This window comes from Micromonospora mirobrigensis, from assembly GCF_900091555.1.
Lineage (GTDB): Bacteria > Actinomycetota > Actinomycetes > Mycobacteriales > Micromonosporaceae > Micromonospora > Micromonospora mirobrigensis.
The window spans coordinates 283107-338593 of record NZ_FMCX01000005.1; the positions used below are offsets into that span (position 1 = coordinate 283107).

Consider the following 55487-nt stretch of genomic DNA (forward strand, 5'->3'; position numbering starts at 1 on the left):
TCGCCCAGGTCGGGCCGGTCATGATCGGGCTCGAACGTGGAAACAGTGGCCTCCCGGAGCGCGGGAGGCCACTGTTTCCTGGATCGGGCACGATCACGCGGGGGTCAGGACAGCGTGCACGCCTTCCCGTTGAGGGTGACCAGGCCGGGGTTCGGGTTCGGGCCACCGGCGCTCGCGCCGTTGAGCCCGAAGGTGACCTCGGCGCCGGGGAGGATCTTCGCGTTCCACGACTCGTTGCCGGCGGTCACCGTCGCACCGGACTGGGTGAGCCGGGTCGACCAGGAGTTGGTGACGTGCTGGTCGCCGGTGAACGCCCAGCGCACCGACCAGCCGTCCACCGCCGCCGTGCCGGTGTTGCGGACGGTCACCTGGGTGGTGAAGCCCGCCGGCCAGCTGCCGTGCGTGGTGTAGGTGGCCGCGCAGGTCGGCGCCGGCACCGCCGCCGCGTCGCCCTGGTCGGCCAGGAACGACGCCAGCCAGGCCAGCGCCGAGTTCCAGTTGATGGCGATCTCGTTTGTCGAGTACGAGTTGATGTCGTCGACGTAGCAGAACATCGGCGCGCATCCGGCGAGCAGCTGGGCGGCGTACGGGTCCTGGATGCCGGCGTTCGCGCCGCCGGCCAGCGAGCCGGCGGGCGGGTTCGGCAGGGCCGGGTCGAGCTGGTGGGCGAAGATCCGGCTGTGCTGGTTGTGCGCGTTCTGCTCGCCCCAGCCCGTCACGTACGACATGTTCAGCGCGTTGCGGCCGAGCAGGTAGTCGGCGGCCTGCACCGCGCCGTCCCGGTACCGCGCGTCCCGGGTCAGGTCGAACGCGGTGCCCAGCACGACCGCGTTGTTGACGATGTTGCTGTTGCTGCCCCAGACGTACGCGCCGGCGGTGCCGGGCAGCGGCAGCCCGTACGCCTGCGCCCTGGCGGCGTCCAGGTAGCGGTCGGCGGCGGCGGTCACCGAGGCGCGTACCTTCGCCTTCTCGGTGGCCGGCAGGGTGCTCGGCACGGTGGCCAGGTCGAGGCGGCCCAGCGCGGCCACGCTCTGCCAGCCGAACGCGCCGCCTGCGTCGAAGACGTCGGCGGTGTGCAGCGGCGACGCGGTCAGGTCGGCCAGGTACGCCTTGTCGCCGGTGGTCAGGAAGAGCTCGACGGCCGCCCAGTAGAACTCGTCGGCGACCTTGTCGTCCTCGTACGCGCCGCCGCCGGTGCCGTCGGTGACGCTGGCGTAGATCGCCGGGTGGGCCTTGGCCGCGGCGTACGCCGTCTTCGCGGCGTCCCGGCAGCGCTGGGCGAACGCGGCGTCGTAGCGGGCGTAGAGCCGGGCGCACTGGGCGCCGACCGCGGCCAGGTTGAGGGTGGCCGCGGTGGACGGCGGGTGCAGCTCGCGCGGCTGCGGGTCGTCCTGCGGGGCGAGCGGCAGGCCGGTCCACGCCCTGTCGTGGATCTTGTGGTGGGCCATCCCGGCCAGCGGCTGGCCGGCCGGCACCTGCATGCGCAGCAGGAACTCCAGCTCCCAGCGGGCCTCGTCGAGGATGTCCGGCACCTGGTTGCCCCGCTCGGGCACCCGCAGCGTGGCGTCGCCGAGCGCGGCGCCGCCGTCGGCGGTCTCCGCGGTCTTGGTCCGCTCGAACGCGTTGAGCAACTGGTAGGTGGCGATGCCGCCGTTGACCACGTACTTGCCGTGGTCGCCGGCGTCGTACCAACCGCCGCGCACGTCCAGCCGGTAGTCGCAGACCCCGGGCTGGCACGGCACGTCGGTGTCGCCCTGGTTGGGCGCCACGCCGAGGTGCCCGGCCGGGCGGGCGTACGCCGCGCCGATCAGGTCGCCGTCGATCGGGGTGCCGCTGCGCTGGGCGTAGAAGAACTGCAACGAGTCGGCGCGCAGCCGGTCGTAGACGGCGCCGGAGATGTCGAACGGGTGGCTGGTCTCGCCGTCGACGACCAGGGTGTAGCCGGTGCCGGGGGTCTTCACGGCGGAGAAGTCGACGGTCTGCACGTTCTGTCCGGAGGCGGCGTCGACGCCGCGCGGGGCGCTGGTGCCGCTGGCCACCACCGTCCCGGCCGCCGACCTCAGCTGCCAGGGCAGCGGGTCGGTGGCCTCGGTGACGACGGTGGCGTTCTTCGGCCCGCCGGGCAGGTAGCCGACCTGGTTGACCCGGACCCGCGGCCCGGTGTCCGGCAGGTACGGCGGTGCCGCCTCGCCGCCGCGCAGCGAGACGTTGTCCAGGCAGAAGGTCTGCGTGTCGGGGCTGCCGCCGACCTGGAAGATCAGCTGCGCCGACGGGTTGTCGGTGCCGGCGGTGAAGGTCTGCTCGACGTGCCGGGCGGCGCCGCTCGCGGCCACCTCGGTGGTGAAGTAGCCGGTGTAGGGGGCGCTGCCCTGCTGGAGCACCGCCTTGACGGTCGCCCCCGGGGTGGCCCGGACGTCGAAGGCGAGGGTGTACTCGGCGCCGGCGAGCAGGCGTACCCCCTCCTGGCCGATGCCAGCGTCCCACGGGTTGGCCGTGCCGGCGGCCACGCCGGTGCAGAGCCAGCCGTCGACCACGTCCAGCGGCCCGGTGCCGTACGAGAACCAGGGGTTCACCCCGGCGGCGAAGTCGCCGTTGGTGAGCTGTTCGGGGGCGTCCGGCGGCACCTGGGCGTAGGCCGTGCCGGCGCCCGCGCCGAGGAGGGCCAGGACGGTCGCCGCGGCGAGCGACGCACGGCGGCGTCGACGGCGGTCAGATGGCATCACGGGGGTGTCCTCCGGTGGTGGGGTCTGCTGCGGTGAGCAGGGAAAACGCTCTCCCGTTCTGGGAGCGCTCCCAGTGGTCGATGTTTCCAGTAGGTAACCCGACTGTCAATCGATCCGACCCGATGAGCTGTGAATCGGCCGACCGGAGGAGGACAGTGAGATTCGCCGCGCCACGCCTCATCGTCCTGATCTCCTAGAGACAATTCCGCCCTCCGCCTGGCAGGCTGCCTCCCATGACCCTGAAGCTTCGTTCCGTGGGGGCGAGCGACCGTGGGCTGATCCGCAGCGGGAACCAGGACGCCCTGCACGCCGGCGCCTGGCTCGTCGCCGTAGCCGACGGCATGGGCGGCATGGCCGCCGGTGACCTCGCCAGCCGGATCGCCATCGACGCGGTCGGGCCGCTCGACCTCGAGACCCCCGAGCACGCCCTGGTCGAGGCGCTCCAGAGCGGCATAGAGCTGGCGACCGCCCGGATCCGGCAGGCCGTCACCGAGGACCCGGAACGACAGGGCATGGGCACCACCCTGACCGCGCTGCTGTTCGCCCGTACCGGCAGCTGCCTGGCGCTGGCCCACGTCGGCGACTCCCGGGCCTACCTGTTCCGCGAGGGCGTGCTCAAGCAGGTCACCCGGGACGACACCTTCGTGCAGATGCTGGTCGACCAGGGCGTGATCAGCCCCGAGGAGGCCAGCAGCCACCCCCGCCGGGCCGTGGTCACCCAGGCGTTGCAGGGCGAGGAGGTCTCCCCGGCGTACGCCACGATGGTGCCCCGCGCCGGCGACCGCTGGCTGCTGTGCAGCGACGGGCTCTCCAACGTGGTCCGGCCGGACACCCTCACCGAGGTCCTCGGTGAGCAGGCCGACCGGGGCGAGTGCGCCCGCCGGCTGATCGACCTGGCGCTGCGGGCCGGCGGCCCGGACAACGTCACCGTGGTCATCGCCGACGTCACCGAGGAGGACTGAGCGTTGACCGGGGCCCCCTGCCATACCGGAGGCGTTAGGAAGGGGCCCCTCCTCACCGTCGGCGCGGGGTGGTGTGCCGGGTCGGCGGGGCGGTGGTCGGATCCTCCGGCCACGGGTGCCGCGGGTAGCGTCCGCGCAGCTCCCCGCGGACCTGCGGGTAGCCGGTGCGCCAGAACGACGCCAGGTCCGCGGTGACCGCCACCGGCCGGCCGGCGGGGGAGAGCAGGTGCAGCAGCACCGGCACCCGTCCGTCGGCGATCCGCGGCGCGACCGGCCAGCCGAAGGTCTCCTGGAGCTTCACCGCGAGCACCGGGGCGGCCGGGTCCGAGTAGTCCACCCGTACCCGGGAGCCGCTGGGCACGGTGAGCCGCTCCGGCGCCAGCTCGTCCAGCCGGCCCGCCAACGACCAGGGGACCAGCCGGCGCAGCGCCGAGGTGACGTCCACCCGGCCGAGGTCGGCCCGGCGGCGGGCGGCGGTCAGCTCCGGGCCGAGCCACTGCGGCGCCGCGGCCAGCAGCGCCGCGTCGTCCACCGCCGGCCACTGGCCGCCCAGCGCCTGCCGGCAGAACGCCAGCCGGTCCCGCAGCGCGTGCGCGGCCGGCGTCCAGCCGAGCAGGCCAAGGCCCTCCTGCCGCAGCCCGGTCAGCAACGCCGCGGCCACCCGCTCCGGATCGGGGCGGGCCAGCGGGCGTTCGGTCAGCTCGATCGCACCGAGCCGCACCACCTCCCGGGCCACCACGTCCCCGTTCGACCAGGCGGTCTCCCGCTCCCGGGTCAGCAGCGGCCCGGCCACCTCCCGGGCGGTCGCCTCGTCCACCGGCGCGGCCGAGCGGACCCGGGCGGTGGGCGCGCCGGGCCGGCGGTCCGCGACCGCGACGGCCAGCCAGGCGGAGCCGGCCAGCCCGGACCCGGGCGCCAGCTCCGCGGCGGTCCCGCCGGCCATCAGGTACGACCCGCCACCGGCGCGCCGGACCCGCGCCAGCCGTTCCGGGTACGCCAACCCGACCAGCAGCCCGACGGCCAGATCGTCGGGCAGGTGCCCCCCGGCGGGCGTCGTGCCGGTGGGCAGGGCGGCGCGCAGCCGGCGTACCTCGGCCCGCCAGCGGGCGGTCGCCCCGGCGTCGGCCCCCGTCCGCAGCCGCCGCCAGGCCGCCGGCAGGTCGTCGCCCGGCCCCGCCACGCCCTCCTCCGCCAACAGGGCGACCACCTCGGCGGCCCGGTCCGCGCCGACCCGGGGCGCCCCGTCGAGCAGCGCCCGGGCCAGCCGCGGATGCGCGCCCGCCGCCGCGATGGCCCGGCCCCGGCCGGTGATCCGACCGTCGTCGTCCACCGCGCCGAGCCCGGCCAGGGTGTCCCGGGCGACCGTCATGGCGGCGGTCGGCGGCGGATCGGGCAGCGCCAGCCCCGTGCCGTCGGGCCGACCCCACGCCGCCAGTTGCAGCGCGAAGCCGGTCAGGTCCGCGGTGGCGATCTCCGGCTCCGGTTGGGCGGACAGCCGCTGGTGGGTGGCCTCGGACCAGCAGCGGTAGACGTACCCGGGGGCCTCCCGGCCGGCCCGGCCGGCGCGCTGGGTGGCGGCCGCCCGGGAGACCGGCACGGTGACCAGTGCGCCAAGCCCACGGGACAGGTCCATCCGGGGCACCCGGGCCAGCCCGGCGTCGACCACCACCCGGACCCCGGGCACGGTCAGGCTGCTCTCCGCCACCGCCGTGGCCAGCACCACCCGCCGCCGGTCCACGGCCTCCCTCCCGGGTTCGGACCCGTCGGGCCGGGACGGGCGGCGCAGGGCCGCGTCCTGGTCGGCCCCGCGCATCCGGCCGTGCAGGGGGAGCACCGTCACCCGGTCCCGCAGGTCGGCCAGGCGTCGGGCGGCCCCGGCGATCTCCCCGGCGCCGGGGAGGAAGACGAGCACGTCGCCGTCGCGCTCGGCCAGCGCCCGTCGGACGGTGGCCGCCACGTGGTCGAGCAGGGCCGGGGCGACCCGGGTCGGATCCGGGGTGGCCGCGCGTGGTGGCGGGGCCCAGATCCGCTCGACCGGATGCAGGGCGGCCTGCGCGCTCACCACGGGGGCCGGGGCGCCGTCCCCGCCGAGCAGGGCGGCGAACCGGTCCGTCTCCGGGGTGGCGGACATGGCCAGCAGCCAGAGGTCGGGGCGGAGCGCCGCCCGGGCCTCCACCGTGAAGGCGAGCGCCAGGTCGGCGTCGAGCTGCCGCTCGTGGCACTCGTCGAGCAGCACCGCGCCGACCCCGGACAGCTCCGGATCGTGGTGCAGGCGGCGGACCAGCAGGCCGGTGGTGACCACCTCCACCCGGGTGTCCGGGCCGGCCCGCCGCTCGCCGCGCACCGCGTAACCGATCCGGCCGCCGACCCGCTCGCCGAGCAGGTCGGCCATCCGGTGCGCCGCCGCCCGGGCGGCCACCCGCCGGGGCTGCGCCACCAGCACCCGGCCGTCGACCCGGTCGGCGACGGCCAGCGGCGCGAGGGTGGTCTTGCCCGTCCCCGGCGGCGCCACCAGCACCCCCGCGCCCGCGTCCCCCAGCGCCGCCACCAGTGCCGGCAGAACCCCCCGCACCGGCAGCTCCAGCCCCACCTCGCTCAACACACGCCCACTCTCCCACCCCCGCACCCGGCCCACCCCGAGGGCTCACTCCGTTGATCATGAAGTTGGCGTCGAGATGGATCTCCAATCAGACGCCAACCTCATGATCAACACAGGTGGTGGGGGTGGGGTGGGGTGGGGTTTGTCATATTGAGGGGAATCGAAGGGTGGGGTTGGGTGCAGGGATGGGGCGGATCGCGTACGACGAGGAGCAGGCCGGCGCCTTCGCCGCCGGGCGGGGGCTGGGGCCGGACGGGTCGGGGGCCTGGCGGGCCGCCGTGGCGCGGCACCTGCCGGCCCGGCCGGGAGTGCGGCTGCTGGACCTGGGGGCGGGGACCGGAGTCTGGTCCGTCGCCTTCCGGCAGTGGTACGCCGCGGAGGTGCTGGCCGTCGAGCCGGCCGCGGCGATGCGGGCGCGGTGCGCGTACCCGGTGGTGGTCGGCGGTCGCGCGGAGGCCCTGCCGGTCGCGGCGGCCAGCCTGGACGGCGCGTGGATCTCCACGGTGATCCACCACCTGCCCGACCTGCCCGCGGTGGCCGCCGAGCTGCGTCGGGCGCTCCGGCCGGGCGCGCCCGTGCTGATCCGGTCCGTCTTCGCGGGCCGGGGCGGCGGGGTGAGCCTGTTCCGGTGGTTCCCGGAGGCGTTGCGGGTGGTGGAGACCTATCCGACGGTGGCCGAGGTATGCGCGGCGTTCGGGACGGCGGGGTTCGAGCCGGTCGCCCTCGAGTCGGTGCCGCAGGTCAGCGCGCCGTCGCTGGCGGCGGCCGCGGCGGGCCTGCGCCGGGCGGCGCACACCCCGCTGGTGCTGCTCGACGACGCCGACTACGAGCGCGGCGTGGCACGGCTGCGGGCCGCCGCCGACCGGACGCCGCGGGCGCCGGTGGTGGACTCGCTGGACCTGCTGGTGCTGCGCTGAGCGGAGCCGGACACGACGATGGCCGGGTCCGCCGACCCGGCCATCACCGTGTTACCCCCTGGAAAAGACTCAATACGTGCCGTCCAGCTGCCCCCGCAGCTTGGTCAGCGCCCGGGCCAGCAGCCGGGAGACGTGCATCTGCGAGACGCCGATCTGCTCGGCGATCTGCGACTGGGTCAGGTTGCCGTAGAAGCGCAGCGTGAGGATCTTCTGCTCGCGCTCGTCCAGCGTGGCCAGCGCAGGGCCGAGGGCGACCCGCAGCTCGGCCAGCTCGAACTCGTTGTCCTCGCCGCCGAGCATGTCACCCAGCTCGGTGGCCCGGTCGCCGTCGCCGGTCGGGGTGGACAGCGACACCGCGTTGTAGGCGCGGGCGCCCTCCAGGCCCTCCAGGACCTCTTCCTCGGTGAGCTTGAGGTGGGCGGCGATGTCGGCGACCGTCGGGGACCGGCCGAGGGTCTGCAGCAGCGAGCTGTTGGCGTCGGAGATGGCCAGCCGCAGCTCCTGGAGGCGACGCGGCACCCGGATGTCCCAGGTGCGGTCGCGGAAGTGCCGCTTCAGCTCGCCGATGATGGTCGGGATGGCGTAGCCGGCGAAGTCGACGCCGCGGGTGGGGTCGAACTTGTCGATCGCCTTGATCAGGCCGACGGCGGCGGTCTGCGCCAGGTCGTCGGTCGGCTCGCCCCGGCCGCTGTAGCGGTGCGCCAGGTGGTTGGCGAGCGGCAGCCAGGCCTCGATGGCCTTGTCGCGCATGGCGGCGCGCGAGGGGTGGTTCGCCGGCAGGGCGGCCATCGCGTTCAGCAGGTCGGCGGCGCTGTCGGTCAGCGCCCGCGGGTCCAGCTTCTCGGTGGTCGTCGGCACTACGGTGGCCGCCTGCTCGGTGGTCGTCGGCGCGGTCATGGGTGGTCCTCCCTGCACCTCGTCCGCGGATAAAAGACGTGACGCTTTGGTTTAACTTCAGATGGGCCGTTCGGGAGTCACCTTAGCCTGATCGGCTCGCGGAAATCTAGCCGAAAGTACGATGTACTTAAGTTATTTTCAGGCAGATAAGCCGCTATCCGGACAAAGATCCAGGCTTTGTGATCGCTGTTACCGGTACGGACGGCCCACCGTGACCCGCCGATCACCCGGCGTCGACCCGCCAGCCGTCGCCGCCGCCCGGCCGATCGGCAAGAAGAAACCCGACAACCGGCGTCGAGTGTCGGGTTTCCGTCGTTGTTCCGCCGCTGGGACGCGCCGTAGCGTCGCTGGGACAGTTCCCTGGTTGGAGGCCCCGTGCTCGACCCCACCGCACCTCAGATCGTGGTGCAGTGCCGGACGCTCTCCTTCAGTTGGCTGCCCGCCGACCCGGACGCGGTCGCCGCCCTCGTGCCCGCCGGCCTGCGGCCCCGGCCGGACCGCCAGGTCTTCCTGAGCCAGTACGTGGTGGACGACGAGACCCAGACCTCCGGGTTCGGCGCCTACTCGCTGACCTACCTGGGCGTCACCCTGGTCGGAGCGGACGCGCCCGGTGGCCATCCCGGCGGCTGGTGGACCCACTACCTCGCCTCCAGCCCCCGGGTGCGGCAGTATGCCGTTGCCCGGGGCGCCCCGGCGGCTCCCGGCCGCACCAGCATCGACGTGCGCGGCGACCGGTTGACGGCGGTGACCGAGGCCGACGGGCGACCCCTGATCCGGTCCCGCTGCCAGGTCGGTGACACCGGCACCCGGATCCGCAGCGGCCTCAACCGCATCCTCACCACCCGGGACGGGCGACTGCTCAGCGGGATCTACCCGTTCCTCGCCGAACCGGTGACGCCGTTCGAGGTCGAGTCGGTGGAGTTCCTCGACCCCGGGCACCCGGTGTACGCGCTGCGCCCGGCCAACCCGTTGACCATCGACTGGGGTTTCTACACCCCGCGCGCCTCGTTCGCCTATCCCGGCGGGCTGAGCAGTTGGGAGCCCGACGAGCCAGCCGAGGTGGGCCGCCTGCCCGAGGAGCCCGCGCCGGCGCCCGCCGGCGGTCAGAAGGTGCCGGCCCGCCGGGCCCGCAGCGGCCTGCCGTCCGGGTCGTAGACCAGCCGGTAGGCCGGCAGCGCCCAGACCCGGGTGTACCACGGCAGCCGCTCCGGCTGGTGCGGGCGCAGCCGCCCCGGCGGGCGGGGCCCTACCCGGCCGCCGTCGTGCCAGCGCTGCAACTCCCGGGCCGCCGAGACGATGGCCTCGACCGCGGTCGCCGGGTCCAGCAGGTCGTCGTCCTCGGCCCCGTCGGGGTCCCGGTCCAGGTGCTCCCGCCACAGCCGCAGCCGCAGGTCGCGGGCGAAGACCCGGGCCCCGTCGCCGTGGCCGCCCGGGTCGGTGGGCCGGCGCTCGTCGCGGGTCTCGTCGAGCACCGCGCAGGACAGTTCGCTGTCGTGGGTCCACGACCGCCGGTTGAAGTTGTCGCTGCCGACGCTGGACCAGGTGTCGTCGACCACGCACACCTTGGCGTGCACATAGACCGGCTCGCCGGCGTGGTTCTCCACGTCGAAGACGTGCACCCGGTCCGGGGCGGCCTTCTGGCAGAGCGAGATCGCCTGCTCCCGGCCGACCAGGTTCGGCGGCAGGGCCAGCGCGCCGTCCACGTCCGGGTGCCGGGGGACCACCGCCACCAGGTGCAGCTCCGGGTTGGCGCGCAGCGCCTGGGCGAACAGCTCCGCCACCTCGGTCGACCAGAGGTACTGGTCCTCCAGGTAGACCAGCCGCCGGGCCCGGCGCACCGCCTTGGTGTACCCGCGGGCCACGGTCCGCTCACCGTCCGGGGCGAAGGAGTACCGGGGGCGTACCGCGGGGTAGGTGCGCAGCACCTGGATCTGGTGCGGGCCGCACGGCGGCGGGTCGGCCGGCTGGTCCGGCAGTGGGTCCGGGCGCAGGTCCGAGCCGCGCAGCCGGTCCCGCAGGTAGGCCATCGGGTTCTCCGAGTCCAGCGGCATCGGGTCGGTCCAGCGCTCCCGGAAGGTGGTGTCCAGCGCCCCGACCACCGGCCCGCGCAGCGCCAGCTGCACGTCGTGCCAGGGCGGGTGCGGGCCGTACTTCGGGGACATCACCACGGCCTGCGGGTCGCCGCCGTGGTCGGCGTCGTCGCGGCGGCTGTGGCACAGGTCGATCCCGCCGGCGAAGGCGATGTCCCGTTCCGGGGCGCCGGGGTGGCGCAGCACGACCAGCTTCTGGTGGTGCGAGCCGCCGCGGCGCACCCGCTGGTCGAGCAGCACCTCACCGCCGGCCGCGCAGACCGCCTCGCTCAGGCTGCGGTTCTCCGCCTCGCTGTAGGAGAGCGAGTCGAGGTGGGAGCGCCAGAGCAGCCCCTTGACCACCACCCCGCGTTGGGCCGCCCGGGCGAACAGCTGGACCACCGTCGGGCCGTCCGGGCGCATCCGCTCGTCCGGGTCGCCGCGCCAGTCGGTGAAGAAGAGATGATCCCCACGCTCCAGCGCCTCCACCTCGCTGACCAGGCGATCGAAGTACGCGGCGCCGTGAATTAACGGCTCGGCAAGGTTTCCGGTCGTCCAGACGGGTAACTCCGAGACCGGGTTGGCGCGTTCCTGCTCGGTGAGGAACCAGTCCCGCAGCGTCACGTTCCAGCCCCCCGAGGTCGACGACGTCCTCACGGTATGACCCCCGCGACGGTCGCGCACCTCCGGCCCCCTGGTCGGATCCGGCCGCACGCGGACGGCGTACCGCAAACCGACAACGCCGAGGAGGCCACCCCATGCCCGCCGAGACGACGAACACCGTGACCGAGTACCGCGAGCCGGCGGTCGAGGGGGAGCGGGGTGCGCTGGTGGCGGTGTTGGTGATGGTGCTGCTGGGGGTGGCGGGGATCTTCGCTGTCTCCTGATCCGGGTACGCCGCGGGGCGTCCCGGCCGACGGCCGGGACGCCCCGCGTGGAACGGCTGGGCTCAGGAGTCGGTGTGCGGCATCCGGCCCGCCGGGACGACACCGAGCCGGCCGGCCTGGAAGTCCTCCACGGCCTGCATGAGCTCGGCCCGGGTGTTCATCACGAACGGCCCGTAGTGCGCCACCGGCTCCCGGATGGGCTGTCCGCCCATGATGTAGAGCTCCAGCGCCGGGGTGTTGGCGTCCTGCCGCGCGTCCGCGGTGACCCGCAGCGCGTCGCCCGGGCCGTGCACCGCGAGCTGGCCGGTGTGGATCGGCCGGCGGTCGGTGCCGACCGTGCCGCGCCCGGCCAGCACGTAGACCAGCGCGTTGAAGTCGGCCCGCCAGGGCAGGCTCAGCTCGGCGCCCGGCTGCACCGTCACGTGGGTGATGGTGATCGGGGTGTGGGTCGAGCCGGGCCCCTGGTGGCCGGCGACCTCGCCGGCGATCACCCGGATCAGCGCGCCGCCGTCCGGCGTGGTGAGCAGGGCCGACTCGCGTCCCCGGATGTCCTGGTAGCGGGGCGCGATCATCTTGGCCACCTTGGGCAGGTTCACCCAGAGCTGGAGGCCGTGGAAGAGGCCACCACTGGTCACCAGGTGCTCCGGCGGCGCCTCGATGTGCAGCAGCCCGCTGCCGGCCGTCATCCACTGGGTGTCGCCGTCGGTGATGGTGCCGCCGCCGCCCTGCGAGTCCTGGTGGTCCATGATCCCGTCGATCATGTAGGTCACCGTCTCGAAGCCGCGGTGCGGGTGCCACGGGGTGCCCTTCGGCTCGCCCGGCGCGTAGTCGACCTCACCCATCTGGTCCAGGTGGATGAACGGGTCCAGTTCGCTCATCGGCACGCCGGCGAACGCCCGGCGCACCGGGAAGCCCTCGCCCTCGTAGCCGCTGGGCGCGGTGGTGAGCCGGCGGACCGGCCGGTAGGCGGTCGACTCGTCGAGCCGGGGCAGGCGGGGCAGGACCAGGACGTCGTCCACGGTGATCGCGGGCATTTCGAACTCCTTAGCTGTCGCGGTGGGTGGCCGACGCGTCGCGGTCGGCGCGCAGGCGCCGGCCGAGCCGTTCGAAGACCCGGGTGAGGCAGGCGACCTCGGCGTCGTCGAGGTCGTCCATCAGGTGGGTGCGCACCGAGCGCAGGTGGTGCGGCGCCGCCTCGCGCAGCGCGAGCAGGCCGGCGGCGGTGAGCACGGCCTCGCTGCCCCGGCGGTCGCCCGGGCAGCTCTCCTTGGCCACCAGGCCGCGCTTTTGCATCGAGGTGATCTGGTACGTCAGGCGGCTGGGCGAGAAGACCAGCCGGCCGGCCAGCTCGCCCATCCGCAGCCGCTGGCCGGGAGTCTCGGAGAGCAGCACCAGCACGTGGTAGTCGGCGAAGCTCAGCTCGCTGTCGGCGCGCAGGTCGTCCTCCAGCTGGGTGAACAGCCGTTGGCTCGACTCGATGTACGCCCGCCAGCAGGCCATCCGTTCGGCGTCCAGGCTCTCGTTCACGGCACCACGATAGCACTCCTTGAAATTTGAACAACCTCGGTCTGAGCTGTCGACCGCGGAAACGCCGCCGAGACGTGGCAAAATTCCTCAGAATTTGAAGCACGCGGCCGGGAAATCTGACTGCCGCCGACGCGGGCCCCGTGCCAGACTCCGGCACCGTGGAACCCGTCGACCTCGCCGCCCCCGGCCTGTCCCTGCGCCCCTGGCGGGTGACGGACACCCCGGGCGTGCTCACGGCCCTCACCGACCCGGCGACCGCCCGCTGGAACCCGCAGGCGGTCACCGACGAGGCGGGAGCCGCCGAGTGGCTCCGCCGGCGGATGGACGCCGACGACGGCGCGATCTCCCTCGCCGTGACCGACACCGCCGACGGCGCCCTGCTCGGCGCCGTCTCGCTGCACCACATCCACGGCGAGGACGCGCAGGTCGGCTACTGGACCACCGCAGCGGCCCGCGGCCGGCGAGTCGCCACCCGCGCCGTCACCGTGCTCACCGGCTGGGGTTTCGACCGGCTCGGGCTGCACCGCATCGAGCTGTGCCACGCCGTACCGAACGTCGCCTCCTGCCGGGTCGCCGAGCGGGCCGGGTACGCCGCCGAAGGGGTGCTGCGCCAGTCCCACCGCTACGGCGACGGCCGACGGTACGACGAGCACCTGCACGCCCGGCTCGCCACCGACCCGCCGCCCACGCTCTAGGGTCGGAGGCGTGGACGATCTCGACCTGCTCGACTGGCGCGAACGCGTCGCCCGGCTCTACCTCTCCGACCTCGACCTGGCCGGCTTCCGGGCCGCCCGCGACGAGCTCTTCGCCACCCACCCGAGCAGCCCGCTGCCGCCGCCGGCCCGGGCCGGCTTCACCGGGCTGCCCTGGTTCCCGCCGAACCCGGAGGCCGTGGTCGAGGCGCCGCTGCGCCCGGCCACCGGCGAGTTGGAGATCGACACCGGCGGGCCGGACGGGGTGGTCCGCTACCGCCGGTTCGCCGTCGCCGCCACACCCTGGGGCGAGCTGACCCTCTGGTGGATCGAGGCGTACGGGGGTGGGCTGTTCGTGCCGGTCCGCGACGGCACCAGCGGACTCCAGACGTACGGCGGCGGTCGCTATCTCACCGACACCGTCAAGGGCACCTTCGGCCGGGGGCTGACCGTGCTGCCCGGCGAGCGGGTCCGGCTCGACGCCAACTACCTCTACAACCCGTCCTGCGCCTACGACGACCGGTGGGCCTGCCCTCTCGCGCCACCGGAGAACCGTCTCGACGTGCCGATCCAGGCCGGCGAGCTGGCCTGGCAGGCGTGAACGGCCGACGCTCCCGGCGCGAACCGCACCGGGAGCGTCGAACGGGTGGGCCTCAGCGGGCCGTCGCGCCGGTGGGCGTCAGGTGCATCCGTCCCAGCAGCTGCCGCGCCCGGTCGGCCAGGTCGGTCTCCACGGTCACCGCGTACTGGCCGGCGCGCAGCGAGCTGGCCGAGGTGAAGTCGCGCCGGCCACCCGTCATCGCGTGCGCCACCGCCCCGAACACCGCGCCCCAGATGGCGCCGATCACCAACCCGACCAGGATCACCGCGATCCAGTTGCCGGCGGTGAAGATGCCGAACAGCAGGCCGATGAAGAGGCCGAACCAGGCGCCCGTACCGGCGCCCACGGCCGCCGCCCGGCCCGTGTTCATCCGCCCCAGCACCGTCTCCACCAGCGTCAGGTTCGTGCCGACGATCGAGGTCCGCTCCACCGGGAACCGGTTGTCGGCCAGATAGTCGACCACCCGCTGCGCGGACGGATAGTCCGGGTACGAGCCGATCGTCACGGTCGGCGTTGCGCCCTGCGGACCGTGGCCGTCACCACCGGGCGGTTCCGGCCGGCCGGCCGGACCGGGCGGCATGTTGTCCCCACCGGGCATTCCGGGTTGCCAGGCGGCGGTCGGTGTCGAAGGTCTGGTCATCAGCATCCTCCTTCGTCGACGCCTCGCGTTCCCGGCCCGACGACCGGTAACCCGCCCGGCCCCGGCCGATCCCGCCGGCCCGGGGGAGGAATGCGGCCGACGCGACCGGGGTAACCCGCCCCGTGCAGAGCGGACGGATCAGCGAGCACGGCTTCCTGGCCGACGGCCGCAGCGCGGCCCTGGTCGACCGGGCCGGCGCGGTGAACTGGTGGTGCCCGGCCCGGTTCGACGGGCCGTCGGTCTTCGGCCGGCTGCTCGGCGACGACGGTGGGCACTGGTCGATCCGGCCCGAGGGCGACTTCACCAGCGAACGGTCGTACCTGGACGACACGCTGGTGCTGCGTACGGTGTTCCACACCCCGCATGGATCCGTCGCGGTCACCGACGCGCTCGGGCTTGAGCCCGGTGCCCGGGGTCACGACATCGGGCGGCGCTCACCGGGCGTACTGGCCCGGCTGGTGGAGGGGCTCTCCGGGGAGGTACCGATGCGGCTGGACTATCGGCCGCGCTTCGAGTACGGGCGGGTCACCGCGTACCTCACCGAGAGCGACGGTCTGGTCTGGGCCGTCGCCGGGGCGGACCGGCTCGCCCTGCGCGGCGCCGTGCCGTTGGAATACGGCGTGGGGGAGGCGAGCGCCCGGTTCACCGCGCGGGCCGGGCAGCCGTACGGCTTCACCCTCGGCTACGCGGCCACCTTCGGCGACGCCGAGCCGGTGGCGCCCAACGCCGAGAAGGTGGTCGCCGAGACGGTCGCCGGCTGGCGGTCCTGGGCCGGCCTGCACGACTACCAGGGGCTCTACCGGGACGAGGTGCGGCGCAGCGCCATGGTGGTGCAGGGGATGACCTACGGGCCCAGCGGCGCGATCGTCGCCGCCGCCACCACCTCGCTCCCCGAGGAGATCGGTGGCGACCGCAATTACGACTACCGCTTCGTCTGGGTCCGCGACTTCTGCCTGACCCTCCAGGCGCTCTGGCTGGCGGCCTGCCCCGACGAGGCGAACCGGCAGTTCTCCTGGGTGTCCCGGGCGATGGGCCGGATCGGCGAGGACCCGGTGCCCATCATGTACGGCGTCCAGGGCGAACGGGACCTCACCGAGCACGCCCTCGGTCACCTGCCCGGGTACGACGACAGCCGGCCGGTCCTGGTCGGCAACGACGCGTGGAAGCAGCGGCAGACCGACGTGCTCGGCGAGATCCTCGACGCGGCCTGGCTGATGCGGCACTACCTGGACCCGATGGCCCCGGAGGTCCGCCAGCTGTTGCGTGACCTCGCCGACCAGGCGACCACCGACTGGCGCCGCCCCGACGCCGGCATGTGGGAGGCGCGCGACGCCGAGCGGCACTACGTCTCCTCCAAGGTGCAGTGCTGGACGGCGCTGGACCGGGCGGTGCGGTTCGGTGCGCGGATCGGCGATCCGGCCGACGTCGCCCGCTGGGCCGCGGCCCGGGACGAGCTCCGCGCGGCGGTGCTGACCCGGGGCTGGAACGAGCGGCTCGGGGCGTACACCGGGGCGTTCGACTCCGACGACCTGGACGCCTCGGTGCTGCTGATGCCGCTGGTGGGCTTCCTGCCGGCGACGGACCCGCGGATGCGCGCGACCATGGACCTGATCGAGCAACGGCTCGGCCACGACGGCCTGCTGCGCCGCTGGGACACCGACCCGGCGGGGTTCGTCATCTGCTCGTTCTGGCTGGCCGGCTGCCTCGCCGAGGCCGGCGAGGTGCACCGGGCCGCCGAACTCTTCGAGCAGCTCGCCGCCCGGGTCAACGACCTGGGCCTCTTCGCCGAGCAGATCGACCCGGTCAGCGGGGAACAGCTCGGCAACTTCCCGCAGGCCTTCTCGCACATCGGACTGATCAACACCGCCGGCCGGATCACCGACGCGCTCGCCCGGTCGGCCGCGACGTCCACCGCACCCGCCGTGCCGACCGGCGCGGCGTCGAGGGAGGGAGCACGGCGATGACCGGACGACTGGACGGCAAGAAGGCCCTGATCACCGGATCGGACTCGGGTATCGGGCAGGCCACCGCGATCGAGTTCGGCCGGGAGGGCGCCGACGTCGTGGTGCACTACCTGCACGACCACGCCGGGGCCAACCACACGAAGGCCGAGATCGAACGGGCCGGACGGCGGGCGGTGGTGGTGCAGGGGGACATCAGCGTCGAGCACCAGGTGGACGCGATGTTCGACGAGGCGCTGGCGGAGTTCGGGACGCTGGACATCCTGATGAACGACGCCGGGGTGGACGCGTCCGGCATCCCCGTGGCCGACCTGGACACCGAGACCTGGGACCGGTGCATCCGGACCAACCTCTACGGCATGTTCTTCTGCTCCCGCCGGTTCGTCCGGCACCGCAGGGACGCGGGCGGCGGCGGTCGGATCATCAACATCACCTCCGTCCACCAGGAGGTGGCCCGGGCCGGCGGCGCCGACTACGACGCCAGCAAGGGCGGCATGCTGGAGCTGGCCAAGAGCCTCGCGCTGGAGGTGGCGCCGATGCGGATGAACGTCAACAACATCGGCCCCGGGATGGTGCTCACGCCGTTCAACCAGGAGGCCATCGACAACCCGGACTACCTGCACGAGCAGGTGCAGAGCATCCCGTGGAAGCGGGCCGCCGAGCCGGGGGAGATCGCCAAGCTCGCCGTCTTCCTGGCCAGCGACGACGCCGACTACGTGACCGGCTCGACCTACTTCATGGACGGCGGGCTGATGCAGAACCAGGGCCAGGGGGCCTGAGCGCGCCACGCCGGGCGGCCGAGCGCGCCGCCCGGCACGATGGGGGCATGCGTCTCGTCGTCACCGCCGACACCCACGTCCCGAAGCGGGCCCGGGACCTGCCCGAACCGCTCTGGGCCGCGATCGACGCCGCCGACGTCGTCCTGCACGCCGGGGACTGGGTGGACGAGACGCTGCTGGACGCGGTGCAGGCCCGCGCCCGCCGGCTGGTCGGGGTGTACGGCAACAACGACGGCCCGCCGCTGCGCGCCCGGCTGCCCGAGGTGGCCCGGGTCGAGCTGGCCGGGCTCCGCGTCGCCGTCGTGCACGAGACCGGCCCGAAGCAGCGCCGTGAGGAACGCTGCGCAGCCCGGTTCCCCGACTGCGACCTGCTGGTCTTCGGCCACTCCCACATCCCGTGGGACAGCGTCGCCCCGGACGGCCTGCGGCTGCTCAACCCCGGGTCGCCCACCGACCGGCGAGCTCAGCCGTACGCTACGTACCTGACCGCGCGGGTGGCGGCGGGGCGGCTCGACGAGGTCGAGCTGCACCGCCTGCCCCCGCGTGGCGGTCACTGACCGCGGCCGGTCTCCGCCTGGAGCTCGTCGATCCGCTTCGAGGCCTCGGCCTTGGTCAGGTCGTCCGGCACCTCGGCGCCGGCCTCCTGGGCCAGGGTGTGCAGGTACGACTCCTGGGCGGCGGTCGGCGGCTCCTCACCGGTGACCCACTCGTCGGGGTCCTTGATGGCGCCCTGCGGATTGGCGTTGTTGCGGTTGGCGTCGGTCATCATCAGTCCTCTCCTCGAACACCTGTGCCAGTACCCCGGTGGTGTCGGCTTCATTCCGCCCCGACGCCGCATACGATCACCTGATGGACTCGGGTGTGGTGGTGGTCGGCGCCGGGATCGCCGGGGTGGCGTGCGCGGTGGAGCTGACGCGGGCCGGGGTGCCGGTGGAGATCCGCGAACGCGGACGGGTCGCCGGCGGCCGGATGGCCAGCAAGCGCTTCGACGGGCGCCCCGCCGATCTCGGCGCCGCCTACTTCACCGTCGACGATCCCGACTTCGCCGAGGTCGCAGGGGAGTGGCGGACGGCCGGGCTGGCCCGGGAGTGGACCGACACCTTCGTCGCGTACGACCGTCAGGGCCGGCGGGAACGCCCCGGTCCGATGCGCTGGGCGGCCCCCGGCGGCCTGCGCTCCCTGGTCGAACACCTGGCCCGGGACCTGCCGCTCACCGTGGACCGGCTGGTGCTCGGGGTGGAGCCCGGCCCGGTCGTCGACGGTCGACCGTGCGCCGCGGTGGCGCTGGCGATGCCCGGCCCGCAGGCGGCCCTGTTGCTCGATCCGGCGCTGGCCGAGGCGACCCGGGCGGTGCAGGACCAGCAGTGGACGGCCGCGCTCACCGGGGTGTTGCGCTTCCCCGGGCGACGGTGGGCCGACTTCCGGGGCGCCTTCGTCAACGACCACCCGGTGCTCGCCGTGGTCTGCGACGACGGCGACCGGCGCGGGGACGCCGCCCCGGTGCTGGTCGCGCACACCACCCCGGAGTTCGCCGCCCCGCACCTGGCCCAGCCGAGCGCCGCCGGGCCGGCCATCGAGGAGGCGGTCCGGGACCTGCTCGGGCTCGCCCAGCCGGCCGAGCTGGTGCACGTGCACCGCTGGACGTACGCAAAGCCGGCGTCGACCGCCGAGGGGACTTTTCACCTGGACGCCGACGGCATCGGGTTGGCCGGGGACGCCTTCGGCGGCAAGCCCCGGGTGCAGACCGCCTGGCGCTCCGGCCGGGACCTGGGACGCGCCCTGGCCGCCCGGCTCACCGCCTGACCCGCTCAGCCGTTCGCACCGGCCGGTGCCGGTTCCTTGGCGGAGCCGCGTTCCGACGCGTCCTGGGTGCGCTCGCCCTCCCGGTCGAGCAGCTGCATCACCGGGGTGGCGGCCACCCCGTGCACCACCACCGACACCAGCACCACCAGGCCGGCCATCGCCCAGACGAGCTGCGCCTGCTGGAACTCCGTCTTGGTCGTGGCGTACGCCAGGTAGTAGAACGAGCCGACGCCCCGGATGCCGAACGCGGAGATCACCCAGTGCTCCGCCGGCCGGCCGGGCGCCCCGCGCAGCGACAACCAGCCCGCCAGCGGGCGGATCACGAAGATCAGGGCCAGCCCCACCGCGGCGGCCTGCCAGGTCAGCGGCTTGAGCAGCCCGCCGACGATCGCGCCGCCGAAGAGCAGCAGCAGCATCACGGTGAGCAGCCGCTCCACCTGCTCGGCGAAGTCGTGCAGCACCGAGTGGAACTCGTGGGTCCGCTCGGCCGCCCGGATCGCCCGCGCGGCCACGAAGACGGCGAGGAAGCCGTACCCGCCGGCCACCTCGACCAGCCCGTACGCCAGGAAGGTCGCGGCCAGGGCCAGGAAGCCCTCGGCGTGCTTGGCCAGCCGGATCTCCCTGGGCGCCCGGAAGAAGAGCTTGCCGAGCAGCCAGCCGATCAGCAGGCCGCCGCCCACCCCGACGGCGAGCTTGTAGAGCACGTCGACGGCGAACCACTCGGCGAACCAGTCGGCCGGGGCGAGGCTGGTGGAGGCGATGGCGATCGCCGCGTACACGAAGGGGAAGGCCAGGCCGTCGTTGAGCCCGGCCTCGGAGGTGAGGGCGAAGCGCACCTCGTCCTCGGAGTCCTCCGCGTCGGTCGGCTCGCCGACCTGCACGTCGGAGGCGAGCACCGGGTCGGTGGGGGCCAGCGCGGCACCCAGCAGCAGCGCGGTGGCCGGGACCAGGCCCGCCCACCACCAGCCGAGCAGCGCCACCGCCGCGATGCACAGCGGCATGGCGATGGCCAGCAGCCGCCAGGTCGACGACCAGCGGCGCCAGCTCAGCGGCCGGTCGATCTTCAGGCCGGCGCCCATCAGGGCGACGATCACCCCCACCTCGGTCAGGTGGGTGGTGAACGTGTCGAAGCGGAGCGGGTCGGGCACGGGCAGCCCGACCGGGAGCAGGAACACCAGCATGCCCAGCCCCAGGAAGGCGATCGGCATGGACAGGGGTCGGCGTTCCAGCACGCGGGGCAGGATCCCCGCGAGCAGGGCGCCGATCCCCACCACTGCGAACGCCACGTCTACCGGCTCCACGACACCACCCTTCGGCCTCGCCCGTGCCTCGGGGAGGTGGTGACACTCCTTGCCCTGCGGACCACCCGGCCAATCGTGACTGTCCGGGTTGTCCGGGTGATCGTCACCGCAGGGCGGCGATGGGGCTCTCCGCCAGGCCGGCCAGCAGCGCCGCCGGGTCGTCGTAGACGGCCACCGCGCCCGCGCCGGCCAGCTCGCCGCGGCTGGTGCCGCCGCAGGCCAGCCCGATGCAGGGGATGTCCAGCTTGCCGGCCGCCGCCACGTCCCAGACCGAGTCGCCGACGAAGACCACCTCGGCGGCGTCCAGCCCGGCCTGCTCCAGCGCGGCGATCAGGATGTCCGGCGCCGGCTTGCTCTGCTGCGCGTCGGCCGAACTGGTCACCGTGTCGATCACGTCGTCGGCGTCGAGCACCTTGCGCAGCGCGGCCAGCTCGTGCTCGGCGGCGGAGGTGGCCAGCACCACCCGCAGCCCCCGCGCCGCGCAGGCCCGCAACAGCTCCCTGGCGCCGGGCAGCGGGGCCAGCCGTTCGAACCAGCCGGCGAAGAGGCTGTCGTGGGCGTCGCGGAGCCTGTCGTCCTGGTCCCGGTCGCGTTCCGCGCCGAGCAGGTGGTCGAGGAGCTTGTCCGAGCCCATTCCGATGGACCTGTGGATGACCGCCATGGGCACCCGGTGGTCGGCCTGCCGTAGTGCCTCCCACCAGGCGACGGTGTGCAGGTAGGTCGTGTCGACGAGGGTCCCGTCGACGTCGAGGAGGACTCCGCTGCGCTTCAGATCGGGCATGGCGCTCCTCCTACCCGTCAGAACCGCCCGCGACGCCTGGCCGGTCGGCCGGGATGAGGATCTCGAACCAGACGGTCGAGCCGCGCACCGTCGGGTCGGTGCCCCAGGCGTCGCTCAGCTCCTCGATCAGCCCGAGTCCCCGACCCCGGCTGCTCAGCGTGTCGGTCTGGGCGCGGGTCACCGTGCCGCGGGTGCCGGAGTCGGCGACCGAGACCAGCAGCCGTTCCGGGCTGAGGTCGACCGCCACCCGGGCGGCCGTGCCGGCGTGCAGCAGCGCGTTGGTGGTCAGCTCGCTGGTGCACAGCACCGCCGCGCCGATCACCTGCTCGGGCACCTGCCACTCGGTGAGCTGGCCGGTCATCCAGTGTCGGACCCGGCTCGGCGCGGTCGGCTCGGCCGGCACCTCCATGCTCGCCGACCGGCTCGGCCGGACCGCGTGCTCCACCGCCAGCACCGCGACGTCGTCCTCGGTGGCGCCGGGCACCGCCGCGCTGGCCACCGCGCAGAGCGCCCGGGGGTCGCCGCTGCCCGCCCCGGCCACCGCCGCCGCCAGCCCGTCCAGCCCCGCCGACAGGTCCTTACAGCGTCGCTCGACCACCCCGTCGCTGAACATCAGCAGGGTGTCGCCGGCGGTGAACGGCACGGTGGCCGTACCCGGCCGGCAGCCCAGCCCCAGCGGCGGGCCGGCGGGCAGGTCGACGTAGCGGGCGGTGCCCGTGCCGTCCGGGGCGCAGCGCCGGATCAGCGGCGCCGGGTGCCCGGCGCTGGCCAGGGTGACCTGCTGCGACTCCAGGTCGATCACCCCGAAGACCACCGTGACGAACAGCTCGTGGGTGTCGGCCTCGGTGCCGAGGCTGGCGACCAGCCGGTCGAGGCCGCCGAGCACCGCGTCCGGGCGGGGGTCGCTCAGCGCCAGCGCACGCAGCGCGGCGCGGACCTGCCCCATCCGGGCGGCGGCCTGCACGTCGTGGCCCGCCACGTCGCCCAGCACCACGCCCAGCCCGCCGCTGGGCAGGGTGAACGCGTCGTAGAAGTCGCCACCGGCGGCGTTGCCGTCGACGCCCGGCTCGTAGCGGGCGGCGATCCGCAGCCGAGGCATCGCCGGCAGGTGCTCCGGCAGCATGCTGCGTTGCAGCAGCTGGGCGGTGCCGTGCTGGGTCTCGAACCGGCGGGCCCGCTCGGCGGCCTGGCCGACCAGCTCCACCGCCGCGGCGAGCAGGGCCCGTTCCGCGCCGGTCCAGACGTGCGCCTCCTGGTAGCCCACCGCCAGCGCGCCGCGGATCACCGACGAGCGCAGCGGCAGCGCCGCCAGCGCCCGGATCTTCTGGTCGTGCCGGTCCACCGCGTTGTCCCGCAGCGGCTGCCCGTCGGTGATCAGGAACGGCACCCCGCTGCGGGCGGTGGCGATCGCCGGGGCGGCGGAGTCGCCGGCGGCCCGCCGCCACAGCGGTGGCAGTCGCTCGTCCGCCTCGTCCAGCAGCTCGCCGCGGACCCGCCGCACGGTCCGCCAGTTGCTGCCCTCGTCGATCGCGAAGGCCACCCGGTCGGCGTCGAACGACCCCAGCGCGTAGCGCAGGGTCACCCGCGCCACGTCGTCCAGGGTGAGCGTGCCGGCCAGCGCGGCGGCGAAGTCGCTGAGGCTCTGCAACTGCTGGGTGACCTGGCTGGTCTGCACCAGCACGCTCAGCACGCCGACGATGCGGCCCGCGCTGTCCTGCACCGCCGCGTGCGCCCGGGTGAAGGCGACCCGGCCGGCCGTGCCGAGGCTGCGGTGGATCGGCAGCGTCGAGTCGCGTTCCAGGAACGGCTCGCCCCGCCGGTAGGCGCGCTCGATCACCTCGGCGGCGCCGGGGGTGTGCCAGACGTCGGCGAAGACCTCGGCGGCGGGCCGACCGATCGCGGCGGGGTGCCGGGCGCCGAGCACCTCGGCGTACCCCTCGTTGTAGAGCAGCAGGAAGTCGTCGCCGTAGAGCAGGCACATCGGCACCGGCGAGGCGAGCACGACGTCGATGACCGCGCGTACGGCGGGGTCCCACCGCTCGCGGGGGCCCAGCGGGGTGTCGCCCCACGGGTGGGCGAGCACCGCGGTCGCCGCGTCGGTGGGCTCGGGAGCCTCCGTGGGAGCGGGAGCGGATGGGGTGGGAACTCGCCCGACCGTGCCTGGCATGGAGGCAGCCTATCCGGAGCCCTCGACGGTCGCCCCGATCGCGCCGGCCGGCCCGGCCCGACGGAGGATTACGCCAGTTCAGGGCCGGTCTGCCGGCCGATGTCGGGAAAATCCGCCAGGTGGCTGCGGCGTGCTGCCCGATCGAGGGGGTATGCGGGCGGCGCTAGTCCATGCGACAGGAGGGACATCATGCCGAAAACCCTCGCGGTCGGGCAGGCCGACATCGGTTCCGCCCTGACCGACTTCTGGAGGTCGGTGCTGCTCTTCATCCCGAGGGCCATCGCGTTCATCGTGATCCTCGTGGTGGGCTGGCTCATCGCCCGAGCCGTGCTGAAGATCGTGGACGCGGCACTGGAACGGGTCGGGTTCGACCGGGCGGTCGAACGCGGCGGCATCAAACGCGCGCTGGAACGGACCAAGTACGACGCCAGTGACATCCTGGCCAAACTGGCCTACTACGCCGTGCTGCTGTTCACCCTGCAGTTCGCCTTCGGGGTGTGGGGACCCAACGCGATCAGTGACCTGATCCGCGGCGTGATCTCCTGGCTGCCCAGGGCGTTCGTGGCGATCGTCATCGTGGTCGTGGCCGCGGCCATCGCCAACGCGGTGAAGGATCTGATCACCGGGGCGCTGGGCGGGCTGTCGTACGGCAAGGTGCTGGCGGACCTGACCGCCGTGTTCATCCTGGCGCTCGGTGTCATCGCCGCGCTCAACCAGGTGGGCATCGCGACCACGGTCACGACGCCGGTGCTGATCGCGGTCTTGGCGACGGTGGCCGGCATCCTGATCGTCGGCGTCGGCGGTGGTCTGGTCAAGCCGATGCAGAACCGCTGGGACGGCTGGCTCAACCGGATGGCCGAGGAGTCCCGGGCGATCCAGGCGCAGCGGCAGGGGCAGAACGCCGGGCGCAGCGACTACGAGCGGCAGATGGCCGACCGTGGTGGTCAGCGTACCCAGGTGATGCCGGAGTCCTCGATGACCGGATCGCGCGGCGGCCGGCCGGGGGACGAGACCCAGCAGTTCGGTCGGCCGAACGGCTGAGCCGGACGACGGTGCGACGAGGGTGTCCGCGGGGCGATCGCGGGCACCCTCCGCCGCGCCCGGACCAGGTGCCGGGGATCCAGCGCGCGGGTCGGGGAGCGGACCGCCAGCAGGCAAGGTCCCAACGCGCACCGGTGAACCGACCGGCGGGCCCGTCAGACCACGGGGGAGGCGGGCGAACCCGCCTCCCCCGTACGCGCCACCGCCGGTCACCTAGCCGACGGTCACTCCTGGGCCTCGACCGGGCCGAGCTGGTGTCCGAGCCTGGTCACCTTCGTACGCAGGTAGCCGAAGTTGTCGGCGTTGACGAAGGAGGTGGTCGGCACCCGCTCGGTCACCTCGATGCCGCACTCCCGCAATCCGGCGATCTTCTCGGGATTGTTCGTGAGGAGGCGGATCCGGGTGATGCCGAGGCTGTGCAGCATCTGCGCGGCGGCATCGTAGCGGCGAGCGTCGACGGGCATGTCCAGACTGAGGTTGGCGTCCACCGTGTCCAGCCCCTGCTCCTGCAACGCATAGGCGTCGATCTTGTTGTACAGGCCGATGCCCCGCCCCTCCTGGCGCAGGTACAACAGCACCCCTCCCTGCGCCCTGATCAGCTCGATGGCCTCGTTGAGCTGGGGCCCGCAGTCGCATCGCGCCGAGCCGAGAACATCTCCGGTCAGGCATTCCGAGTGCATGCGGACCAGCGGTACCGAGTCCTCCGGCCCCGGCCAGTGCACGGCCAGGTGTTCAGCTCCGTCGCAGAGAGCGTCGAAGCTGTAGAGGTGTGGCTCCTGGGCCCCGTTGGAACTCCACAGCGGCAGGGTGATCCGCTGGCGGATCGGTACGTTCTCGGCGGGTGCCGCGACGACCTGAAGCACGGCGCCGTCGCCGGCCGTACTCATGTTCACCATTGCTGTCTCCTTGCTCATCGCAGGCTGTCGAGGACGTGGCCGTTGGCGGGTCGTAGTTGCCGCGACCTGCGGAGGTCGACCTGGACGTAGACCCGGTGCAGCCACCGGTCAGTGCCGTCGAAGCGAGGCTGATAGGCGGTGCGGCCATGGACGCTGATCCGGTTGTCGACCACCGCGAGGTCGCCCACCTGGAGTTTGATCTCGTGCGTGACCTCTCCCATCGCCCGCCCGAGCCGGGCGAGCGCCTCGGTGGCCTCGGCGTCGACCGCCTTCGTGACGGCGAAGTCGACGCAGAGGTCGGGGTCCTCGACGGCGCCGTGCAGCACCGGGCCGACCTGAGCCTCCATCAGCTCGCCGAAGGAGCGCGGCGGCGAGGTGCGGAAGCGTGGCTGCCGAAGCGTGGCGATCGTCCGGTCGTCCAGCAGCGGCAGCGCGCGCCGCACCGACGACAGCCGGAGCCCGGCCTCCCCGGCGGGATCGGCGCGGACGCAGAGCAGCAGGACATAGTCCGGCCGGTACGGATGGAAGGCGTTCTCGGTGTGCATCAGGAGTTCCACCGCCCCGGCGTTGCTCTGGTCGGTTCTCAACTCCGGCACCGGAACGACGTCCTGGACCAGCGCCCCGGACTTCTCCTGCCGATACGCCACCGGGTGGCCGAGCTGCTGGGCGAGCAGCATCAGCGCGGCCGACGCCAGGCTCGGGACCCGGCGTACCGAGCCGGCCACGGTCGGGGTGGCGGGTGTGGCGCGGTCGGTGGGCACACCGCCGAGCACCATGGCACCCGCGGGCCCGCTGTCGTACCCGAAGCAGACGAGCGGGTCGCGGATCACGGCCGGCAGGGTGGCGCCGGCCAGGCGTACCTGCTGGAGCCAGCCCTGGTCGTCGAGGTGGGCGTCGTCGAGGCAGAGCGAGCCGGCCGTCTCGGCGAGCTGGCGCGTCGCGGGTTCCGCCAGGCGGTGGCGCGGTGGGGGTGGCACCTCGCGGCCGACCGACCGGCGATCGAGTTGAATGACGGATTGTGGCATGTGTGCTCCCGGTCAAGGTGGCGTGCGATGGGCAGGGCGGCGCGGCACAGGCTCCGCCCCGGTTGGGCGCGGTGCGCTCAGGTCGCGGCCAGCTTCTGGTAGATGGCCAGGTAACCGTCGACCATGGTGTCCTGGCTGAACCGTTCGACGACCCGGGCGCGACACGCGTACGGGTCGAGACCCGCCAGGTCAGGGACCGCCTCGCACAGTTCGTCGACAGTGGTCCGAACGAAGCCGGTGACCCCGTCGGCGACCAGTTCTCGCGCCGAACCCCGATCCAGCACCAGCACCGGCACTCCGCACGCCATGGCCTCGGCCATCACCAGGCCGAACGGCTCCTCCCAGTGGATCGGCAGGACCATCGCGGCGGCACCCTGGATCAGCTCCACCTTCTGCGGGCCGTCGACCTCACCGATCATGCGGATCTGGTCGCCGTCGACGTACGGCGCGACCTGGGCGTCGTAGAAGGCTCGGTCGGAGGGATCCACCCGGCCGGCGATGACCAGTCGGCGCCCGGTCGCCAGGGCGATCCGCACGGCGTCCGCGGTGCCCTTGCGCTCGCTGAGCGTCGCCATGTGCAGCAGGTAGTTCCGCCCGTCGAGGCGTCTCGGGTCGAGCGTGAACCGGTCGATGTCGATGCCGTTGTAGACGGTGTCGATCCAGTTCAGGTCGGTGACACCGAACCGACGCTGGCTGTCGCTGATGGAGACGAAGGCGGCCTCCCGCGCGTGCTCGTACACCGGGCGGATGACCTCCCAGCCGGTGGTGCCGTGCACGGTGGTGACCATCGGCAGCGGTGCGAAGCGGCGGAACGGAAGTGCGGCGGTCGAGTGGTTGTGCAGGACGTCGAAGTCCGTCATCTGCTGCAGCGACTCCGAGGCGTGCACCACCTCCCGCTGCCAGTCGAAGCTGTCCCGGTCGGTCAGTCGGGTGCTGACCAGCCGTGCCCGGGTCCGGGAGGCCGGGTGGGCGAAGAGGGTCACCTCGTGACCCCGGTCGACGAGTGCGTCGGTCAGTTCGGCGATCACCCGCTCGACCCCGCCGTAGCCGACGGGCGGACAAGGAAGGTAGGGGGGCGCGAGTTGTGCGATCCTCATGCGGGTCCTCTCCTGCGCGGATCGGGATTGGTTGTGGAACGGCGACGCCGAGTCGCCCGTACGGCGACGGGCGGGTTCAGCCGAAGACGACCTGGGGCCGCGCGTCGTCACCATCGATCGACCAGCGGAAGACGCGACCGTCCCAACCTGCGGTGACCGGGTCGCTGCCAGCCCAGGTCACCGAGCTGATCGCGTTGGCGTGCGCCTCCAGCCGGCGGCTGCCGGCCAGCTCAGCGGTGTCGGTGAACCACCACAGGCGAGCGGTGAAGTCGTACCCCCCGGTCAGCAGGACGGGGCGGCCGTCGCAGTGGCCCCAGGCCACCGCCTTGACCGACTCGTCGTGGCCGACCAGTACCGTCAGCAGCTCACCGGTGTCGACATCGTGAATCCGAACCGTCCGGTCGCGCGAGGCGGTCGCGAGCACCTCCCGCGAGCCGATCCGGGTCACCGAGCCGCTGTTGATCAGCTCGCCGTGCCCGGTGAACATCCGCAGCAGCGCGCCGTCGGAGCTGATCAGACGCGCGGTGCGGTCCGTGGAGACCGCGAGCAGGCGCTGGTCGTCGACCCAGCTGACGTCCTTCACCGCACCGTCGTGGCCGTAGTAGGCGGTTTCCGGGACCAGCGCGCCGTCCTGCCACCGGTAGACGTCCAGCGTGCCTTCGTAGTCGGCGACGGCCATCCGGTTGCCGTCCGGCGACCAGGCCACCCGGTTGATCGGGTGCAGCCGCCGCACCGACGCCACCGGCTCGCCCTCGAGGGTGCAGACCCAGACCAGGCCGGAGAAGGTCCCGGCCGCCACCAGACCTGCGTGGGGGTGCAGCGAGACGGTGTTGACCAGGCTCCCGTCGCCCCCGGGCAGCCGGCGGGGTGTCGAGCCGGCGAGCCAGACACCGCCGTCGTCACAGCCCAGCGCGATGACGTCCCGGTGGCTGCTGACGTGGTTGACGCCGCACGTGGTGGTGGTGGGCGTCAGCTCGACCGTCTCGACGTCGCCGTGCACGGTGTCGCCGAGCTGGTCGGGCACAGGGAGCAGGGCGGGAGCGGCGGCGGTGGTCCCGGAGATGAGATGACGTCCGTCCGGTGCCCAGTCCAACGACCGCGGCCACAGGTGTGGCCCCGACCAGCGGACCAGCTCCTCGCCGGTGGACACCGACCAGATCCGCACCGTGCTGTCGTAGGCCCCGATGGCGACGTGACGCTGGTCGGGGGACCAGGCGACCGACTTGACCGCCGTCTCGTACGGGCCGATCTTTCCGAGCAGCTCGCCGTCGCGCTCCAGCAGATGGACATGCCCGTCGTCGCAACTCGCGGCGAGGATGGTCCCGTCGGGCGACCAGCGGCACATCTCGGCGTGGCCGGCCTGACCCAGCTCGGCGAGGCATGCGCCTTGCAGGTCCCAGATCCGGATGACGGCGTCCTCGCCGCAGGTCGCCACGGCGTCCGCCGAGGCGTCGACGAACATGCAGTGATCGGCGTGACTGAGCACGGTGTCGCGCAGCATGCCGTCGGTGAGGTCCCAGACCCGACCGGTGCCGTCCTGTGAGACGGTCACCAGGGCATCGTCCGAGAGCCAGCTGACGCAGTTGAGGTCGTCGGGCTGGCGCGAGAGCACGTTGACGAGCTGCCCGGTCCGGGTGTCCCAGACCTGGCAGGTCTTGTCGGCGGAGACGCTGGCGAGCCGATCGCCGCTGGGAGCGAACCGCACCCCGTTGACGAGGCGATGATGCTGGCCGGTCCACCGGGGCTGGCCGGTTGCCCGGTCGTACAGCACCACGCGGCCGTCGTAGCCGCCGGTGGCGAACCATCGGTTGTCACCGCTGAAGGCCACGCAGGTCTGCGGGGAGGCGTGCGGAGTGCCCCCCTGCTGGGGGAGAGTGGCGTGCCGGACCGAGATGTCCATCTCATACATTGAAGTCCTCGATTCTGGAGGGTCTGTGGGGCGGGCGGCCACGAGCAGCCGTCAGGAAGCCCTGATCGGCCGGCATGGGTCGGGCCGCGGAAGACCGAGGCGTGACTGGTTCGCGTTGTCGGCTCTGGATGCGCCCCGCCTGCGGGCCCGGGGCTGGACCGGGTCGACGGAGCGGCTGTGCGGACGTCGACATCACCCCGTGGACGTCACACTGGCAAAGGCCGTCGATCTGAGCCGCTCTTCACGTTATAGCGGCCCATCGCTGAGTGTCAAGGTTTCAATACGCACTCGGCCCGGGCAGTAAATATAGTCAGTTCTCGATGTATATACGTCAGGTGGTGGGTGGTTCGGGTGTTCACGTCAGTGCCATTTGTCACTCCATAGTGGTAGGACTGGAGTGTCGACGGAGGGCTCTTCGCTGGTCGTTTCGGTAGATCAAATCGTGCCCTGCCAGCGGCCCGAGCTGCCCATTCCTCAGGTTGGACCGTGTTCTCCAAAATGGATCATGAGTGCTTGATCGCTTTGACAGTCGGTGGCGTCCGCCATAGCATCGGCGAAGGATTGCTCATTCATGTGCGACTTTCAAACCTGCGTGATACGAGGTTCCGGCGGGCGCCCCGCAAGATGCTAAGACAGATCTACCTGCCAATTCATGGCTTCGGGAGCCGGCTTTTCGGAGCCCGGAAACCGTAGGGCCAGGCGCGCGGTCGCCAGGTGTGCCCGTGTCCCGGGCAGCGGCCGGGGTGAGCGCCCGTCCGTCCTTCGGTGAGTGCCGACCCAACCTGCTTGGAGTGCTTGTGCCTGGCTTCCTCATGCCCGTCCGGCCGTTGCCGTCGGCTCGCCGCTCGGTATCGCCGAGCGGGAACGCCCCGACCCCGCCAGGGCGGGCCCCGGCCCGCGTAGGCGCCACCGGCACCCGGCGGACCAGTTCCGTCACGGTGGGCGCCGGTGCTCGCCCCGGCCGAGACGACCTCGTGGTGGACCTGTTCATTCCGGTGCGTGCGGAGCCGTCGGCCCAACTCGAGCAGGCGGTCCGTACCGCCGAGAACCTGGCCGGCCCGGCCGGCGTGTCGGTGTACATCGTGTGTGGCGCCGACGACGACACCACACGCGGCCGACTGAGCCACCTGCTCCACCGGGCTGAGGGCGTGCAGCTGGCCGAGGTGCCGACCTGCGCGCCCAAGGCCCGGGCGATGAACGAGGTGGTCCGCCGCTCCTCGGCTGCCTGGATCGGGTTCCTCGACGTCGACGTCGCGGTCTCCGCCGCGGAGTTGATGTCGGCGCTGGACGAGGCGGAGCAGGGCCGTCTCGACTACGCGGAGTTCGTGGAACTGTCGGCCGGACCGGGCAGAGTGACCCGCCTGCTCAACATGCAGTCGGTGTTGTTCCAGATGGCGAACACCTACCTCGGGGAGCGCCTCGGCGGTCGATACTTCGCCTCCTCCGGACTGCTCCTGCGACGCTCCTTCGTGGACCGGGTCGGCCGATGGCCCGAGGACGGTTGTGAAGAGGGCTACCGGTGGAGCCTCACCGCCGCCGGGCACCCGCAACACGGCCTGACCAGCCGCGTGCCCGCCTACGGTCGACCCGCCGCCGGCCTGCGCCACGCACTGCGGCAACGCCGGCGCTGGTACCAGGGTCAGCTGCACGCAGCGGTGGACTGCCTGCGACCCGGTTATCCCTCCCGGGGACGCCTGCTGGGGCTGCTCGGCGGGGTCAGCCTGCTGGCCCAGGCCGGCTGGACCGCCAGCTTCGCCCTGGGCGTGACCAGCCGACGGGCCCGCCGGGTGTTCGCCCTCCTGGGGTTGCTCGAGGCCGTCCGGTTGGTGGTGGCTGTGCCGCTGGGTGGAGCGGCGCCGCCGGGGCGGGGCCGCGACATCGCAGCCTTCCTGGCATTCGAACTCGTCGAGGGACTGACCGTGTTGTCGGCAGTGGTGCCCGCCTCGCCGGCGGGCGGTTGGCGGCCGACGCAGAGAGGATGATTAGCGTGACCGACACCGTCGAAGTGCTCTGCTCACCGTCCGGCTCGACGGAGAGCGCCCTGCTCACCGCCGAACTCGAAGCATGGACCCGGTCGTCCGGTGTGCCAGTGACCAGCACCCGGTTGGCCGACCACAAGGACGGGCTTCTCGCCTACCTCGGCGGCGCCGCCGCCCGCAGCACGGTGCTCCAGGTCACCCCTGACGTGGTGGGCGCCCTGGTCGAGGCCGGGCTGCTCCAGCCACCGCCCCCCGACGTGATCCAACCCGCGGTCCGGGCCGCTCTCGGGGCCGCGTTCCAGGTCGGCGGTGAGCTGTGGGCAGCCCCCAAGGACTACTCCCTGATCGGTCACTACGGGCGGGGCGATGCCGCAGCGTCCGACGTCGGCCCGACCTTCATGAACCCGGTCTACGAGCGGATCGCGCCCTTCCTCTACGCCCACGGTGGCGGCACCGTCCTCGACGGGGGAGGGGGTGCCGGGTGCGAGTCGGGCAACCTGGCCGGCGTGCGCCGGCTCCAGGGGCTGCTCCGCGAAGGCCTGGTGGCCTTTCCTCAGCAACACGGTCACCGCAACACGGTGGAAGCCGCCCGCGAGGGGGCGGCGCGGTTGGCCCTGGAAGGCCCCTGGTTGACGCGAGAGGTGCCCGGCGCCTGGAGCGTCGCGTCGGTCGGCGAGCTGACCGGAGGCGATACGACGCTCGCCCTGGCCGGTGGGTGGGCGGTCACCGCCGGAGCCGATGACATCGCCTGGGAGCTCGTACGCCACCTCACCGCCCCGGCCACACTCGAGCGGATCTCCCGGGACGGCGGCCCCCGTTCGGTGCACCACCTCGCCGGAGGCGACGCGTTCCGGCTGCTGCGTCCCATCGCCGGGGCCCGGACCGCCATCTGGGCGTGGCAGGCGCTCATCGGCACGCTTGCCGACGATCCTCCGGAGCTGCTGGCTGAGGCGTTGTCCGTGGCCGACCTCAAGGAGTTGACGTGACCAGGTTGCAAGCAGTACTTGCCGAGCTCCAGGACGGCCTGATCGAGGTGCCGGCCGGCACCACCACGATCGGGTCGACGTCCGAGACCGTCAGGGCCGAGCTGGCCGCCCCCGACATGCACGGTGTACGACCCGAGTGGCTGCTCAAGGAGGTGCCCCGGCACCTCGCCCGGCTGCCCACCTTCTGGATCAGTCGGGTACCGCTGACGGTCGATCAGGTCGCTGCGCTCGCGCCGAGCACCGGGGTGCGCCCGACCGGTGACGCCCGCCACGATCATCCGGCCACTGTGCAGCTCAGCGAGATCGACGACCTCTACCGGGCGCTGTCCGAACTCATCGGCCGGGTCGTCACGCCGCCGACCGAGGAGCAGTGGGTCCGCGCCGCCCGTGGCGACGACGAGCGGGTCTATCCGTGGGGGGACGACTGGCAGGAGGGGCTGGCCAACATGGCGCAGGCCAGTCTGGGTACGACCGCTCCGGTCGGCAGTTTCCCGGCCGGACGCAGCGCCTTCGGCCTGCTCGACATGGCCGGCAACGCGGACGAGCTCACTCGCACCCCGTACGCGCCCTTTCCCGGCGCTCCCGCCGAGGTGCCTGCGGTCGAGGACTGGGCGCACGCCCCCTACGTCACCAAGGGGGGCGGCTACATGCATGCCCGCGATCTCGCCCGCTGCGACCGCCGGCACGGCATCTACGCGGCGGACGAGCCGTTGGCGCTGCGGCTGGTCGTGGAGTCGGCGGCATGAGCCGGACCGGACTTCAGCCGGCCCCACCGGAGGCGCCGCGCATCGGCCAGGCCGGGCGCGTCCTCATCGCCGCCACCGCCCTGTCGGCCCTCGGCAACAGCATGTACATCGGTGCCGCCGCGTTGCTGGTGCTGCAACTGACCCGGGACCCGGCGTCGGTGCCGCTCATCGCGATCTGTGGTGGGATACCGGCGATCGTGATGGCCCCGCTGGTGCCCAGGGCCATCAAGCGCTTCGGCGCCGCCACGGTCGCGATCGCCGCGGATCTGGTGAGCGCTGCCGCGGCCGCCGTCTATCCGGTGTTGTTCCTGCTGGCGCTGCACAACGGCCCGGAGATCGTCTATGCCCAGGAGCTGGTGATCGGCAGCGCGGCCGCCTTCTACTCCACCTCGGCCCGGATCCTGGTCAGCGCGCTCTCGGCCAGCTCCGCCAGCGTGCTGATCCGGATCAACGGGTACTCCATCGCCACCACCCAGATCGCCGGCGTGATCGGCTGGGGCCTGGGCGCGCTCACCCTCGCGCTGTCCAACGCGGCGGTCGCGATGTTCGCCAACGCCGTCACCTTCGTGCTCAGCGCGCTGCTGCAGTGGCGGGTGCGCGACGACCTGCGCAGCGCCCAGCAGCGTGGGGAGGAGACCGAGTCGCCTGCCGGCGACGACCCTCCGTCCCGCTGGTACCTGCCGCATCCGCTGGGGGTGCTGGCGACGGCCGGACTGGTCGTGGTCTTCACCACGACCCAGCGCCTGTGGCTGAGCAACTACCCGGCGGTCCTCGAACTGGTGCTCGGCAAGCCGGACTGGACCCTGGGCGTCGCCAACGTCGCCTACAGCGCGGGCGCGATCCTGGCCGGCGTGCTGATCGCCGGGCGCGTCCAGACACCGTCCGTCCGGGTGGCGGTACTCGTCATCTGTGGCTTCTACGCGCTCTGCGCCCTGGTCACCTTCACCTCGCCGCTGCCGCTGATGCTGGCGGTCTACTGCCTGGTCGGGCTCGCCTCGATCGGCGTGGTGCTGGCCCAGTCCCGGCTGCAGCTCGACCTCCCGCTGAGTACCCAGTCCACGTTCTTCGCCCGGTTGCTCGCCGTCCAGAACGCCAGCAACCTCGTCTTCCTGTCGCTGTGGATCCCGCTGCTGCGGCTCAGCGACCCTCGTACGCTGATCGTGATCACCCTGACCACGGCGGCGGTACTGACCATTCTGCTAGGGGTGACCAAACATGATCATCGTCCTGACCACGTCCGACAGTGAGAACTCCCGTGGCGCCGAGTGCGCCAGCATGCTCGCGCAGCGGCTGACCGACGCCGGCGCCGGTCGGGTGGCGCTGGTCGACTGGGGCCGAGACCCGGCGACCGCTCAGGCTCGGCTGGCCGCGGAGCCCGAGCCCGTCACCGGGGTGGTGCTGGTCGCTCCGGTGCGGAACTTCGGCATCGCCGCCTCCACCAAGTCGGCCATCGAGCAGCTCGGCGACCTCTTCAGGGACCGACCCGTCGGCGTGGTCATGACCGCTGGCACGCCCCGGAGCCTGCTCGCCGTGCAGAGCGTCGTGATGCCGCTCCTGCTCGACTACCACTCGGTCATCCACCCCAGAGTGGTGCACCTGCCCGGCGAGCCGGACGAGAAGGCCCGCCTCGACCGGTTCGCCGAGGAGTTCGCCGGCTTCTGTGCCGTCCTCGAGCCTGCGTGGACCAACGGGTTGAACGGCGCGGGTGTCCTCACCCCGCGACGACCCCACCGGTAGCGCGCGAACCGGCGCGATCACCTCCAGAAGGGACAGCCATGCGGATCGCCCACGTCTCCTACGGCACGGTGTACGGCGGTGCCCCGGAACTCATCCGGGCCGACACCCGGGGATTCCAGGACCTCGGTTGCACCGTCTCCTGGTTCGACATCGCCCCCTACTTCCACGAGCAGCCGCTCGCCGACTACCTGCACGACGCCCTGCACGGCGTACGCCCCCGGGTCATCCCCGGAGGCCAGACGGAACTGCGGCAGCGCTACGCGAACCCGGATGCCGATCTCGGGCCGCTGGCGGCGAAGATCACGGCAGACCGACCGGACGTGGTCGTCCTGCACGACCCGGTCGGCCTCGTCCTGGCGCCGGCGCTCGCCGGCGTCGCGCAGCTCGTCTGGCGGTCGCACATCGGCGACCAGGCGTGGAACGAATGGACCATCTCCGCCAGCCAGATTCTCCGTCCGGCCCTGGCGCACTGCGCGTCGGCGGTGGTGCACCTGCCCGAGTACGTCTGGCCGGAGGCGCCCTGCCCGTTCCTGGTCAGCGCACCGGGGATCGACGTGGACAGCACCAAGAACCGCCAACTCGCCCCGGCGGAGACGGCGCAGCTCGCCAGCCTGCTCACCACCGGGCTGGTGGAGGCCGGCTGGGGGACGGACCGGGCCGGCCGGGACTCGTCCGAACGGGACCGGGTCTTCCTCGACCACGGTACGGGTTTCCTGCCCAGCGACACCGCCCGGTACGCGGTCGTGGTGGCCCGGTGGGACCCACTGAAGGGACACCGTCTGGCCCTCGACGCCTTCGTCGCCGCCGCCGCCGTCGACCCCGACCTGCACCTGGTCTTCGTCGGGCCGAATCTGCACTCCTCCAGCCGGGGCGTGTTCCACGACGTCCGCAACGGCATCCTGACCGCCATCGGCGAGCTACCCACCGCGTTGCGACAGCGTGCTCACCTCTGGTCGGCGGTCGACATCAGCACGGACGTGCACCAGGCAGGGGTGAACCTGATCAGGAGCCGGGCGGCGCTGGTGATGCAGCCCAGCCTGCGGGAGGGCTTCGGGCTCTCCCTGACCGAGTCGATGTACCGCGGGCGAACCAGCATCGCCACCGCCGTCGGTGGACACCGGCACCAGATCTCGCCCGGCGTCAACGGACTGAGCTGTGCTGCCGATGCCGAATCTCTGGCCGGCGCGCTGACCCTGGCCCTTGAGCAGTCACCGCAGCTCGGGGGGCCCGCCCGCGCCTCTGTCACGGAGCGTTTCACGGCCCAGCACAGTGCCCGCCGGCAACTGGAACACTTCCAGCGGGCCGCGGGATGAGCCGTCGCCCCTACGTTCTCCTCTCCTGCGCGATCTCCCTGGACGGATATCTGGACGACGCCTGCGAGCCGCGACTCATTCTCTCCAACGAGTTGGATCTGGACCGGGTCGATGCCGTCCGCGCCGAGTGCGACGCCATCCTCGTCGGCGCGAACACGATCCGCCGGGACAACCCCAGGCTGCTGGTGCGCTCGGCCGACCGGCGCAGCGCCCGGGTCGAGTCGGGCCGGCCCTCCTCGCCGACCAAGGTGACGGTGACCCGGACCGGCGAGTGCGACCCGACCCGGAACTTCTTCGCCGAGGACGGCGCAGCGAAAATCGTCTACTGCGGCTCGTCGGCGGTCGAGCCGGTTCGTCGGCGGTTGGGTGACCGTGCTTCGGTGCGCGACTGCGGTGACCCGCCGGAGCTGAGCAGGGTGCTGCACGACCTGGCGGTGTCCGGTGTGCAGCGGCTGATGGTGGAGGGCGGCGGAATCATCCACACCCAGTTGCTCACCGCTGGCCTGGTCGACGAGTTGCAGTTGGTGGTGGCGCCGTTCTTCGTCGGCAGCGCGGACGCACCGCGGTTCGCCCTCGACGGCAGCTATCCGCAGAACGCGAAGAACCCCGCGAGGTTGATGGAAGTGCGCCCGATGGGCGATGCCGTGCTTCTTCGGTACGTCATGGGCGCACCAGACGAGAGGACGCCCAGGTGAGCAGGAGCGAGCATGACTGGCTGCGCGAGGCGATCGAGCTGTCCCGATCGTGCCCGGTCAGCGACACGGCGTACTCGGTCGGTGCGATCGTGGTCGCCGACCACGGGGCCGAGGTGAGCCGCGGCTTCTCCCGGGAGACGGACTGCCTGGTCCACGCCGAGGAGGGACTGCTCCGCAGGCTCGGGGAGCAGCGGGTGGACCTGCGCGGGGCCACGATCTACTCCTCGCTCGAACCGTGTAGCGTCCGCCGCTCGCGGCCCCGCTCCTGTACCCAGCTGATCCTTGCCGCCGGGATCTCCCGGGTCGTCTTCGCGCTGCGTGAGCCGCCCCTGCTCGCGGACTGCGACGGCGCGGAGCGGCTGCGGCGAGCCGGCGTGCAGGTGCGGGAGATCCCGTCGCTGGGTCCGTTGGTCCGACAGGTCAACGCGCACCTGATCGGCGCGCCGGCCCAGCCGGCCATGCTGAACTGAGGGGCGGCACGACAGGTGGGGGCGTCGCTGGTCCGCGTCGGCGGGCTGACGGTGCGGCGCGCCGTCGCAGGACGATGCCGGAGGGTGTCCGCGGGGCGATCGCGGGCACCCTCCGCCGTGCTCAGGCCAGGTGTCGGGGATCCAGCGAGCGGGTCAGCGCGCAGACCGCCAGCAGGCGGGTGAGCGTCCAGTCGGGCGCGTCCCACGGGTCGGCGTCGGTGGGCGGCGGCCACCAGCCGTGCTGGCGGGCCGCGGAGCGTACCCCCTCGGCGTAGCCGGCGAGGGCGGCCGGGGTGAGCGGCCGGCGGTCTCCGTCGAGGCTGTCGCGCACCGCGGCGGCGTGCTGGTCGACGCTCGCCAGCAGGCCCGGCCGGGCGGCCGCCGCGGCCAGGCCGGCGGCGCCGACCGAGGCGGTCAGCAGGGCGAGGGTGGACCGGGCGGCGCCCACCGCGGTTCCGGTGGTGACCTGGGGGTACGGCACTCGCATGAGCTACGAGGCTAGCCACCCGGTGCCTCGGGCAACCTCCGCCGCTCGGTTCGACCGGCCTCGGTCGCGGGGATTGAGCCGGATACCGGTGGGCAGAAGGAGAGGCGGGCCCGATCGGGGCGCAGCGGGGATGGGGAGGCACGGATGGGACAGCGGGCGGACGGGCCTGACCAGGCGCACCGGCGGCCGGCCGGGGTGAGCGACGAGACGGTCGCGGCGCTGGGCAAGCTCAGCGAGGCGCTGGAGACGGTGGAGCGGGTACGCGGCCACCTCTACTCGCTGCACCAGCTGGTGGGGCACGCCGACCTGATGCTCGACGACGCGGTGGAGAAGTTCCGCGCCGCCGGGCACCCGGAGGTCGCCGACCGGATCGCCACGGAGCTGCTCGGCCGCAACGTCATCGCGGGCCGGTGGACGTTCCAGATCGTCGAGGACTTCGACGACGGCTACTACGCGCTCTTCCGTCAGCTGGACCGGGACGCCCGCGACAAGTTGGTCGACGGGAAGCGGCACCTGTACGAGGCGGAGATGAAGGAGGAGCGGCGTACCCGGGGGATGCCCGGGCACGAGGCCCGTCCCGATGGCCGGGGCTAGTCGGCGCCGGCGCCTTCCGGCTGGCGACGCTTGGTGTCGTCGGCGAGGATCACGGTGGCCACCATCAGCGCGACGCAGAGGCTGAACAGCCACGAGCCGTCGGAGACCAGCCGGGCGGCGACGGGGGCCTGGAGCGCGGCGAGCAGGAAGCCGAGCCAGGCCAGCCGACGCTGACGTGGGGTGAGGATGCCGGAGCCCTGTTGCATTCCGAAAGTCTTACGCGACGGCCCCGGCTCACCCGAGCCTTCGGCGCCGATTCTGGATGACCTGTCCGCTTTTCCGGACGACCGGGCCGCACTTTTTGTCGGTTCGGGGGTGGCCGGTGGCGGCTCCCGTCGTTCTCGGCGGGGCACGGCGAAGGCGCCCGGCGGTGGGCCGGGCGCCCGCCCTCGCCGGTGGCGCTCACATGGTGTCCGGGCCGGTCCGTCCCGTGGTCGACGGCCGGTACGCGCGCTCGGCGTCGGTCAGCTCCCGCCGTTCGGTCCGCGGGTCGGCGCCCCGGTCGACCGCCTCCGGCCCGTGCCCGAAGGCCGCCTCCTCGCCCGCGTCGTTGCCGGTGGCGTCGTCGGCCTGCCCGTCGATGGTCGACCGGGCGATGGCCCGGTCCAGCTCCTCCAGCGGGGTCTTCTGCTCGTCCCGCCACACCCTGTCGTTGTCCGTCATCCCTCTGCGGTACCCGGGCGGGATGATCGCAAACGGCCGCAACGAGCCACCCCGACACACGCCGACGGCCGCCGGAGATCCGGCGGCCGTCGGCGAAGACGGAACGGGGGAGAGGATCAGGGGGTCGGCCGGTCCACCGAACCACGCCACGCGCCGGTCTCCTGACCGCGCCGCTCGATGAACGTCTTGAACCGCTCCAGGTCGCCCCTGGCCCGGCGGTCGACCACGCCCAGCTTGTCGCCGGCCTGCTCGACCACGCCGTGCGGCTCGAAGTCCATCTGGAGCGTGACCCGGGTGTGCCCCTCGTCGAGGCGGTGGAAGGTCACCACGCCGGCCTGCTGGGTGCCGCCGGTGGACTTCCAGGCCACCCGCTCGTCGGGGAGCTGCTCGGTGATCTCGGCGTCGAACTCCCGCTTCACCCCGGCGATCTCCACCGTCCAGTGGGTCATCGTCTCGGAGAGCTGCCGCACCTCCTGCACGCCCTCCATGAAGTGGGGGAACTCCTCGAACTGGGTCCACTGGTCGTACACGGTCCGGATCGGGACCGCCACGTCCACGTGTTCGATAACGCCGCTCATGCAGGTTCCTCCTTCACCGCCGGTGCGCCGCCGGATCGTGGGCCGATCCGGCTCACCAGCGCGTCGTCTCGTTCTTGTGCCCGAGTGCGGCCCACACCTCGGAGATCGTCTGGTAGCGAGTGCCCTCGGGGAGCCGCTCCAGGGCGTCGACGATGTCGGCCGGCGCCTGGTTCTCCCGGGCGTTGGCCACCAGCGCCGCGCGGTCGCCGGGCAGCGCGGTCATCGTGATGAACCGGCCCAGCCGACTGCGCGCCTCGACGTCCTCGGAACTCATCCCCTGCGGGGAGCCGGTGCGCAGATCGCCGGCCGGGGCGGTGGTGGCGCCCGGCTGGTCCTCGCCGGCCGGCTCCGCCTCACGGAACTCCTCGACCCGCGAACCACCGGTCCCCGGCCCCTGCACGAGCCCGGCGACGTCCTGGCTCATGTTGTCGTCGACCCGCGGCGAGTGCTTGCTGCTGCCTCGTTCCATGTCGTCAGCGGTACCCGGGCAGGGGCGGGGCAAACCGGAGCGCGAGGCGATCGGTGCCACACCGTCACGAATCGGCCGGTTCCCGCGGCGGCAGGATCGGCTCACCGGGATCCTTCGCCCCGCTCTGCAACACCCGTCCCCGCTGCAACTCCGCGTTGATCTGCACCCCGAGCATCAGGGCGCAGTTGGACAGGTAGAGCCAGACCAGGAACGCGATGACCGCGCCCAGGCTGCCGTAGGTGACGTCGTACGAGCCGAAGTTGGCGACGTAGAGGCCGAAGCCGAAGGAGGCGAGCAGCCAGGCCAGCAGCGCCACCGCGCCACCCGGGGTGACCCACCGGAACCGGGGCTGGCGCACGTTCGGCGCGGTCCAGAACAGCAGCGACAGCAGCACCATCACCACCATGGCCAGCGCCGGCCACTTCGCGACGCTCCACACCGTACGGCTCAGCCCGCCCGCCCCCACCAGGTCGCCGACCGCGTCGGCCACCGGCCCGCTGACGATCAGCCCGGTCGCCACCACGGCGAGCAGCAGCAGCGACAGCGCGGCCAGCCCGATCTGGATCGGCCGCAGCTTGTAGACCGGCCGGCCCTCCTGCACCCCGTAGATGGCGTTGGAGGCCCGGGTGAACGCGCCGATGAACCCCGACGCCGACCAGAGCGCACCGAGCAGACCGAAGCTCAGCAGCACCTTCGCCCCGCTCTGCTGGTCGACGACGCCCCGGACCACCTCGACGAAGCCCTCGTTGCCGACCACCGCACCGGCGCCGATGTCCCGGGCCAGGTCCAGCACGGTGTCCACGGTTCGTTCCCCCTCGGAGACCAACCCGACCAGGGCGACCACCACGATGGTGGAGGGGAAGAGCGCCAGCACCCCGTAGTAGGTCAGCGCGGCGGCCCAGTCGGCGCAGTTGTCCTTGAGGAAGTTGCGCCCGCTGCGGACCAGCACCCCGCGCCAGGTCCGCCAGCTCAACTGGCGTACCCGGCGGGGCAGCCGCCGCTGCGTCCGCTCCGGTGCCGTGGCCGGCCCCGTCGTCGCTGCCATGCCCGCTCCCGTCGCCCCGGCCGCCGGACCGCATCGTTTCCCCGCCGGCGCGCACCGGTCGAGGCGGTACCCGGGCCGGAAAATCGACAAACCCGACGTCCGCGTTTGCCGGTTCCGCGCGGGGGAACGGTCCTCCGCAGACGCAATCGACGCGCGAGGAGGACGAGATGCCCGGGCGCGAGGTACTGCCCAGCACGCTGCGGCGCTCCCCCCCAGAAGGCCCAGCGAACCTGGGAGAAGACGCACGACTCGGCCGTCGAGACGTACGGCGAGGGGGAGCGGGCGCACCGTGTGGCGTTCGCCGCGGTGAAGCACGAGTTCGAGAAGGTCGGCGACCACTGGGAGCCCAAGGGCCGAAAGGGCCCGAGCGACCGGCAGGCGGCCGGCGGTGGCCCCGCGCGGCGCGCCCCCACGGCCGGGGGCGTGGACGCCAACGCCACCAAGGACCACCTGATGGAGGTGGCGAAGAAGCTGGACGTCCCGGGCCGGTCCCGGATGACCAAGCCGGAACTGGTCAAGGCGATCGAGAAGGCGAACAACCGGCAGACCGCCAAGGCCCGGGACAAGAGCAAGGGCCGCTGACCCCATCGGGTACGACAGGGAGTGGCCGCCGGATCCGACGGCCACTCCCTCTCGTCTCACCTCACCAGTGCCCGCCCCCGGGGGCCTCCAGGTGCACCGTCTTGACGGTGCTGAACTCGTCGAGCAGCTCCGGGCCGTACCCGAAGCCCTGCCCGCTGCCGCGGCGCGGCTGCGCGGCACCGCCCGGCGCGCCCCCGAAGACCGCGTTGACCTTGACGGTGCCCACCGGCAGCTCCCGCCAGGCCCGCTGGGCGTGGCTCATCGACGGGGTCAGCACCGAGGCGGCCAGCCCGTACGGCGAGTCGGCGGCGCAGCGCAGCGCCTCGCTGAACGAGTCGACCACCACCACCGCGGCCACCGGCCCGAACGTCTCCTCCCGGACCAGGGTCATCTCGTGCCGGCAGTCGGTCACCACCGTCGCCGGATAGAACGCCCCCGGCCCGTCCGGCAGCACCCCGCCGGCCCGCAGCGTCGCGCCCTCCGCGACGGCGGCGGTGACCTGCCCGTGCACGTGGTCCCGGTGCCGCCGGTCCACCAGCGGACCCAGCTCGGTCGACGGGTCGCGGCCCGGACCGACGGTCAGCGCCCCGGCCCGCTCGACCAGCGCGTCGACGAAGTCCTCCGCCACGTCCCGGTGCACGTAGATCCGCTCCACCGCCACGCAGATCTGCCCCGCGTTGGCGAACGAGCCCACCGCCGCCTGCCCGGCCGCCCAGACCGGGTCCACCCCGGCGTCGACGACCAGCGGGTCGCTGCCACCGTTCTCCAGCAGCGCCTTCGCGCCGGTACGGGCGCACGCCGCGGCGATCGCCCGGCCGGTGGCCGTGGATCCGACGTGGGCCACCACGTCCACCTCCTGCCCGGCCAGCGCCGCGCCCACCTCGCCGCCACCGGTCAGCAGCGACAGCGCCCCGGCCGGCAGCACGCCGTCCAGGGCCCGGGCCAGCAGCCAGCCGGTCGCCGGGGTCCGCTCGCTCGGCTTGTAGAGCACCACGTTGCCGGTGACCAGCGCGGCGCCGAGCAGCCCGCAGGAGACCGCCACCGGATCGTTCCACGGGGTGATCGCGGCGACCACCCCGCGCGGCTCGGGCGCCATGAAGTCGATCGCGTCGGCGCCGCCGTGCAACGTCCGGCCCCCGCGCAGCGGGCCCAGCTCGGCGTACTGGCGCAGCGTGCCGATGCCCGCCTCGACGCCACCCCGGGCGTCGCCCAGCGGCTTGCCCATCTCGGCGGTGACCGCCTCGGCAAGCTCGTCGGTCATCGCCGCCACCGCGTCCGCGGCGCGGTGCAGCGCCGCCGCGCGCTCCGCCGCCGGGGTAGCCGCCCACTCCGCCGCGACGCCGCGCGCCGCCTCCACCGCCTTGGCCACCTCGTCCGCCGTGGCCACCGGGACCGCGCTGACCGGGGAACCGTCGGCCGGGTCGTGCACGACCAGCTCGCCCCCCTCGCCGCCCGCGCCCCACACTCCACCGATGAGCTGCTCAACCCTGTACATGCGGCAGTGGATGCCCCCGCCCCGGCCGGGCAAACGCGTTTCACCCGGTAAGCGGCCGGGTAGGCGGATCGGATGACGTCGCCCGCCACCCCGACCGGTTCCACCGTCCCGACCGGCGCGGAGAGCGCCGACGCCATCGTCGTCGGCGCCGGGCACAACGGCCTGGTCGCGGCGAACCTGCTGGCCGACGCGGGCTGGGAGGTGCTGGTGCTGGAGGCCACCGAGTCCCCCGGCGGCGCCGTCCGGTCGGCCCAGGTCACCGCCCCCGGCTACCTCAGCGACCTGTACAGCTCCTTCTATCCCCTCGGCTACGCCTCACCGGTGCTGGCCGGGCTCGACCTGGACCGGTACGGCCTGCACTGGACCAACTCCCCGGACGTGCTGGCGCACCTGCTGCCCGACGGGCGGGCCGCCGTGATCAACCGGGACCTGGACACCACCGCCGCCTCGCTGGAGAAGTTCGCCCCCGGCGACGGCGACCGGTGGCGGCACGCGTACGCCGACTGGCGCGAGGTCTCCGGGCCGATGCTGGAGACCATCACCAGGCCCTTCCCGCCGGTGCGCGGCGGGGTGGAGTTGCTGCGCCGGCTGCGGGTCGGTGGCGCGCTGCGGCTGGCCCGCCGGCTGGTCGTCCCGGTCCGCAAGCTCGGCGACGAACTCTTCGAGGGCGAGGGCGGGCCCGCGCTGCTGGCCGGCTGCGCGCTGCACACCGACCTGTCACCCGAGGAGGCCGGCTCCGGGGTGTACGGCTGGCTGCTGGCCATGCTCGGCCAGGAGGTCGGCTGGCCGGTGCCGGTCGGCGGCGCCCAGAAGATCACCGATGCGCTGGTGGCCCGGCTGACCGAGCGGGGCGGGCGGATCCTCTACGGCGCCCGGGTCGACCGGGTGCTCACCGCCCGGGGCCGCGCCATGGGAGTGCGTACGGCCGGCGGTGGCCTCTGGCGGGCCCGCCGCGCCGTGCTGGCCGACGTGCCGGCCCCCGCGCTCTTCCTCGACCTGGTCGGCCCGGACGCCCTGCCGCCCCGGCTGGTGGAGGACCTGGCCCACTTCAAGTGGGACGGCTCCACCCTCAAGGTCGACTGGGCGCTCTCCGCCCCGGTGCCGTGGACCAACCGGGAGGTGGCCACCGCCGGCACCGTGCACCTCGGGGCCGACCTCAACGGGCTGACCAGCTATGCCGGCGCGCTCGCCCGGGGCGAGGTGCCGCGCGACCCGTTCCTGCTCGTTGGGCAGATGTCGGTGGCCGACCCGAGCCACTCGCCGCCGGGCACCGAGTCGCTGTGGTCGTACACCCACCTGCCGTTCCGGCCGAACTGGCGGGCCGAGGACCTGACCGGGCACGTCGAGCGGATGGAGGAGGTGCTGGAGGCGGCCGCCCCCGGCTTCCGCTCGCTGATCGTCGGGCGGCACGTGGCCGGCCCGGCCGACCTGGAGAACGGCGACCCGAGCCTGGTGGGCGGGGCGCTGGGCGGCGGCACCGCGGCCGCGTACCAGCAGCTCTTCCTGCGGCCGGTCCCCGGCCTGGGCCGCCCCGACACCCCGGTGGACCGGCTCTACCTGGCCAGCGCCTCGGCGCATCCCGGCGGCGGGGTGCACGGCGCGCCCGGCGCGAACGCCGCCCGGGCGGCGCTGGCCCGTGACCGGGCGCTCACCGGCGGCCTGTACGCGGGCGTGATCGGCGCGGCGCATCGGGCCGTCTACCGCTGACCGCCGTGGGCCGCGCCGGTCGGAGCCGACCGGCGCGGCGGCGACGGTCTCAGCCGGGCAGGTTGCGGTGCCGGCTGCGCAGCTTGAACGGCATCAGGGCGCTCTCCACCTTGGTGGCGGTGGTCATCTTCGAGATGCCGTCGCGCCGCTCCTCGAAGCGGATCGGCACCTCGAGGATGGTGTGCCCGAGCTTGGTGGCCAGGTAGTGCATCTCCACCTGGAAGCTGTAGCCGTTGGACTGGACCCGGTCCAGGCCGATGTCGCGCAGCGCGTCGGCCCGCCAGATCTTGAACCCGGCGGTCAGGTCGCGGATCCGCACCCGCAGCAGGGTGTGCACGTAGAGGTTCGCCCAGCCGCTGAGCGCCCGGCGGTAGAGCGGCCAGTTCTCGTCCAACTGCCCACCGGGCACGTAGCGGGAGCCGATCACGACGCCGGCCTGGGTGGAGAGCAGCGCGCCGAGCATGCCGGGCAGCGCCTCCGGCGGGTGGGACAGGTCGGCGTCCATCTGCGCAACGTAGTCGGCGCCGGCGTCGAGGGAGCGGCCGATCCCGTCGACGTACGCCCGACCCAGGCCCTCCTTGCCGGCCCGGTGCACGACCTCGATCCGGTCCGGGTGCTCGATGGCCAGCTTGTCGGCCACCTCGCCGGTGCCGTCGGGGGAGTTGTCGTCGGCGACGAGCACCTTCAGCCCGGGCAGCGGCAGGGCGAGGAGCCGCTCGACCAGCACCGGGAGGTTGCCCGCCTCGTTGTAGGTCGGAACGACGACGGTCAGGCGCGCGTCCCGCCACGGCGAGGGCAACTGCACGGGTTCGATCATGGCGATATCCTCGGTTTGCCGACAGGGTTTCCCTGAGAGGGTAGCCACTGGCCCGGTGGCTCGTGGCCCAGGCTCCCCGTCGGCGCCGGATTCACCGCTCGCCACCCGACCCGCGGGTCGGGTGGCGTCGGGTCACTCCTGCGACTTCTGCCGCACCGCGATGTCGGAGAGCCGACGCAGCGTCTCCTTGTTCCGCTGGTGCAGCACCAGGTCGTTGACCTTGTTGCGGACCCAGCGCAACGGTCCGGCGGCGAAGTCCTCGCCGAGCCGGACCCGGGTCGCGTCCGCGCCGACCGGCTCCAGGGTGAACGAGACGATCGCCTCGCCCGCCGGCCAGAGCCCGGCGCGCAGCACCAGCCGGTGCGGCGGTTCGCAGAGCAGCACCGTCGAGGCGTCCTGGAGGGAGAACGGCCACGGCCCGGCCCGGTGGTGCAGCTGGGTGCCCACCCGGGGCCAGCCCTCGTCCACGTCGCGGACGTGCGCCGTGCCCACCACCCAGTCGCTGTACGTCCAGCCGTCGGAGAGCACCTTGAAGACCTGCTCCGGGGGAGCCTGGATCACTTTCTCCACAATCGCCACGCGGCACCTCATACCCCTCGCACCGGTACGGGTAACCGGGCGGCCGGGTTAGCTTCTCGGCGACGACGGGTAACGCCGCACCGACCCTCCGTGCGGCGGGAGGGGTCGTGCCGGCCGGCGTACCCCGGCCGAAGATGATGTTTACTCCTCCGGGCCCCGGGAACCCGCCGCCCGTGCGACGGGACCAGGATGAGCCGGATCAGCGCAGGTCAGCCCGGGTCGACCCGGGTGTTGACCGGCCCTTCCCGCCGCCCGCCCGGCCCGCCGGGGTGCTCTTCGACGCGGTGCTGCTGGACCGGGACGGCACGCTGGTCGAGGACGTGCCCTACAACGGTGACCCGGAGAAGGTGCGCCCGCTGCCCGGGGTGCGCGAGGCGCTGGACCGGTTGCGCGCGGCCGGCCTGCGGCTGGGTGTGGTGACCAACCAGTCCGGCCTGGCCCGGGGCCTGTTCGGTGCGGCGGACCTGGCCCGGGTCAACGCGCGGGTGGAGGAGTTGCTCGGCCCGTTCGACGACTGGCAGGTCTGCCCGCACGACGACCGGGCCGGATGCCGGTGTCGCAAGCCGGAGCCGGGCATGGTGTACGCGGCCTCTGGCGCGCTGGGCACCGTCCCGGCCCGCTGTGTCCTGGTCGGCGACATCGGCGCCGACATGGTGGCGGCCGGCGCCGCGGGCGCGGGCGCGATCCTGGTGCCGACGCCGGTGACCCGGCCGGAGGAGATCGCCGCCGCCCCACACGTGGCCCGGGACCTACCCGCCGCCGTCACCGAGATCCTGCGCCGCCAGAACGCCCTCCGCCCGACCACCCCCCGCCGGGACCGGGCCGGCACCGTCCTGGTCGTCCGCAGCGACTCCGCCGGAGACGTCCTGGTCACCGGACCCGCCATCCGCGCCGTCGCCGCCGGCGCCCGGAAGATCGTCCTGCTCTGCGGACCCCGCGGCCGCGCCGCCGCCGACCTCCTGCCCGGCATCGACGAGGTCGTCGAATGGCCACTGCCCTGGATCGACGGCGACCCGCAGCCGGTCGACCCCGACGACATGCGCCACCTCACCGACCGGCTCACCCGGCTCGGCGCCGACGAGGCCATCATCTTCACCAGCTACCACCAGTCGCCCCTGCCGCTGGCCCTGCTGCTGCGCGTCGCCGGCGTGCCGACGATCCACGCGATCAGCGACGACTACCCGGGCAGCCTCCTCGACACCCGCCACCGCGTGCCGGTCGGCGTGCCCGAACCGGAACGCGCGCTGTCCCTGGCCGCCGCCGCCGGCTTCGCCCTGCCCGACCACGACGGGCCCGGGCTGCGGCTGCGCCCCGACGCGGTGCCCCCGCCCCCGGCCGAGCTGGGCGGTCCCGGCTACGTCGTGCTGCACCCCGGCTCCACCGTCCAGGCCCGGGCCTGCCCGCCCGACCTGGCCGCCCGGATCGTCCGGGTGCTCGCCGAGGCCGGCCACCGGGTGGTGGTCACCGGCGGCCCGCACGAGCGGGAGCTGACCGCCCTGGTCGCCGGCGACCTCGGCGTCGACCTGGGTGGGCGTACCGGCCTGGCCGGCCTGGCCGCCGTGCTCACCGGGGCCGGCGCGCTGGTGGTCGGCAACACCGGCCCGGCGCACGTGGCCGCCGCGCTCGGCGTACCGGTGGTCAGCCTCTTCGCCCCCACCGTCCCCTACGGACAGTGGGGGCCCTACCGGGTGCCCGCCGTCCGGCTCGGCGACGCCGGGGCGCCCTGCCGGGACACCCGGGCCACCAGCTGTCCGGTCGCCGGGCACCCCTGCCTGTCCCGGCTGGACCCGGCCGACGTGCTCGCCGCCGTACGCCTGCTCGACGTCCCGGCCGACCGCCCGCCGGCCCGGACCGGCCCCACGGTCGGGGTGGCCGCCGTCGCGGCCGGGCCGCCCGTCGGTCGGGCGGTCACCACCAGCGGCGGGAGCGGCCGATGAACGTGTTGGTCTGGCACGTGCACGGATCGTGGATGACCTCCTTCGTGCACGGCAAGCACCGCTACCTGGTGCCGGTCACCCCGGACCGCGGCCCGTACGGGCTGGGCCGGGCGCGCACCTACCCCTGGCCCGAGGACGCCGTCGAGGTGACCCCGCAGGAACTCGCCGGCGCCGACGTCGACCTGGTCGTGCTGCAACGGCCCGAGGAGTTCGACCTGGCCTGCGAGTGGCTGGGCCGGCGGGTCGGCCGGGACGTGCCGGCGATCTACGTCGAGCACAACACCCCCAAGGGCGACGTGCCCAACACCCGCCACCCGATGGCCGACCGGGACGACCTGCTGCTGGTCCACGTCACCGCGTTCAACGAACTGTTCTGGGACAACGGGACCACCCGCAGCACGGTGGTCGAGCACGGCATCGTCGCCCCGACCGTCGAGTGGACCGGCGAGCTGGACCGGCTCGCCGTGGTCACCAACGAGCCGGTCCGCCGCTGGCGGGTCACCGGCACCGACCTGATGCCACGGTTCGCGCAGGTCGCCCCGCTGGACGTCTTCGGCATGGGGGTGGCCGGGCTGCCGGCCGCCCTCGCCGAACGCTGCGGGCCCACCGCCCACCCGGTTACCGGGTACGACGACCTGCCGCAGGACCGGATGCACGAGGAGGTGGCCCGGCGGCGGGCGTACCTGCACCTGTGCCGGTGGACCTCGCTCGGGCTGAGCCTGATCGAGGCCATGTCCATCGGCATGCCGGTGGTCGCGCTGGCCACCACCGAGGCCGTGGTGGCGGTGCCGCCACCGGCCGGCGTCCTGTCCACCCGGATCGACGTCCTGCGCGACGGCGCGCGGCGGTTCGTCGAGGACCGGTCGCTGGCCGCCCGCACGGGCGCGCAGGCCCGGGCGGCGGCCCGGGAGCGCTACGGCCTGGAACGTTTCCTCGCCGACTGGGACCGGCTGCTGGAGGAGGAAGTATGCGCGTCGCGCTGATCTCGGAGCACGCCAGCCCGCTCGCCGTCCTCGGCGGGGAGGACGCGGGCGGTCAGAACACCCACGTCGCGGAGCTGGCCGCCGCCCTGGTGGACGCCGGCCACGAGGTCCGGGTCTACACCCGCCGCGACGCCCCCGACCTGCCGGTCACCGTCCGCGCCCCGGACGGCTTCGACGTGGTGCACGTACCGGCCGGACCGGCGGAGCCGCTGGCCAAGGACGAGCTGCTGCCGCACATGCGGGAGTTCAGCCACTGGCTGGTGGAGCGGTGGCGGGGCGGCGACTGGACGCCCGAGGTGATCCACGCGCACTTCTGGATGAGCGGGCTGGCCGCGCTGAGCGCCGGCGGGCGGACCGGGGTGCCGGTGGTGCAGACGTACCACGCGCTGGGCACGGTCAAGCGCCGGCACCAGGGGGTGCAGGACACCAGCCCGGCCCGCCGGGTCGCCTACGAGCGGGAGCTGGGCTGCTCGGTCGACCGGGTGGTCGCCCAGTGCCGCGACGAGGTCGGCGAGCTGGTCCGGATGGGGGTGCCCCGCTCCCGGATGACGATCATCCCGTCCGGGGTGAACCTGAACACCTTCACCCCGCTCGGGCCGGCCGCCGAACGGGTGCCGGGACGGGCCCGGATCCTCACCGTCGGCCGGCTGGTGGAACGCAAGGGCTTCCAGACGGTCATCCGGGCGATGGCCCACGTACCCGACGCGGAGTGCGTGGTGGTCGGCGGTCCCCCCGCGGGCCTGCTGGAGTCCGACCCGTACGCCCGGCGGTTGCGGGCCCTGGCCGCCTCCTGCGGGATGGCCGACCGGGTGCGGCTGGTCGGCGCGGTCCCCCGGGAGGAGATGGGCCGCTGGTACCGGTCGGCGGACGTGCTGGTCGCCGCCCCCTGGTACGAGCCGTTCGGCCTCACCCCGCTGGAGGCGATGGCCTGCGGCATCCCGGTGATCGGCACCGCGGTCGGTGGCCTCACCGACACGGTGGTGCCCGGCCGCACCGGCGACCTGGTCCCGGCCCGCGACCCGCGGGCGCTGGGCACCGCCGTCCAGGGCCTGCTCACCGACCGGATCCGCCGCTTCGGGTACGCCACCGCGGCGCTGGACCGGGCCCGGCGGTGCTACTCCTGGGCCGCCACGGCGGAGAAGCTCGCCGAGGTCTACGGCGAGGTGACCGCGGTGCGCCGGCCGACCCGGGTGGTCGCCGGATGACGGCGCAGTCGCCGGACCTCCGGCCGGCCGACGGCGGACGGGGACCGTCGGTGCTCGACGCGCACCTGGCCCACCTGGCGGAGGCGCTGCTCTCCTACCGGGAGTGCGAGGGGCTGCTCGCCCGCTGGGGCCGGGAGCTGGCGGGCACCCTGGTGGCCGGCGGGCGGCTGCTGGTGGCCGGCAACGGCGGCAGCGCCGCCGAGGCCCAACACCTCACCGCCGAACTCGTCGGCAAACTCCGCCACGACCGCGAACCACTCTCCGCCATCGCCCTGCACGCCGAAACCAGCGCCATGACCGCCATCGGCAACGACTACGGCTACGACGAGGTCTTCGCCCGCCAGGTCCGCGCCCACGGCCGACCCGGCGACATCCTCCTGCTCCTGTCCACCAGCGGCACCAGCCCCAACCTGCTCACCGCCGCCCACGCCGGCCACGCCACCGGCCTGCGCACCTGGGCCTTCACCGGCCCCGCCCCCAACCCCCTCGCCGACGCCTGTCACGAGGCGCTCGCGGTGTCCTCGCCGGACGGTCAGGTGGTGCAGGAGCTGCACCTGGTCTCGGCCCACGTGCTCTGCGAGTACGTCGACCGGGCCCTGGCGGCGGCGCCGGCCGCGGCGACCGAGCCGGTGCCGGACGCGGCCACCGGGTCCGTGCCGGGCGCGGCGACCGGACCGGTGCCGGCCGGGACCACCCGGGCCGGGCCGGTACGCACGGGCGTCGAGGTGGTGCTCGGCGACCGGGAGGTCGAGCCGGAACGAGGAGGTCGAGCGTGACGGGACCCGTGGTGGTGATCGGCGACACCCTGCTGGACCGGGACGTCGAGGGGGTGGTGAACCGGCTCTGCCCGGACTCGCCGGTGCCCGTGCTGGACGAGACGGCGCACGTGGACCGGCCCGGCGGGGCGGGGCTCGCGGCGCTCTTCGCCGCGGCGCAGGGGGCCGAGGTGGCGCTGGTGACCGCGCTGGCCGACGACGCCGGCGGGGCCCGGCTCAGCTCGCTGCTCACCGCGGCGGGAGTGCAGGTGTACGGGCTGCCGCTGGTCGGCGCCACCCCGGAGAAGATCCGGCTCCGGGCCCGGGGACGGGTGCTGCTGCGGCACGACCGCGGTGGACCGGCGGGGGACCCCGGCCAGCCCAGCGAGGCGGTGCTGCGGCTGATCGCCACCGCGTCGGCGGTGCTGGTCAGCGACTACGGGCGCGGGGTGGCCCGGCAGCCGGCGCTGCGGGCCGCGCTCGCCGCCACCGCAGCCCCGGTGGTCTGGGACCCGCACCCGCGCGGCCCGGCGGCGGTGCCCGGTGTGCAGCTGGCCACCCCGAACGAGTCCGAGGCGCGGGAGCTGGCGAAGGTCGCGCCGGGCGCGTCCCGACTGGTCACCGCCTCCCGGGGCGCGCAGGGGCTGCGCGAACGGTGGCGGGCCGGCGCGGTGGCGGTCACCCTGGGCGGCGACGGGGCGCTGCTCTGCCACGCCGGGTCCACCCCGCTGGTGGTGCCCGCCCCGGCCAGCGCCGAGGGGGACACCTGCGGCGCGGGCGACCGGTTCGCGTCGGCCGCCAGCATCGCGCTGGCCCGGGGAGCGCTGGTCTCCGAGGCGGTGCAGCACGCGGTCGCCGAGGCGTCGGCGTACGTGGCGGGCGGGGGAGTGGCGGCGGTGCTGCCGCCGCCGGTGCGTACCGCGCCCACCGTGGTCACCGCGACCGGCGGGGACCGGATCGGCGCGGTCGCGGCGGGCGCGGTCGCCGCCGAGGTACGCGCGGCGGGCGGCACGGTCGTCGCCACCGGCGGCTGCTTCGACCTGCTGCACGCCGGTCACGTCGCCACCCTCCAGGCCGCCCGGCAGCTCGGTGACTGCCTGATCGTCTGCCTGAACTCCGACGCCAGCGTCGCCGGCCTGAAGGGGCCGGACCGGCCGGTGGTGCCGCAGGGCGACCGGAGCCGGATGCTGGCCGCACTGAGCTGCGTCGACGCGGTGCTGATCTTCGACGAGGCCACCCCGCACGCGGCGCTGTCCTGGCTGCGGCCCGACGTCTGGGTCAAGGGCGGCGACTACGCCTGCGGGGCCGGCGACGAGCCGGCGCTGCCCGAGGCGGAGCTGCTGCGCCGCTGGGGCGGGCACACGGTGGTGGTGCCGTACCTCGACGGTCGCTCCACCACCGACCTGATCGCGGCGGCCCGGGCGGGTCGGTTGCGGGCGGGGGATCCCCCGGTGGGCGAGCCGGGTCGGCAGGAGGCGCCGTCGGCGACGACAGGGAGGTCACGATGAGCGGTGGGATGCCCGGAGCCGGGCCGATCGTCCTGGTCACCGGCGGATCGAGTGGACTGGGCGCGGCGGTGGTCGCCGCGGTGGCCAAGGCCGGCGGGCGACCGTTGGTGCTGGACCGGCGGGCGCCGGCCGACGGGGTGCCGTGGGTGGAGTGCGACCTGGCCGACGCGCGGGCCGCCGAGGCGGCCACCCGACAGTTGGCCGAACGCTCGGGCGGGTTGGACGGGGTGGTGACCGCCGCCGGGATGGACGTCCCGGGGAAGCTGGCCGACCTGCCGGGGGAGACCTGGGACCGGATCATCGCGGTGGACCTGCTGGCCACCGCCGCCGTGGTGCGGGCGGCGCTGCCCTATCTGGAGGCGTCCCGGGGCAGCGTCGTCACGGTGGCCTCGACGCTGGGCGTCAAGGCGGTCAGTGACGCCACCGCGTACTGCGCGGCGAAGTTCGGGGTGGTCGGCTTCACCCGCGCCCTCGCCGCCGAACTCGCCGGGACCGTCGGCGTCACGCTGCTCATCCCCGGCGGGATGCGGACCGCCTTCTTCGACGAGCGGGACCAGCAGTACAAGCCCGGCCCCGACGCCATCCTCAACGACCCCGACGACACTGCCGCGGCCGTCATGTTCGCGCTCTCCCAACCGCCCGGCTGCACCGTCCGGGAGATGGTGGTCTGCGCCGAACAGGAAACCTCCTACCCGTGATCCTCGTCCTGCGGGCGCTCGGCGTCGGGGACCTCGCCACCGGGGTCCCCGCGCTGCGCGCCCTGCGCACCGCGTACCCGGAGCAGGAGCTCGCCCTGGTCGCGCCGGCCTGGCTCGACCCCCTGGTCGACCTGGTCGGCGGCATCGACCGGCGGATCCACGCCGACGGCCTCGGACCCCTGCCTTGGACCGGGCCGGCACCGCAGATCGCCGTCAACCTGCACGGCAGGGGCCCACAGTCGCACCGGACGCTCGCGGCCACCCGACCACGCCGGATGCTCGCCTTCGCCAACCCCGACGCCGGACACCACGACGGACCGGTCTGGGACGACGACGAACACGAGGTCCACCGCTGGTGCCGGCTGCTCGCCCGGTACGGGATCCCCGCCGACCCGGGCGACCTGGCCCTGCTCCCGCCCTCGTCGTCGGACGTGCCGGCCGGGGTGACCGTCGTGCACCCCGGCAGCAAGATCCGGGCGAAGCGCTGGCCAACCGACCGGTTCGCCGCCCTGGCCCGGGAGCTGACCGGGCGGGGGCACCGGGTGGTGGTCACCGGCTCCGCCGACGAGCGGGACCTCGCCGGGCGGGTCGCGGCCCGGGCCGGGTTGGCCGCCTCGGCGGTGCTCGCCGGCCGTACCGACGTGGGTGAGCTGGCCGCCCTGGTCGCCCGGGCCCGCCTGGTGGTCAGCGGGGACACCGGGGTGGCCCACCTGGCCACCGGCTACGGCACCCCCTCCGTGGTGCTCTTCGGTCCGGTCCCTCCGGGCCGGTGGGGACCGCCGTCCGGCCGTTCCCGGCACCGGGTGCTGACCGCGAACGACGGTGAATGGACCGGCGGCGCAGGGGTAGGAACGCCATCGACGATGGCGGCCATCCCGCTCGGCCGGGTGCTGGCCGCGGTGGACGAGGCGGAACAGGCGGTGCGGACCTCCGGTGCGGTTGCGGCGTAGTGATCCGGGCAGGCCGGGGTACGGGCGTCGCCGGCGCGGTGAGGGCTGGCGGTACGTCGACAGGGCCGGCGCGCCGCTGCGCGACCCGGACGAGGTGGCCCGGATCGAGGGCCTGGTCATCCCGCCGGCCTGGGAGGACGTCTGGATCTCGCCCTACCCCAACGGGCACATCCAGGCCACCGGCGTCGACGCCGCCGGACGCAGGCAGTACCTCTACCACCCGCAGTGGCGGCGCAAGCGGGACGAGGCGAAGTTCGACCACGTCCTGGAGGTGGCGCACCGGCTACCGGTGCTGCGCAGCCGGGTGGCACAGGACCTCGACGGCCGTGGGCTGAACCGCAACCGGGTCCTCGCCACGGTGACCCGGCTGCTCGACATGGGCATGTTCCGGGTCGGCAACGACCAGTACGCCGTCGGCGAAGAGGCCACCTACGGGGTCTCCACGCTGCGTCCGGAGCACGCCCGGTCCCGGGGTGGCTGCGTGGTCTTCGAGTTCCCCGCCAAGGGCGGCATCGAGCAGGTGCGCCGGATAGAGGACCCGGAGCTGTGCCGGGTGCTGACCAACCTGCGCCGCCGGCGCCGGCGCGAGGAACGCCTCTTCGGCTACTGGGACGGTCGGGACTGGCGCGACGTGCGCAGCGACGAGGTCAACGACTACCTGCGCGACGCCAGCGGCGGGGAGATGACCGCCAAGGACTTCCGCACCTGGCACGCTACGGTGCTGGCCGCCACCGAGCTGGCGACGCTGGGCCCGGCGCGGTCGGCGACGGCCCGCAGGAAGGCGGTGGCCGCCGTGATGCGGTCCGTCTCCGAGCTGCTCGGCAACACCCCGACGGTGGCCCGCACCTCCTACGTGGACCCGAGGGTGGTCGACCTGTTCCACGACGGCGTGGTGGCGCCGGTGGCCCCGCAGACCCCGCGGGAGGACGCCGAACGCATCGTGCTGGCCCTGCTGGAGGAGGCCTGACCGGCGCCGGACGGCGTGCGTCGCGTCCGGTGCGGACCGGTCGGCGTCGGTCCTCGCGGCGGCGCGGAGCGCGGCACGTGACCGGTCCCGCCGGGTCCTGGGGGAACCACGGCGGGACCGGCGATCGGTGGTGGCGCATCGGTCCGGCGGGAGCCGCCGGGCGGCCGCCCGCGACCGTGGTCGCGGGCGCCTCGCCGCAGCCCCCCGATGTGCTCGGGCCCGGCCGGTCGCGACCGGCGTCGGCCCGTATCGAGTATCGCCAGCGAGG

General features: G+C 73.7%; 53 protein-coding genes and 1 pseudogene. 30 read left to right on the forward strand and 24 right to left on the reverse strand.

Annotated elements, in window-relative coordinates; genetic code table 11:
• Positions 1 to 104 precede the first annotated feature (104 nt).
• Positions 105 to 2720: a glycoside hydrolase family 9 protein gene (locus GA0070564_RS18490; protein ID WP_091610343.1), complete on the reverse strand. Its 2616-nt coding sequence runs from the start codon at positions 2718 to 2720 to the stop codon at positions 105 to 107.
• A gap of 236 nt (positions 2721 to 2956) precedes the next feature.
• Here GA0070564_RS18490 and GA0070564_RS18495 point away from each other — a divergent pair, with 236 nt between their 5' ends.
• On the forward strand, positions 2957 to 3685 hold the full coding sequence (locus tag GA0070564_RS18495; protein ID WP_091609916.1) for a PP2C family protein-serine/threonine phosphatase: 729 nt from the start codon (positions 2957 to 2959) through the stop codon (positions 3683 to 3685).
• 52 nt (positions 3686 to 3737) lie between these two features.
• Here GA0070564_RS18495 and hrpB read toward each other — a convergent pair whose 3' ends face one another.
• Positions 3738 to 6287, reverse strand: a complete 2550-nt coding sequence (gene hrpB / locus GA0070564_RS18500) for an ATP-dependent helicase HrpB (protein ID WP_091609917.1) — start codon at positions 6285 to 6287, stop codon at positions 3738 to 3740.
• A gap of 182 nt (positions 6288 to 6469) precedes the next feature.
• Between hrpB and GA0070564_RS18505 the strand changes: the two genes are divergently transcribed.
• Positions 6470 to 7201 (forward strand): class I SAM-dependent methyltransferase, encoded by a 732-nt coding sequence (locus GA0070564_RS18505; protein ID WP_091609918.1) that lies wholly within the window; start codon positions 6470 to 6472, stop codon positions 7199 to 7201.
• A 69-nt stretch (positions 7202 to 7270) separates the two neighbouring features.
• Here the strand turns inward: GA0070564_RS18505 and GA0070564_RS18510 are convergent, their stop codons facing one another.
• Positions 7271 to 8098, reverse strand: coding sequence for a SigB/SigF/SigG family RNA polymerase sigma factor (locus tag GA0070564_RS18510; protein WP_091609919.1), 828 nt, complete (start codon positions 8096 to 8098; stop codon positions 7271 to 7273).
• 375 nt (positions 8099 to 8473) lie between these two features.
• Here GA0070564_RS18510 and GA0070564_RS18515 point away from each other — a divergent pair, with 375 nt between their 5' ends.
• The gene (locus GA0070564_RS18515) at positions 8474 to 9253 is read left to right on the forward strand and encodes an acetoacetate decarboxylase family protein (protein WP_091609920.1); all 780 of its coding nucleotides are present in this window, start codon (positions 8474 to 8476) and stop codon (positions 9251 to 9253) included.
• On the opposite strand, the gene GA0070564_RS18520 is transcribed toward GA0070564_RS18515, so the two are convergent.
• The gene (locus tag GA0070564_RS18520; RefSeq protein WP_091609921.1) at positions 9202 to 10791 is read right to left on the reverse strand and encodes a phospholipase D family protein; all 1590 of its coding nucleotides are present in this window, start codon (positions 10789 to 10791) and stop codon (positions 9202 to 9204) included. The two genes, GA0070564_RS18515 and GA0070564_RS18520, sit on opposite strands and share 52 nt — an antisense overlap.
• A 134-nt stretch (positions 10792 to 10925) precedes the next feature.
• Between GA0070564_RS18520 and GA0070564_RS30245 the strand changes: the two genes are divergently transcribed.
• Positions 10926 to 11054, forward strand: coding sequence for a hypothetical protein (locus GA0070564_RS30245; RefSeq protein WP_269458920.1), 129 nt, complete (start codon positions 10926 to 10928; stop codon positions 11052 to 11054).
• Between the two features lie 62 nt (positions 11055 to 11116).
• Here the strand turns inward: GA0070564_RS30245 and GA0070564_RS18525 are convergent, their stop codons facing one another.
• Both GA0070564_RS18525 and GA0070564_RS18530 read right to left on the reverse strand, forming a co-directional pair.
• A complete protein-coding gene (locus GA0070564_RS18525; protein WP_091609922.1) occupies positions 11117 to 12088 on the reverse strand; it encodes a pirin family protein in 972 nt (323 codons plus the stop codon).
• Between the two features lie 10 nt (positions 12089 to 12098).
• On the reverse strand, positions 12099 to 12581 hold the full coding sequence (locus GA0070564_RS18530; RefSeq protein ID WP_091609923.1) for a MarR family winged helix-turn-helix transcriptional regulator: 483 nt from the start codon (positions 12579 to 12581) through the stop codon (positions 12099 to 12101).
• Positions 12582 to 12739: 158 nt separating this feature from the next.
• Here GA0070564_RS18530 and GA0070564_RS18535 point away from each other — a divergent pair, with 158 nt between their 5' ends.
• Positions 12740 to 13276 (forward strand): GNAT family N-acetyltransferase, encoded by a 537-nt coding sequence (locus GA0070564_RS18535; protein WP_091610345.1) that lies wholly within the window; start codon positions 12740 to 12742, stop codon positions 13274 to 13276.
• A gap of 10 nt (positions 13277 to 13286) precedes the next feature.
• Complete coding sequence (locus GA0070564_RS18540) at positions 13287 to 13874, forward strand: DUF1684 domain-containing protein (protein WP_091609924.1); 588 nt, start codon at positions 13287 to 13289, stop codon at positions 13872 to 13874.
• A 52-nt stretch (positions 13875 to 13926) separates the two neighbouring features.
• Here GA0070564_RS18540 and GA0070564_RS18545 read toward each other — a convergent pair whose 3' ends face one another.
• On the reverse strand, positions 13927 to 14514 hold the full coding sequence (locus tag GA0070564_RS18545; RefSeq protein ID WP_091610347.1) for a YflT domain-containing protein: 588 nt from the start codon (positions 14512 to 14514) through the stop codon (positions 13927 to 13929).
• A 122-nt stretch (positions 14515 to 14636) separates the two neighbouring features.
• Between GA0070564_RS18545 and GA0070564_RS18550 the strand changes: the two genes are divergently transcribed.
• The 3 genes from GA0070564_RS18550 to GA0070564_RS18560 are packed head-to-tail and all read left to right on the forward strand — an operon-like array spanning position 14637 to position 17811.
• The gene (locus GA0070564_RS18550; protein WP_091609925.1) at positions 14637 to 16478 is read left to right on the forward strand and encodes a glycoside hydrolase family 15 protein; all 1842 of its coding nucleotides are present in this window, start codon (positions 14637 to 14639) and stop codon (positions 16476 to 16478) included.
• On the forward strand, positions 16475 to 17254 hold the full coding sequence (locus tag GA0070564_RS18555) for a glucose 1-dehydrogenase (RefSeq protein ID WP_091609926.1): 780 nt from the start codon (positions 16475 to 16477) through the stop codon (positions 17252 to 17254). Before GA0070564_RS18550 ends, GA0070564_RS18555 begins: the two co-directional genes overlap by 4 nt.
• Before the next feature lie 47 nt (positions 17255 to 17301).
• A complete protein-coding gene (locus GA0070564_RS18560) occupies positions 17302 to 17811 on the forward strand; it encodes a metallophosphoesterase family protein (protein ID WP_091609927.1) in 510 nt (169 codons plus the stop codon).
• Here GA0070564_RS18560 and GA0070564_RS18565 read toward each other — a convergent pair.
• Positions 17805 to 18023 carry a DUF3072 domain-containing protein gene (locus tag GA0070564_RS18565; protein ID WP_091609928.1) on the reverse strand — a complete coding sequence of 73 codons (219 nt, stop codon included), beginning with the start codon at positions 18021 to 18023 and terminating at the stop codon, positions 17805 to 17807. The two genes, GA0070564_RS18560 and GA0070564_RS18565, sit on opposite strands and share 7 nt — an antisense overlap.
• Before the next feature lie 92 nt (positions 18024 to 18115).
• On the opposite strand from GA0070564_RS18565, the gene GA0070564_RS18570 reads away from it, so the two are divergent.
• The gene (locus GA0070564_RS18570; protein ID WP_141714819.1) at positions 18116 to 19057 is read left to right on the forward strand and encodes an NAD(P)/FAD-dependent oxidoreductase; all 942 of its coding nucleotides are present in this window, start codon (positions 18116 to 18118) and stop codon (positions 19055 to 19057) included.
• Positions 19058 to 19062: 5 nt separating this feature from the next.
• Here the strand turns inward: GA0070564_RS18570 and GA0070564_RS18575 are convergent, their stop codons facing one another.
• The 3 genes from GA0070564_RS18575 to GA0070564_RS18585 all read right to left on the reverse strand — a co-directional run bounded on the left by GA0070564_RS18575 (position 19063) and on the right by GA0070564_RS18585 (position 23306).
• Positions 19063 to 20358, reverse strand: a complete 1296-nt coding sequence (locus GA0070564_RS18575; protein ID WP_091609930.1) for a cation:proton antiporter — start codon at positions 20356 to 20358, stop codon at positions 19063 to 19065.
• 103 nt (positions 20359 to 20461) lie between these two features.
• A complete protein-coding gene (locus tag GA0070564_RS18580; protein ID WP_091609931.1) occupies positions 20462 to 21139 on the reverse strand; it encodes an HAD family hydrolase in 678 nt (225 codons plus the stop codon).
• Positions 21140 to 21149: 10 nt separating this feature from the next.
• Positions 21150 to 23306, reverse strand: a complete 2157-nt coding sequence (locus tag GA0070564_RS18585; protein WP_091609932.1) for an ATP-binding SpoIIE family protein phosphatase — start codon at positions 23304 to 23306, stop codon at positions 21150 to 21152.
• A gap of 189 nt (positions 23307 to 23495) precedes the next feature.
• Between GA0070564_RS18585 and GA0070564_RS18590 the strand changes: the two genes are divergently transcribed.
• Positions 23496 to 24347 carry a mechanosensitive ion channel family protein gene (locus tag GA0070564_RS18590; RefSeq protein WP_091609933.1) on the forward strand — a complete coding sequence of 284 codons (852 nt, stop codon included), beginning with the start codon at positions 23496 to 23498 and terminating at the stop codon, positions 24345 to 24347.
• 224 nt (positions 24348 to 24571) lie between these two features.
• Here the strand turns inward: GA0070564_RS18590 and ribA are convergent, their stop codons facing one another.
• From ribA to GA0070564_RS18615, 4 genes are all read right to left on the reverse strand, one after another.
• Positions 24572 to 25243 carry a GTP cyclohydrolase II gene (ribA, locus tag GA0070564_RS18595; protein WP_342672562.1) on the reverse strand — a complete coding sequence of 224 codons (672 nt, stop codon included), beginning with the start codon at positions 25241 to 25243 and terminating at the stop codon, positions 24572 to 24574.
• A 14-nt stretch (positions 25244 to 25257) separates the two neighbouring features.
• On the reverse strand, positions 25258 to 26268 hold the full coding sequence (locus GA0070564_RS18600) for a TauD/TfdA family dioxygenase (RefSeq protein WP_091609934.1): 1011 nt from the start codon (positions 26266 to 26268) through the stop codon (positions 25258 to 25260).
• A gap of 77 nt (positions 26269 to 26345) precedes the next feature.
• Positions 26346 to 27365 carry a glycosyltransferase family 4 protein gene (locus GA0070564_RS29635; protein ID WP_218104960.1) on the reverse strand — a complete coding sequence of 340 codons (1020 nt, stop codon included), beginning with the start codon at positions 27363 to 27365 and terminating at the stop codon, positions 26346 to 26348.
• 76 nt (positions 27366 to 27441) lie between these two features.
• A complete protein-coding gene (locus GA0070564_RS18615; protein WP_218104961.1) occupies positions 27442 to 29265 on the reverse strand; it encodes a WD40 repeat domain-containing protein in 1824 nt (607 codons plus the stop codon).
• Between the two features lie 986 nt (positions 29266 to 30251).
• Between GA0070564_RS18615 and GA0070564_RS18620 the strand changes: the two genes are divergently transcribed.
• The 8 genes from GA0070564_RS18620 to GA0070564_RS18655 are packed head-to-tail and all read left to right on the forward strand — an operon-like array spanning position 30252 to position 37200.
• Entirely contained in the window at positions 30252 to 31256 is a 1005-nt protein-coding gene (locus GA0070564_RS18620) for a glycosyltransferase family 2 protein (RefSeq protein WP_176730736.1), read from the forward strand.
• Positions 31257 to 31261: 5 nt separating this feature from the next.
• Positions 31262 to 32239 carry a type 2 periplasmic-binding domain-containing protein gene (locus GA0070564_RS18625; protein ID WP_141714816.1) on the forward strand — a complete coding sequence of 326 codons (978 nt, stop codon included), beginning with the start codon at positions 31262 to 31264 and terminating at the stop codon, positions 32237 to 32239.
• Positions 32236 to 32985 carry a formylglycine-generating enzyme family protein gene (locus GA0070564_RS18630; protein WP_218104962.1) on the forward strand — a complete coding sequence of 250 codons (750 nt, stop codon included), beginning with the start codon at positions 32236 to 32238 and terminating at the stop codon, positions 32983 to 32985. The genes GA0070564_RS18625 and GA0070564_RS18630 overlap by 4 nt, the downstream gene beginning before the upstream one ends.
• Positions 32982 to 34232 carry an MFS transporter gene (locus GA0070564_RS18635; RefSeq protein WP_091609937.1) on the forward strand — a complete coding sequence of 417 codons (1251 nt, stop codon included), beginning with the start codon at positions 32982 to 32984 and terminating at the stop codon, positions 34230 to 34232. The genes GA0070564_RS18630 and GA0070564_RS18635 overlap by 4 nt, the downstream gene beginning before the upstream one ends.
• Positions 34201 to 34722, forward strand: a complete 522-nt coding sequence (locus GA0070564_RS18640) for an NADPH-dependent FMN reductase (protein ID WP_091609938.1) — start codon at positions 34201 to 34203, stop codon at positions 34720 to 34722. Before GA0070564_RS18635 ends, GA0070564_RS18640 begins: the two co-directional genes overlap by 32 nt.
• A 38-nt stretch (positions 34723 to 34760) precedes the next feature.
• Positions 34761 to 36035 (forward strand): glycosyltransferase, encoded by a 1275-nt coding sequence (locus GA0070564_RS18645; RefSeq protein WP_091609939.1) that lies wholly within the window; start codon positions 34761 to 34763, stop codon positions 36033 to 36035.
• Positions 36032 to 36730: a RibD family protein gene (locus GA0070564_RS18650; RefSeq protein ID WP_091609940.1), complete on the forward strand. Its 699-nt coding sequence runs from the start codon at positions 36032 to 36034 to the stop codon at positions 36728 to 36730. Before GA0070564_RS18645 ends, GA0070564_RS18650 begins: the two co-directional genes overlap by 4 nt.
• Positions 36727 to 37200 (forward strand): cytidine/deoxycytidylate deaminase family protein, encoded by a 474-nt coding sequence (locus GA0070564_RS18655; protein ID WP_091609941.1) that lies wholly within the window; start codon positions 36727 to 36729, stop codon positions 37198 to 37200. The genes GA0070564_RS18650 and GA0070564_RS18655 overlap by 4 nt, the downstream gene beginning before the upstream one ends.
• A 121-nt stretch (positions 37201 to 37321) precedes the next feature.
• Here GA0070564_RS18655 and GA0070564_RS18660 read toward each other — a convergent pair whose 3' ends face one another.
• A complete protein-coding gene (locus GA0070564_RS18660) occupies positions 37322 to 37687 on the reverse strand; it encodes a DUF6401 family natural product biosynthesis protein (protein ID WP_091609942.1) in 366 nt (121 codons plus the stop codon).
• A gap of 144 nt (positions 37688 to 37831) precedes the next feature.
• Between GA0070564_RS18660 and GA0070564_RS18665 the strand changes: the two genes are divergently transcribed.
• Positions 37832 to 38281 carry a hypothetical protein gene (locus GA0070564_RS18665; protein ID WP_091609943.1) on the forward strand — a complete coding sequence of 150 codons (450 nt, stop codon included), beginning with the start codon at positions 37832 to 37834 and terminating at the stop codon, positions 38279 to 38281.
• On the opposite strand, the gene GA0070564_RS18670 is transcribed toward GA0070564_RS18665, so the two are convergent.
• From GA0070564_RS18670 to GA0070564_RS18690, 5 genes are all read right to left on the reverse strand, one after another.
• The gene (locus GA0070564_RS18670) at positions 38278 to 38487 is read right to left on the reverse strand and encodes a hypothetical protein (RefSeq protein WP_091609944.1); all 210 of its coding nucleotides are present in this window, start codon (positions 38485 to 38487) and stop codon (positions 38278 to 38280) included. The genes GA0070564_RS18665 and GA0070564_RS18670 overlap by 4 nt on opposite strands.
• A 196-nt stretch (positions 38488 to 38683) precedes the next feature.
• Positions 38684 to 38944, reverse strand: a complete 261-nt coding sequence (locus GA0070564_RS18675) for a hypothetical protein (protein ID WP_091609945.1) — start codon at positions 38942 to 38944, stop codon at positions 38684 to 38686.
• A gap of 116 nt (positions 38945 to 39060) precedes the next feature.
• Positions 39061 to 39522, reverse strand: coding sequence for an SRPBCC family protein (locus GA0070564_RS18680; RefSeq protein ID WP_091609946.1), 462 nt, complete (start codon positions 39520 to 39522; stop codon positions 39061 to 39063).
• A gap of 52 nt (positions 39523 to 39574) precedes the next feature.
• The gene (locus tag GA0070564_RS18685) at positions 39575 to 39991 is read right to left on the reverse strand and encodes a DUF2795 domain-containing protein (RefSeq protein WP_091609947.1); all 417 of its coding nucleotides are present in this window, start codon (positions 39989 to 39991) and stop codon (positions 39575 to 39577) included.
• A 64-nt stretch (positions 39992 to 40055) separates the two neighbouring features.
• Positions 40056 to 41036: a YihY/virulence factor BrkB family protein gene (locus GA0070564_RS18690; RefSeq protein WP_091609948.1), complete on the reverse strand. Its 981-nt coding sequence runs from the start codon at positions 41034 to 41036 to the stop codon at positions 40056 to 40058.
• Positions 41037 to 41203: 167 nt separating this feature from the next.
• Here GA0070564_RS18690 and GA0070564_RS18695 point away from each other — a divergent pair.
• Positions 41204 to 41618, forward strand: a pseudogene (locus GA0070564_RS18695) (ChaB family protein).
• A gap of 61 nt (positions 41619 to 41679) precedes the next feature.
• Here GA0070564_RS18695 and GA0070564_RS18700 read toward each other — a convergent pair.
• Positions 41680 to 43113: an aldehyde dehydrogenase family protein gene (locus GA0070564_RS18700; protein WP_091609949.1), complete on the reverse strand. Its 1434-nt coding sequence runs from the start codon at positions 43111 to 43113 to the stop codon at positions 41680 to 41682.
• A 72-nt stretch (positions 43114 to 43185) separates the two neighbouring features.
• Between GA0070564_RS18700 and GA0070564_RS18705 the strand changes: the two genes are divergently transcribed.
• Positions 43186 to 44820, forward strand: coding sequence for a phytoene desaturase family protein (locus GA0070564_RS18705; RefSeq protein ID WP_091609950.1), 1635 nt, complete (start codon positions 43186 to 43188; stop codon positions 44818 to 44820).
• Between the two features lie 49 nt (positions 44821 to 44869).
• On the opposite strand, the gene GA0070564_RS18710 is transcribed toward GA0070564_RS18705, so the two are convergent.
• The gene (locus GA0070564_RS18710) at positions 44870 to 45637 is read right to left on the reverse strand and encodes a polyprenol monophosphomannose synthase (RefSeq protein WP_091609951.1); all 768 of its coding nucleotides are present in this window, start codon (positions 45635 to 45637) and stop codon (positions 44870 to 44872) included.
• A 132-nt stretch (positions 45638 to 45769) separates the two neighbouring features.
• Entirely contained in the window at positions 45770 to 46216 is a 447-nt protein-coding gene (locus GA0070564_RS18715; RefSeq protein WP_091609952.1) for an SRPBCC family protein, read from the reverse strand.
• 173 nt (positions 46217 to 46389) lie between these two features.
• On the opposite strand from GA0070564_RS18715, the gene GA0070564_RS18720 reads away from it, so the two are divergent.
• The 8 genes from GA0070564_RS18720 to GA0070564_RS18755 are packed head-to-tail and all read left to right on the forward strand — an operon-like array spanning position 46390 to position 55219.
• Positions 46390 to 48153 (forward strand): HAD-IIIA family hydrolase, encoded by a 1764-nt coding sequence (locus GA0070564_RS18720; protein ID WP_425412496.1) that lies wholly within the window; start codon positions 46390 to 46392, stop codon positions 48151 to 48153.
• Positions 48150 to 49136 (forward strand): glycosyltransferase, encoded by a 987-nt coding sequence (locus GA0070564_RS18725; RefSeq protein WP_091609953.1) that lies wholly within the window; start codon positions 48150 to 48152, stop codon positions 49134 to 49136. Before GA0070564_RS18720 ends, GA0070564_RS18725 begins: the two co-directional genes overlap by 4 nt.
• A complete protein-coding gene (locus tag GA0070564_RS18730; protein ID WP_091609954.1) occupies positions 49121 to 50341 on the forward strand; it encodes a glycosyltransferase in 1221 nt (406 codons plus the stop codon). The genes GA0070564_RS18725 and GA0070564_RS18730 overlap by 16 nt, the downstream gene beginning before the upstream one ends.
• Positions 50338 to 51117 (forward strand): D-sedoheptulose-7-phosphate isomerase, encoded by a 780-nt coding sequence (locus tag GA0070564_RS18735; RefSeq protein WP_091609955.1) that lies wholly within the window; start codon positions 50338 to 50340, stop codon positions 51115 to 51117. Before GA0070564_RS18730 ends, GA0070564_RS18735 begins: the two co-directional genes overlap by 4 nt.
• Positions 51114 to 52604, forward strand: coding sequence for a PfkB family carbohydrate kinase (locus tag GA0070564_RS18740; RefSeq protein WP_091609956.1), 1491 nt, complete (start codon positions 51114 to 51116; stop codon positions 52602 to 52604). Before GA0070564_RS18735 ends, GA0070564_RS18740 begins: the two co-directional genes overlap by 4 nt.
• On the forward strand, positions 52601 to 53302 hold the full coding sequence (locus GA0070564_RS18745) for an SDR family oxidoreductase (RefSeq protein WP_091609957.1): 702 nt from the start codon (positions 52601 to 52603) through the stop codon (positions 53300 to 53302). Before GA0070564_RS18740 ends, GA0070564_RS18745 begins: the two co-directional genes overlap by 4 nt.
• Complete coding sequence (locus GA0070564_RS18750; protein WP_091609958.1) at positions 53299 to 54252, forward strand: glycosyltransferase family 9 protein; 954 nt, start codon at positions 53299 to 53301, stop codon at positions 54250 to 54252. Before GA0070564_RS18745 ends, GA0070564_RS18750 begins: the two co-directional genes overlap by 4 nt.
• Positions 54236 to 55219: a DNA topoisomerase IB gene (locus GA0070564_RS18755; RefSeq protein WP_091609959.1), complete on the forward strand. Its 984-nt coding sequence runs from the start codon at positions 54236 to 54238 to the stop codon at positions 55217 to 55219. The genes GA0070564_RS18750 and GA0070564_RS18755 overlap by 17 nt, the downstream gene beginning before the upstream one ends.
• Positions 55220 to 55487: the final 268 nt, after the last annotated feature.

Coding starts and splice junctions, on each gene's coding strand:
- GA0070564_RS18495 (WP_091609916.1), top strand. CDS start 2,957: ATGACCCTGAAGCTTCGTTCCGTGGGGGCGAGCGACCGTGGGCTGATC.
- GA0070564_RS18545 (WP_091610347.1), bottom strand. CDS start 14,514: ATGACCAGACCTTCGACACCGACCGCCGCCTGGCAACCCGGAATGCCC.
- GA0070564_RS18745 (WP_091609957.1), top strand. CDS start 52,601: ATGAGCGGTGGGATGCCCGGAGCCGGGCCGATCGTCCTGGTCACCGGC.
- GA0070564_RS18585 (WP_091609932.1), bottom strand. CDS start 23,306: ATGCCAGGCACGGTCGGGCGAGTTCCCACCCCATCCGCTCCCGCTCCC.
- GA0070564_RS30245 (WP_269458920.1), top strand. CDS start 10,926: ATGCCCGCCGAGACGACGAACACCGTGACCGAGTACCGCGAGCCGGCG.
- GA0070564_RS18510 (WP_091609919.1), bottom strand. CDS start 8,098: ATGACCGCGCCGACGACCACCGAGCAGGCGGCCACCGTAGTGCCGACG.
- GA0070564_RS18645 (WP_091609939.1), top strand. CDS start 34,761: ATGCGGATCGCCCACGTCTCCTACGGCACGGTGTACGGCGGTGCCCCG.
- GA0070564_RS18705 (WP_091609950.1), top strand. CDS start 43,186: ATGACGTCGCCCGCCACCCCGACCGGTTCCACCGTCCCGACCGGCGCG.
- GA0070564_RS18665 (WP_091609943.1), top strand. CDS start 37,832: ATGGGACAGCGGGCGGACGGGCCTGACCAGGCGCACCGGCGGCCGGCC.
- GA0070564_RS18680 (WP_091609946.1), bottom strand. CDS start 39,522: ATGAGCGGCGTTATCGAACACGTGGACGTGGCGGTCCCGATCCGGACC.
- GA0070564_RS18635 (WP_091609937.1), top strand. CDS start 32,982: ATGAGCCGGACCGGACTTCAGCCGGCCCCACCGGAGGCGCCGCGCATC.
- GA0070564_RS18640 (WP_091609938.1), top strand. CDS start 34,201: ATGATCATCGTCCTGACCACGTCCGACAGTGAGAACTCCCGTGGCGCC.
- GA0070564_RS18690 (WP_091609948.1), bottom strand. CDS start 41,036: ATGGCAGCGACGACGGGGCCGGCCACGGCACCGGAGCGGACGCAGCGG.
- GA0070564_RS18580 (WP_091609931.1), bottom strand. CDS start 21,139: ATGCCCGATCTGAAGCGCAGCGGAGTCCTCCTCGACGTCGACGGGACC.
- ribA (WP_342672562.1), bottom strand. CDS start 25,243: ATGGTGAACATGAGTACGGCCGGCGACGGCGCCGTGCTTCAGGTCGTC.
- GA0070564_RS18505 (WP_091609918.1), top strand. CDS start 6,470: ATGGGGCGGATCGCGTACGACGAGGAGCAGGCCGGCGCCTTCGCCGCC.
- GA0070564_RS18700 (WP_091609949.1), bottom strand. CDS start 43,113: ATGTACAGGGTTGAGCAGCTCATCGGTGGAGTGTGGGGCGCGGGCGGC.
- GA0070564_RS18615 (WP_218104961.1), bottom strand. CDS start 29,265: ATGGACATCTCGGTCCGGCACGCCACTCTCCCCCAGCAGGGGGGCACT.
- GA0070564_RS18590 (WP_091609933.1), top strand. CDS start 23,496: ATGCCGAAAACCCTCGCGGTCGGGCAGGCCGACATCGGTTCCGCCCTG.
- GA0070564_RS18650 (WP_091609940.1), top strand. CDS start 36,032: ATGAGCCGTCGCCCCTACGTTCTCCTCTCCTGCGCGATCTCCCTGGAC.
- GA0070564_RS18675 (WP_091609945.1), bottom strand. CDS start 38,944: ATGACGGACAACGACAGGGTGTGGCGGGACGAGCAGAAGACCCCGCTG.
- GA0070564_RS18555 (WP_091609926.1), top strand. CDS start 16,475: ATGACCGGACGACTGGACGGCAAGAAGGCCCTGATCACCGGATCGGAC.
- GA0070564_RS18565 (WP_091609928.1), bottom strand. CDS start 18,023: ATGATGACCGACGCCAACCGCAACAACGCCAATCCGCAGGGCGCCATC.
- GA0070564_RS18600 (WP_091609934.1), bottom strand. CDS start 26,268: ATGCCACAATCCGTCATTCAACTCGATCGCCGGTCGGTCGGCCGCGAG.
- GA0070564_RS18490 (WP_091610343.1), bottom strand. CDS start 2,720: ATGCCATCTGACCGCCGTCGACGCCGCCGTGCGTCGCTCGCCGCGGCG.
- GA0070564_RS18560 (WP_091609927.1), top strand. CDS start 17,302: ATGCGTCTCGTCGTCACCGCCGACACCCACGTCCCGAAGCGGGCCCGG.
- GA0070564_RS18685 (WP_091609947.1), bottom strand. CDS start 39,991: ATGGAACGAGGCAGCAGCAAGCACTCGCCGCGGGTCGACGACAACATG.
- GA0070564_RS29635 (WP_218104960.1), bottom strand. CDS start 27,365: ATGAGGATCGCACAACTCGCGCCCCCCTACCTTCCTTGTCCGCCCGTC.
- GA0070564_RS18660 (WP_091609942.1), bottom strand. CDS start 37,687: ATGCGAGTGCCGTACCCCCAGGTCACCACCGGAACCGCGGTGGGCGCC.
- GA0070564_RS18525 (WP_091609922.1), bottom strand. CDS start 12,088: ATGCCCGCGATCACCGTGGACGACGTCCTGGTCCTGCCCCGCCTGCCC.
- GA0070564_RS18735 (WP_091609955.1), top strand. CDS start 50,338: ATGACGGCGCAGTCGCCGGACCTCCGGCCGGCCGACGGCGGACGGGGA.
- GA0070564_RS18670 (WP_091609944.1), bottom strand. CDS start 38,487: ATGCAACAGGGCTCCGGCATCCTCACCCCACGTCAGCGTCGGCTGGCC.
- GA0070564_RS18725 (WP_091609953.1), top strand. CDS start 48,150: ATGAACGTGTTGGTCTGGCACGTGCACGGATCGTGGATGACCTCCTTC.
- GA0070564_RS18710 (WP_091609951.1), bottom strand. CDS start 45,637: ATGATCGAACCCGTGCAGTTGCCCTCGCCGTGGCGGGACGCGCGCCTG.
- GA0070564_RS18730 (WP_091609954.1), top strand. CDS start 49,121: ATGCGCGTCGCGCTGATCTCGGAGCACGCCAGCCCGCTCGCCGTCCTC.